The organism is Gracilimonas amylolytica (genome assembly GCF_002911695.1).
Classification (GTDB): domain Bacteria; phylum Bacteroidota; class Rhodothermia; order Balneolales; family Balneolaceae; genus Gracilimonas; species Gracilimonas amylolytica.
The window spans coordinates 57,672-98,741 of sequence record NZ_PQBS01000011.1 but is presented as its reverse complement, the minus strand read 5'-3'; the positions used below and the strand labels follow the sequence as shown (position 1 = coordinate 98,741).

Annotated in this window: 40 protein-coding genes, 1 tRNA gene and 1 other RNA gene (1 of these 42 cut by a window edge); 21 read left to right on the top strand and 21 right to left on the bottom strand. The window is 43.6% G+C overall.

The window, feature by feature from the left end:
* Position 1 precedes the first annotated feature (1 nt).
* Genes tuf through rpsL form a run of 4 tightly spaced genes read right to left on the bottom strand, consistent with a single transcriptional unit; the run spans position 2 to position 4,255 of the window.
* On the bottom strand, positions 2-1,189 hold the full coding sequence (gene tuf / locus C3B73_RS04290) for an elongation factor Tu (RefSeq protein WP_103664402.1): 1,188 nt from the start codon (positions 1,187-1,189) through the stop codon (positions 2-4).
* A 35-nt stretch (positions 1,190-1,224) separates the two neighbouring features.
* The gene (gene fusA / locus C3B73_RS04285) at positions 1,225-3,363 is read right to left on the bottom strand and encodes an elongation factor G (protein ID WP_103664401.1); all 2,139 of its coding nucleotides are present in this window, start codon (positions 3,361-3,363) and stop codon (positions 1,225-1,227) included.
* A 23-nt stretch (positions 3,364-3,386) separates the two neighbouring features.
* Positions 3,387-3,854, bottom strand: coding sequence for a 30S ribosomal protein S7 (gene rpsG, locus C3B73_RS04280; protein WP_103664400.1), 468 nt, complete (start codon positions 3,852-3,854; stop codon positions 3,387-3,389).
* A 26-nt stretch (positions 3,855-3,880) separates the two neighbouring features.
* Entirely contained in the window at positions 3,881-4,255 is a 375-nt protein-coding gene (gene rpsL, locus C3B73_RS04275) for a 30S ribosomal protein S12 (protein WP_020404630.1), read from the bottom strand.
* A 191-nt stretch (positions 4,256-4,446) separates the two neighbouring features.
* Here rpsL and recG point away from each other — a divergent pair, with 191 nt between their 5' ends.
* Positions 4,447-6,516, top strand: a complete 2,070-nt coding sequence (gene recG, locus C3B73_RS04270) for an ATP-dependent DNA helicase RecG (RefSeq protein ID WP_103664399.1) — start codon at positions 4,447-4,449, stop codon at positions 6,514-6,516.
* 16 nt (positions 6,517-6,532) lie between these two features.
* Here recG and typA read toward each other — a convergent pair whose 3' ends face one another.
* Positions 6,533-8,353, bottom strand: a complete 1,821-nt coding sequence (typA, locus tag C3B73_RS04265) for a translational GTPase TypA (protein WP_103664398.1) — start codon at positions 8,351-8,353, stop codon at positions 6,533-6,535.
* Between the two features lie 176 nt (positions 8,354-8,529).
* Here typA and C3B73_RS04260 point away from each other — a divergent pair, with 176 nt between their 5' ends.
* Together C3B73_RS04260 and C3B73_RS04255 are read left to right on the top strand one after the other, a co-directional pair.
* A complete protein-coding gene (locus tag C3B73_RS04260; RefSeq protein WP_103664397.1) occupies positions 8,530-9,486 on the top strand; it encodes a calcium/sodium antiporter in 957 nt (318 codons plus the stop codon).
* A gap of 354 nt (positions 9,487-9,840) precedes the next feature.
* Positions 9,841-10,260 (top strand): hypothetical protein, encoded by a 420-nt coding sequence (locus tag C3B73_RS04255; RefSeq protein WP_157939424.1) that lies wholly within the window; start codon positions 9,841-9,843, stop codon positions 10,258-10,260.
* A gap of 111 nt (positions 10,261-10,371) precedes the next feature.
* Here C3B73_RS04255 and C3B73_RS04250 read toward each other — a convergent pair whose 3' ends face one another.
* Complete coding sequence (locus C3B73_RS04250) at positions 10,372-11,442, bottom strand: hypothetical protein (protein ID WP_103664395.1); 1,071 nt, start codon at positions 11,440-11,442, stop codon at positions 10,372-10,374.
* Positions 11,443-11,611: 169 nt separating this feature from the next.
* Between C3B73_RS04250 and C3B73_RS04245 the strand changes: the two genes are divergently transcribed.
* On the top strand, positions 11,612-12,388 hold the full coding sequence (locus C3B73_RS04245) for an SDR family oxidoreductase (protein WP_103664394.1): 777 nt from the start codon (positions 11,612-11,614) through the stop codon (positions 12,386-12,388).
* A gap of 62 nt (positions 12,389-12,450) precedes the next feature.
* Here C3B73_RS04245 and C3B73_RS04240 read toward each other — a convergent pair whose 3' ends face one another.
* A complete protein-coding gene (locus C3B73_RS04240) occupies positions 12,451-13,179 on the bottom strand; it encodes a carbonic anhydrase family protein (RefSeq protein ID WP_103664393.1) in 729 nt (242 codons plus the stop codon).
* A 166-nt stretch (positions 13,180-13,345) separates the two neighbouring features.
* Positions 13,346-13,645, bottom strand: coding sequence for a hypothetical protein (locus tag C3B73_RS04235; protein WP_103664392.1), 300 nt, complete (start codon positions 13,643-13,645; stop codon positions 13,346-13,348).
* Between the two features lie 154 nt (positions 13,646-13,799).
* On the opposite strand from C3B73_RS04235, the gene C3B73_RS04230 reads away from it, so the two are divergent.
* Positions 13,800-16,079: a TonB-dependent receptor gene (locus tag C3B73_RS04230; RefSeq protein WP_198597270.1), complete on the top strand. Its 2,280-nt coding sequence runs from the start codon at positions 13,800-13,802 to the stop codon at positions 16,077-16,079.
* 99 nt (positions 16,080-16,178) lie between these two features.
* On the opposite strand, the gene C3B73_RS04225 is transcribed toward C3B73_RS04230, so the two are convergent.
* The 4 genes from C3B73_RS04225 to eno form a co-directional block, all read right to left on the bottom strand.
* Positions 16,179-17,189 (bottom strand): CdaR family protein, encoded by a 1,011-nt coding sequence (locus C3B73_RS04225; RefSeq protein WP_103664391.1) that lies wholly within the window; start codon positions 17,187-17,189, stop codon positions 16,179-16,181.
* A 34-nt stretch (positions 17,190-17,223) separates the two neighbouring features.
* Complete coding sequence (locus C3B73_RS04220; RefSeq protein ID WP_103664390.1) at positions 17,224-17,517, bottom strand: DUF721 domain-containing protein; 294 nt, start codon at positions 17,515-17,517, stop codon at positions 17,224-17,226.
* Entirely contained in the window at positions 17,514-18,647 is a 1,134-nt protein-coding gene (recF, locus tag C3B73_RS04215) for a DNA replication/repair protein RecF (RefSeq protein WP_103664389.1), read from the bottom strand. The genes C3B73_RS04220 and recF overlap by 4 nt, the downstream gene beginning before the upstream one ends.
* Before the next feature lie 264 nt (positions 18,648-18,911).
* Positions 18,912-20,201, bottom strand: a complete 1,290-nt coding sequence (gene eno, locus C3B73_RS04210; RefSeq protein ID WP_103664388.1) for a phosphopyruvate hydratase — start codon at positions 20,199-20,201, stop codon at positions 18,912-18,914.
* A gap of 122 nt (positions 20,202-20,323) precedes the next feature.
* Between eno and C3B73_RS04205 the strand changes: the two genes are divergently transcribed.
* Entirely contained in the window at positions 20,324-21,022 is a 699-nt protein-coding gene (locus C3B73_RS04205; RefSeq protein WP_232802985.1) for an HAD family hydrolase, read from the top strand.
* A gap of 4 nt (positions 21,023-21,026) precedes the next feature.
* On the opposite strand, the gene C3B73_RS04200 is transcribed toward C3B73_RS04205, so the two are convergent.
* Positions 21,027-21,890, bottom strand: coding sequence for a hypothetical protein (locus tag C3B73_RS04200; protein WP_103664387.1), 864 nt, complete (start codon positions 21,888-21,890; stop codon positions 21,027-21,029).
* A 159-nt stretch (positions 21,891-22,049) separates the two neighbouring features.
* On the opposite strand from C3B73_RS04200, the gene C3B73_RS04195 reads away from it, so the two are divergent.
* The 11 genes from C3B73_RS04195 (at position 22,050) to C3B73_RS04145 (ending at position 30,381) form a co-directional block, all read left to right on the top strand.
* The gene (locus C3B73_RS04195; protein WP_103664386.1) at positions 22,050-22,436 is read left to right on the top strand and encodes a hypothetical protein; all 387 of its coding nucleotides are present in this window, start codon (positions 22,050-22,052) and stop codon (positions 22,434-22,436) included.
* 3 nt (positions 22,437-22,439) lie between these two features.
* Positions 22,440-23,300: a peptide chain release factor N(5)-glutamine methyltransferase gene (gene prmC, locus C3B73_RS04190; protein ID WP_103664385.1), complete on the top strand. Its 861-nt coding sequence runs from the start codon at positions 22,440-22,442 to the stop codon at positions 23,298-23,300.
* Between the two features lie 368 nt (positions 23,301-23,668).
* The gene (dnaA, locus tag C3B73_RS04185) at positions 23,669-25,114 is read left to right on the top strand and encodes a chromosomal replication initiator protein DnaA (RefSeq protein ID WP_103664384.1); all 1,446 of its coding nucleotides are present in this window, start codon (positions 23,669-23,671) and stop codon (positions 25,112-25,114) included.
* 5 nt (positions 25,115-25,119) lie between these two features.
* A complete protein-coding gene (folB, locus tag C3B73_RS04180; protein ID WP_103664383.1) occupies positions 25,120-25,482 on the top strand; it encodes a dihydroneopterin aldolase in 363 nt (120 codons plus the stop codon).
* A complete protein-coding gene (folK, locus tag C3B73_RS04175; RefSeq protein ID WP_103664382.1) occupies positions 25,470-25,958 on the top strand; it encodes a 2-amino-4-hydroxy-6-hydroxymethyldihydropteridine diphosphokinase in 489 nt (162 codons plus the stop codon). Before folB ends, folK begins: the two co-directional genes overlap by 13 nt.
* A 3-nt stretch (positions 25,959-25,961) precedes the next feature.
* Positions 25,962-26,603 (top strand): deoxynucleoside kinase, encoded by a 642-nt coding sequence (locus tag C3B73_RS04170; RefSeq protein ID WP_103664381.1) that lies wholly within the window; start codon positions 25,962-25,964, stop codon positions 26,601-26,603.
* Between the two features lie 5 nt (positions 26,604-26,608).
* The gene (locus C3B73_RS14060) at positions 26,609-26,797 is read left to right on the top strand and encodes a hypothetical protein (protein WP_103664380.1); all 189 of its coding nucleotides are present in this window, start codon (positions 26,609-26,611) and stop codon (positions 26,795-26,797) included.
* 9 nt (positions 26,798-26,806) lie between these two features.
* On the top strand, positions 26,807-27,355 hold the full coding sequence (locus tag C3B73_RS04160) for a tetratricopeptide repeat protein (protein ID WP_103664379.1): 549 nt from the start codon (positions 26,807-26,809) through the stop codon (positions 27,353-27,355).
* A gap of 464 nt (positions 27,356-27,819) precedes the next feature.
* A tRNA-Leu gene (locus C3B73_RS04155) sits at positions 27,820-27,906 on the top strand.
* A 325-nt stretch (positions 27,907-28,231) separates the two neighbouring features.
* The gene (locus C3B73_RS04150) at positions 28,232-29,146 is read left to right on the top strand and encodes a 6-bladed beta-propeller (protein WP_157939422.1); all 915 of its coding nucleotides are present in this window, start codon (positions 28,232-28,234) and stop codon (positions 29,144-29,146) included.
* A gap of 290 nt (positions 29,147-29,436) precedes the next feature.
* Complete coding sequence (locus C3B73_RS04145; protein ID WP_157939421.1) at positions 29,437-30,381, top strand: 6-bladed beta-propeller; 945 nt, start codon at positions 29,437-29,439, stop codon at positions 30,379-30,381.
* A gap of 26 nt (positions 30,382-30,407) precedes the next feature.
* Here C3B73_RS04145 and C3B73_RS04140 read toward each other — a convergent pair whose 3' ends face one another.
* From C3B73_RS04140 to C3B73_RS04130, 3 genes are all read right to left on the bottom strand, one after another.
* Entirely contained in the window at positions 30,408-31,235 is an 828-nt protein-coding gene (locus C3B73_RS04140; protein WP_103664376.1) for a creatininase family protein, read from the bottom strand.
* A 55-nt stretch (positions 31,236-31,290) separates the two neighbouring features.
* Positions 31,291-31,866 (bottom strand): transposase, encoded by a 576-nt coding sequence (locus tag C3B73_RS04135; RefSeq protein ID WP_103664375.1) that lies wholly within the window; start codon positions 31,864-31,866, stop codon positions 31,291-31,293.
* A 151-nt stretch (positions 31,867-32,017) separates the two neighbouring features.
* Complete coding sequence (locus tag C3B73_RS04130) at positions 32,018-34,054, bottom strand: glycoside hydrolase family 97 protein (protein WP_103664374.1); 2,037 nt, start codon at positions 34,052-34,054, stop codon at positions 32,018-32,020.
* A 143-nt stretch (positions 34,055-34,197) separates the two neighbouring features.
* Here C3B73_RS04130 and msrA point away from each other — a divergent pair, with 143 nt between their 5' ends.
* The 3 genes from msrA (at position 34,198) to C3B73_RS04115 (ending at position 36,643) form a co-directional block, all read left to right on the top strand.
* On the top strand, positions 34,198-34,821 hold the full coding sequence (gene msrA / locus C3B73_RS04125; protein WP_103664373.1) for a peptide-methionine (S)-S-oxide reductase MsrA: 624 nt from the start codon (positions 34,198-34,200) through the stop codon (positions 34,819-34,821).
* A gap of 117 nt (positions 34,822-34,938) precedes the next feature.
* A complete protein-coding gene (locus tag C3B73_RS04120) occupies positions 34,939-36,048 on the top strand; it encodes an amidohydrolase family protein (RefSeq protein WP_103664372.1) in 1,110 nt (369 codons plus the stop codon).
* 22 nt (positions 36,049-36,070) lie between these two features.
* Positions 36,071-36,643, top strand: a complete 573-nt coding sequence (locus C3B73_RS04115; protein ID WP_103664371.1) for a DUF2911 domain-containing protein — start codon at positions 36,071-36,073, stop codon at positions 36,641-36,643.
* An 84-nt stretch (positions 36,644-36,727) separates the two neighbouring features.
* Here the strand turns inward: C3B73_RS04115 and ffs are convergent.
* Positions 36,728-36,828: signal recognition particle sRNA small type (gene ffs / locus C3B73_RS04110), an RNA gene on the bottom strand.
* A gap of 172 nt (positions 36,829-37,000) precedes the next feature.
* Here ffs and C3B73_RS04105 point away from each other — a divergent pair.
* Positions 37,001-37,576, top strand: a complete 576-nt coding sequence (locus C3B73_RS04105; RefSeq protein WP_103664408.1) for a DUF2179 domain-containing protein — start codon at positions 37,001-37,003, stop codon at positions 37,574-37,576.
* 3 nt (positions 37,577-37,579) lie between these two features.
* Here C3B73_RS04105 and C3B73_RS04100 read toward each other — a convergent pair whose 3' ends face one another.
* From C3B73_RS04100 to C3B73_RS04085, 4 genes are all read right to left on the bottom strand, one after another.
* Positions 37,580-37,999 carry a secondary thiamine-phosphate synthase enzyme YjbQ gene (locus C3B73_RS04100; RefSeq protein ID WP_103664370.1) on the bottom strand — a complete coding sequence of 140 codons (420 nt, stop codon included), beginning with the start codon at positions 37,997-37,999 and terminating at the stop codon, positions 37,580-37,582.
* A 62-nt stretch (positions 38,000-38,061) separates the two neighbouring features.
* A complete protein-coding gene (locus C3B73_RS04095) occupies positions 38,062-39,306 on the bottom strand; it encodes a 4-hydroxy-3-methylbut-2-enyl diphosphate reductase (protein ID WP_269800978.1) in 1,245 nt (414 codons plus the stop codon).
* 76 nt (positions 39,307-39,382) lie between these two features.
* The gene (locus C3B73_RS04090) at positions 39,383-40,720 is read right to left on the bottom strand and encodes an aminopeptidase P family protein (protein ID WP_103664369.1); all 1,338 of its coding nucleotides are present in this window, start codon (positions 40,718-40,720) and stop codon (positions 39,383-39,385) included.
* Between the two features lie 81 nt (positions 40,721-40,801).
* Positions 40,802-41,070, bottom strand: the end of a protein-coding gene (locus tag C3B73_RS04085; protein ID WP_103664368.1) for a type I restriction enzyme HsdR N-terminal domain-containing protein. It continues 637 nt past the right edge of the window; only the last 269 of its 906 coding nucleotides appear in the window; the start codon falls outside the window, past its right edge — the gene reads right to left on this strand; the stop codon is at positions 40,802-40,804.

Genomic DNA, 41,070 nt, shown 5'->3' with positions numbered 1-41,070 from the left:
CTTAGTCTAAGATTTTAGTTACCACTCCGGCGCCCACTGTACGGCCACCTTCGCGTATCGCAAATCGCAATCCTTCTTCCATCGCCACCGGCTGGATCAGGGTTACGTTTAATTTCACATTGTCGCCTGGCATTACCATCTCAACGCCGTCTGGCAGCTCACAAGAGCCGGTCACATCGGTGGTTCTGAAGTAAAACTGCGGGCGATAGCCTTTGAAGAATGGCGTGTGACGACCACCCTCATCTTTACTCAATACATACACCTCACACTCAAACTTCTTATGCGGGGTGATCGAGCCCGGCTTACACAGTACCATACCGCGCTGCAGCTGCTCCTTGTTAATACCACGCAGCAGAATACCGGCGTTGTCTCCGGCCTGACCCTGGTCAAGCATACGGCGGAACATCTCAATACCGGTTACTACCGTCTTCATTGGCTCTTCAACGATACCAACGATCTCAATCTCATCATTCAGCTTCAGCACGCCACGCTCAATACGTCCGGTAGCCACGGTTCCACGACCGGTGATAGAGAATACATCCTCTACCGGCATCAGGAACGGCTTGTCTACGTCACGCTCTGGCGTTGGAATCGTCTCGTCAACGGCTTTCATCAGCTCAACGATCTTCTCTTCCCACTCAGCTTCACCGTTCAGCGCGCCAAGGGCAGATCCCTGGATCACAGGAATGTTGTCGCCATCAAATTCATACGAGGACAGAAGCTCACGCACTTCCAGCTCTACCAGCTCCAGCAGCTCTTCATCGTCTACCAGATCCACCTTGTTCATAAAGACCACGATCTGTGGCACTCCAACCTGGCGGGCAAGCAGAATGTGCTCGCGCGTCTGTGGCATCGGACCATCCGTGGCAGCTACCACCAAAATAGCTCCGTCCATCTGAGCCGCTCCCGTTACCATGTTCTTCACATAGTCGGCGTGACCCGGACAGTCAACGTGGGCATAGTGACGCTCGTCGGTTTCGTACTCTACGTGGGCCGTCGCAATCGTAATACCGCGCTCACGCTCTTCCGGCGCATTGTCAATATCCGCAAATTGCTTCGCTACTCCACCATAGGTCTTCGCCATTACCGTCGTAATCGCTGCCGTCAGTGTCGTTTTTCCGTGATCTACGTGGCCTATCGTGCCTACGTTTACGTGGGGCTTATTCCGTTGAAAGGTCTCTTTTGCCATGATTGTTTACTTTATACTTAGTGTTATTAATTTCTTTATGATTGTTTCTCAATGATTTCCTGAGCCAATGTCTCCGGAACTTCAATGTAGTCGTGGAATTCCATAGAATACACGGCACGACCCTGAGTTAATGATCTTAGATCGGTTGAATACCCAAACATTTCTGAAAGAGGTACGTGTGCATTTACAACCGAACCTTCTTTGTTGGTATCCATTTTCTGCATGATACCACGTCTACTGTTCAGGTCACCAATAACATCCCCCATATACTCTTCAGGAGTAATGATCTCAACCTTCATAACCGGTTCAAGAATTTTTGGAGATGCTTTACGAGCTGCATTTCTGAAACCAAGCTTAGCACAAAGCTCGAAACTTAACTGATCGGAATCCACATCGTGGTAAGAACCATCGATCAAACGGAATCCAACATTTTCTACAGCATAGTTAGCTTGAATACCACTATTGGTAGCTTCCTGGAATCCTTTCATCACTGATGGAATGAATTCACGGGGAATATTACCACCTACGATCTCATTAATAAAGATAAATCCTTCTTCGCGAGTGATACGGTCTTCGTTACCATCGTAATTCTCAAAATCCTCAATAGGACCCATTTCGAATGTAATATCAGCGAATTTACCACGACCACCAGTTTGCTTCTTATATACTTCTCTGTGCTCAACTGTTTTAGAAATAGTTTCGCGGTAAGATACCTGAGGCGCACCAACGTTCGCTTCAACTTTGAATTCACGCTTCAGACGATCAACAATGATCTCAAGGTGAAGCTCACCCATACCTGCAATAGTAGTCTGCCCGGTTTCATGATCAGTCTTAACCTGGAAAGTAGGATCTTCCTCAGCTAATTTTTGCAGACCGGTTGACAGTTTTTCACCATCAGCTTTGGTCTTAGGCTCAACAGCCAGTTTAATTACCGGTTCAGGGAATGTGATCTGCTCAAGGATCACCGGATGATCAGGGTCACACAAGCTATCACCTGTATGAACTTCTTTAATACCGATGATCGCTGCAATATCACCTGCCTGAATGTAATCAAGATCTTTTTTCTCAATTGCGTGCATCTCAAGCAAACGACCTACTCTCTCACGGTTACCCGTTGAAGCATTGTAGATATAAGAACCTTTTTCAAGACGACCTGAGTAAACCCGAACAAATGTCAGCTTACCTACATAAGGGTCAGTCATGATCTTAAATGCAAGAGCAGAGAAAGGCGCATTTACATCCGGAGCCTTCTTAACTTCTTCTTCGGTTTCCGGATCGATACCTTTAACCGGAGGAATGTCAAGCGGATTAGGCATGAAATCAAGCACTCTGTCAAGCAGAACCTGAACACCCTTGTTTTTCAGGGCAGTACCTAACATTACAGGCGTAATATCTTTTGAAATAGTTGCTTCACGAAGAGCTGCAATGATCTCATCTTCAGTGATCTCCTCTTCCATGAGGTACTTTTCCATCAACGAATCATCATAATCAGCAAGTGATTCGATCATGATCTGACGGTACTCAGCTGCCTTATCTGCTAATTCAGCAGGAATCTCAACTACATCGTATTTAGCACCCAAAGACTCATCATCCCAGATAATTGCGTTCATATTGATCAGATCAACAACGCCTTCAAAATCTGCTTCAGCTCCGATAGGGATCTGAATTGGAATAGGGTTCGCATTTAATTTCTCATCAAGCTCGGTAACTACATTATAGAAATCAGCACCAACCTTATCCATTTTGTTCACAAATGCCATACAAGGCACATTGTATTTATTTGCCTGACGCCAAACGGTCTCAGACTGAGGTTGTACTGCTCCTACAGAGTCAAGCACAAAAACAGCACCATCAAGTACACGCAATGAACGCTCTACCTCTACAGTAAAGTCAACGTGACCCGGGGTGTCAATAATATTAATGCGGTGATCTTTCCAGATACAGTGAGTAGCAGCAGATGTAATAGTAATTCCACGTTCCTGCTCCTGCTCCATCCAGTCCATAGTAGATGCACCATCGTGAGTCTCACCCATACGGTGATTACGACCGGTATAATACAGAATTCGCTCCGTCACGGTAGTTTTACCGGCATCGATGTGAGCCATGATACCGATATTCCGCGTGCGCCGGATCTTATCTAAAATTTTTGGATCTGTTTTTGTTGCTTCAGACATAATACTTGTTCAAATAATATTCTTTAGAATCTAAAATGAGCAAAAGCTTTGTTAGCGTCTGCCATTCTGTGTGTTTCATCTTTCTTACGAACTGCACCGCCTTCGTTATTTGAAGCATCGATCAGTTCTCTGGACAGACGAATTGACATTGATTTATCGTTTCTTGAGCGAGCGGCCTTAATTAACCATCTCATTCCTAATGCCGTACCTCGCTCCTGACGAACCTCAACCGGCACCTGATAAGTTGCACCACCAACCCGTCTGGATTTTACCTCTACTACCGGAGTAGCATTTTGCAATGCATTACGGAATACATCGATCCCTGTCTCACCAGTTTTTTCTTCTATTACTTCAAATGCCTGATATACAATTTTACGAGCAACATTCTTCTTGCCGTCTCGCATCAGGTTATTCACAAAGCGTGTTACCAGCTTATCCTCAAATATTGGATCCGCCTGTACATCTCGTTTGTCTGCTGTTTTTCTACGCATGCTCGATTAATCTTAAGTTCTTAATGTTACCCTTTTGGCTTCTTGGTGCCATACAAGCTACGGCTTTGAGTTCTTCCCTCAACACCGGCTGTATCAAGTGTTCCTCTAATAATATGGTATCGAACACCGGGTAAATCCTTTACTCTACCTCCGCGAATCAACACAATACTATGTTCTTGCAAGTTGTGTCCTTCCCCAGGTATGTAAGCCGAAACTTCAATACCATTGGTTAAACGTACACGAGCTACCTTACGTAAAGCCGAGTTAGGCTTCTTAGGAGTTGTTGTGTATACGCGAGTACAAACACCACGCTTCTGCGGACAATTTTGCAGCGCAGGAGCTGTTGTCTTACTTACTTTACTTTTTCTACCTTTTCGTATGAGTTGTTGTATAGTTGGCACTGTTCAATTATTTGGTTATTGCCATCGAATCGAGAGCTTGCAAATATAGGCAACGTTCACGGACGAATGCAAAAAATTTATACGAATTATTTCTTCTTTCTCCGTATTGTCTTTGAAATCCTTATTTATGGACGTTTCTTTCTCATTATCACGGTATTTAATATTTATACCGATATATAACTATATATCAATTGAAATTAACTGATTTAGACAATTTAAGCACTAAGAGACTTGAATCTTTGCAGTCTGAAGGGATCCATACGGTCTTCGATCTGCTTAATTTTTTTCCCCGCAGGTATCTTGACAGAAGTAACACCCAGCAGATCAATCATCTAAAAGGTGCAGGGGAAGAAGTTACGGTAGCCGGCAAGATCACAGACATTAGCATGAACGGCTATGGAAAGAAGAAACGGCTTGAAGTTATCATCAGCGATGGGCATGGCTCATTAAAGGGAGTCTGGTTTCGTGGTGCCGGATACTTTAAACGGATCTTCAAAGAGGGAGAAACCGTAGCTTTCTTTGGACAAGCTAAACGATATGGCAAGATGATATCCATTGCTCACCCGGAAGTGGATAAGATATCCAATGAAAGTGACCTCGAGGCCTTTTCCAGAATTGTTCCCATCTATCCGGGCAGTAAAGCACTAAGTAAATCACGGATCACAAGCGGTTTGATCCAGAACTGGATGAGGCAGATCATGAACAAGGTTTCGATATCTGAATATTTGCCGGTTAGCCTTCTCACAGAACAAAACTTCCCTGAACGTTCTCAGGCCTACCGCATGATCCATTTTCCGGATTCACACAATGAGCATAAAAAGGCACTAAATCGCTTTAAGTTTGAGGAATTGCTGCTTTTTGAGTTGAGCATGGAGAAGATCAATCATACAGTCAAAGAACGCGGAAAGGGTCATATATTTGAAAATACCGGGCATTATACTAAAACCTATTTCAATGAACTTTTGCCGTTTGAACTAACCAAAGGACAAAGAACCTCCCTCTCCGAGATAAAAACTGATGTACGATCCGGAAAACAAATGAACCGCCTTATTCAGGGGGATGTCGGGGCAGGTAAGACCATTGTAGCCATTGGGGCTATGTTAATGGCTTTAGATAATGGATTTCAGGCGGCCTTCTTAGCTCCTACAGAAATACTGGCTGAACAACATTACCGTACACTTTCCGATCATCTACAGATAATGGATATCAATGTCCGGCTTCTTATCGGTTCACAAAAGAAAGCACTTAGGACTGATATACTAACGGACGTAGAGGGTGGCAATGCACAGATCGTGGTAGGCACCCATGCCATCATTCAAGATGAAGTGAGGTTTCATAATTTAGGTCTGGCTGTGATTGATGAACAGCACCGGTTTGGGGTTAAACAACGTGCCGACCTTCTTAACAAAGGAAACCACCCTCATATGCTGGTAATGAGTGCTACTCCTATTCCCCGCTCACTGGCTATGACCGTATATGCAGACCTGGATGTTTCTGTGATCAAAGATATGCCGGCCGGGAGGAAGCCAATTAAAACGGCTATCCGATCGCATAAAAAAAGGGAAGATGTTATGAACTTTGTCAGGCAGGAAGTGCAAGACGGCGGACAGGTTTATGTAGTCTACCCTTTGGTGGAAGAATCGGAAGCTCTTGACTTAAAAGATGCCACCGCAGGGTTTGAACGCCTCAAAGTACGATTCCCTGAATTTGGGGTCGGCTTACTTCATGGTCGTATGAAAACCGAAGAGAAAGAAGCCGTTATGAAACGCTTCATCAATAATGAGATTCAGATCCTGGTATCCACGACTGTAATAGAGGTTGGCGTGGATGTCCCAAATGCTTCTATCATGATCATTGAACATGCAGAGCGATTTGGGTTATCACAATTACATCAATTACGGGGAAGAATTGGAAGGGGTAAACGGCAAAGTTATTGCATCCTCATGCCGGATGTAAAAGTGAGCAAGTCCGGAGCTTTTCGACTTAAAACCATGGAAGAAACCAATGATGGCTTCCGGATTGCTGAGGCTGATCTTAAACTTCGGGGACCGGGAGATTTCCTTGGAACCAAGCAAAGTGGCCTGCCTGATTTCAAATTTGCTGATATCGTAGAGGACCAGTTTCTAATGACGCAGGCCAAGGAAAAAGCACACCAGTTATTAAATGAAGACCCCAACCTTTCCGGATCTGAAAACACAGATCTAGGCAGGGTCTTCAAGCCCTATTTCGAGGAAAAAGTTAAGTTTTATGGATTGGGGTAAACTCCAATAACTGTGTTTAAACCCCGGCCTTTTTCTTCTCTTCTCTTTTGCGGTCATTGTGATCGAGGAAGGTCTTCCTGATTCGCAGCGCTTTTGGCGTTACTTCAAGAAGTTCGTCGTTATCGATGAATTCGATGCACTGTTCAAGACTGAGTTTTCTGGCCTGACTGATCTTCACAGAGTCTGCTGTTTGGGTTGCACGGTGGTTGGTTAGGTTTTTCTTCTTCACCACGTTCACCACCATATCATCGCTGCGCTTGTTCACACCAACAACCTGCCCCATGTACACCGGATCTCCAGGTTCCACAAAGAATTCTCCGCGATCCTGAATTCCTTCAAGGGCATAACCTGTTACATCTCCCTGCTCAAGTGCGATCAATGCCCCACGGTTTCTTCCCGGTATCTCACCGGCATAAGGCTCATATCCATCAAACTGCTGGTGCATGATACCGGTACCACGGGTTTCGGTGAGCATTTCGCCACGGAAACCGATCAATCCACGGGAGGGTACCCGAAATTCGATGCGGTTATTCTCCCCTTCCTGACTCATAGAGGTCATAATACCTTTACGTTTTTGCAGATTGTCGATCACCTTGTTACTGTAATCGGTCTGCACATCCACTACTACTTCTTCCACCGGCTCATGGGTTACACCGTCAACATCCTTAAACAATACTTCCGGACGCGATACAGAGAATTCATAACCCTCGCGACGCATGGTTTCGATCAAAATAGCCATTTGTAATTCGCCGCGACCTGATACTTTGTAGATATCAGGACTATCAGTCGGCTCAACCCGCATGGCTACGTTAGTTCGTACTTCTTTATATAATCTATCCTTCAACTGATTGGAGGTCACATAATCCCCTTCCTTTCCTGCAAAGGGAGAGTTATTCACCCGGAAGTACATAGCAATGGTCGGCTTATCGAGATCCACATACTCAAGTGGAGTCATGTCTGCCGTATCGGTCAGGGTATCTCCAACATTGACTTCCTCATAGCCTGCAAGGGCAATGATATCGCCTGCAACCGCCGTTTCAACCGGCTCCCGTTGTAATCCGTTGAACGTATAAAGTTTTGTGGCCCGGGCTTTTTCCCGAACTTCACCTTTTCCATTCATCAGGGCCACTTCCTGACCAACTTTGATAGTCCCCTGCTCAATACGGCCAACGGCAATTCGGCCGACGTAGTCGTTCCAGTCGATACTGCTGACCAGCATCTTAAATTTTTCTTCCGTGTTTTGCTCTGGTGCAGGCACATGTTCTACAATTCTATCGAGTAGAGGCGCCAGACTTTCATCTTCATCTTCCAGGTTTTCCTTGGCAATACCATTAACGGCAACTGCATACAGAACCGGGAAGTCAAGTTGTTCATCGGTAGCATCCAGCATAACAAACAGATCAAAGATCTCATCAAGAACGGCATCAGGACGTGCATCTTTCCGGTCGATCTTATTGATCATCACTATGGGTTTATACCCGAGGCTTAATGATTTTCTTAGCACAAACTTAGTCTGAGGTAATGGTCCTTCGGCAGCATCCACCAACAGGATCACCCCATTCACCATCTTCAAAATACGCTCCACTTCACCACCAAAGTCGGCGTGACCCGGGGTATCCACGATATTGATCTTTGTATCCTTCCATTTTACAGCCGTGTTCTTGGAACTGATGGTGATACCGCGTTCTTTTTCCAGATCACCGGAATCCATAACTCTCTCTTCAACCTGCTGATTCTCTCTGAAGGTTCCGCTCTGTTTTAGAATTTGATCTACGAGCGTGGTCTTGCCATGATCTACGTGAGCAATAATGGCAATATTTCTTAAATCTTGTGACATGTAAGTGTGTAAAGTCTGTTATTTTAAATTGAAGCTGTTGACCGGATATCTAACTAATAGTGATTTCGTAATCCGGATTACCGAAAAACAGCAAGCCTTAAATATACGGGTTATTTCTCCAATTCCGTATTATTAAATAAATAATTGATTTTGAACACACACTAAACCACATCCCGATGGCTGTTCTTGTACTTTGGCTTACACTTGGTCTTATTTTTTTGATCAAAGGAGCGGACCTTTTGGTCAACGGAGCCTCTTCCCTTGCTAAAAAATTCAATGTCTCCGATCTGGCTATCGGCCTAACGGTGGTTGCCTTTGGCACATCCGCGCCGGAACTGGTTGTTAATGTAATGGGAGCTATTGAAGGGCACCATGAGATCGTTTTTGCGAATGTGATAGGCAGTAATAACTTTAATCTGCTGGTTATTTTGGGGATCACCGGACTGATCACTCCGCTTATCGTCCAATCGAGCACGGTTTGGAGGGAGATCCCCTTATCCCTGTTTGCCATTTTCTTACTCTACCTTCTCACAAATGATCTGTGGGACGCTGATGCTTTTTTATTGAGCCGACTGGATGGAGCGTTGTTACTTATATTATTTGGAGGATTCCTTTTCTACGTGTACAAACAATTGCCAACCGATACGGCAGCGGATGCTGATACTCCGGCTCCTTTAACTCCTCTTAAGATCTGGAGTTTCATTTTATTGGGTTTAGCAGGATTAGTGGTTGGAGGAAACCTTGTTGTAACCAATGCCATCGAAATAGCTAATAGGCTGGGTATCAGTGAAAAGATCATTGGGTTGACCATCATTGCTGCGGGCACTTCCCTGCCAGAACTTGCCACTTCTGTGGTAGCCGCTTTTAAAAAGAATACGGACATCGCTGTTGGAAACATCATCGGATCTAACATCTTCAACATATTCCTGATCCTTGGTGTGAGCTCACTGGTCAAACCCATTCAGTATGATCCCTCTTTTAATTCAGAAATGTACTTACTGGCAGGAGGAACCGCTTTACTTTTTATTGGGATGTTTACCGGAGAGAAGAAAAAACTGGATCGGTGGGAGGCTGCCGTATTGCTGGTGATCTTTCTGGGATACACGGGATACCTGGTGGCCGGGGAGCTTTAATTTTTGGATTCCATCCTCAAACGCTGCGAGGTCTTGGGGACGCTCGCAGGTTTAGGCATGTCCACTAAAATAACAACCTCGCAGCGTCCGAAGGTCCTGCGAGCGTTGTGGAACCTGATTTGAAATAAATCTAACCTAATCCTACTTTCGTTATAAATGAAATTTGAATCGGGGTCATACTATCACATTTATAACAGAGGAGTAGATTCTTCCCCTACTTTTTTGACGACTAGGGACTATAGTTTCTTCCTGGAAAAATTCAACTTCTACCTTTCCCTATCTACAGAAACACTTGCTTATTGTATCTTAAGAAATCATTTCCATTTTTTGATCAAAGTCCTCAATAAAAATGAAATGGACGATAAAATAAGATTCATTTCTGATTCTGAATATGAATTTTATTACACACTCCCATCACCTAAGAACAAACATTTTCCTATTCACACCTTAATCGGTCATTGGATGAATAGTTATTCGAAGTATTTCAACAAAAAATATAATAGAAGTGGACCGTTATGGGATGGTAGATTAAACAAAAGATTAATTGACTCGGAAACGTATTTACAAAAAAGTATCTGTTACATTCATAGAAATCCAATCCATCACGGAATTGTAAATAACTATCATGATTATTCTTTTTCTTCTTACTCAGAGATTTTAAACATTAATTCTGATATTGTATCGCCTGAATCAACTCTGGAAGTCTTTGGTGGAAAAGAGAATTTTATAGCAGCGCATCAAGACTTTAAAGGCACTTACGACCCAGACATTTGAATTCAACACCCAAACGCTGCGAGGTCTTGGGGACGCTCGCAGGTTCAGCTTTCAACAACCTCGCAGCGTCCGAAGGTCCTGCGAGCGTTGTGGGACTTTAGAATCAATAGTTCAAAACCGTATCTCTCCGATCAGCTCTATGCGGCTGAAATCCGCCGGATCAAATACCGCCCTGGATTCTCTGTGACTGAAATCGACCATGATCTTAGATCTATCCTCAAACACATAGGCAAGACCAACAACACTATCTAAAACGATCCATCGCTGCCTATCCTTGTTGTACAACTGCTCTGTTCTTCCGGTTATAGCAATCGGTACATTCTTAAAGGGTTTTAACTCACCAAATACGCTCCAACCCTGAAACTCATGCGGTGTGATCCCCTGAAGGTCTTCAAATCGGATGTCATCAGTTGACTCAAACCCCTGACCAACAAAATTAAACCTGCTTGATTCATAGGTCACAGCTGCTCCATAGATATTAAAATCCGGATTCGTGGCTGAATTTCCCTTTCCATAAGCTCCAAAAGCAGACAACTGAAAACCGGGTAAAAAACCGGCAAACGGACGCAGGCTCAATCTTCCTTCTACTAATTTATTGTTGTTCTGCTCAAGAGAGGAGTACCCACCACCGTTATACACTCCTATACCAAAACTTCCATATCGGCTATCATTTGATGATAAACCAGATTCATTAAGGCTCTCCCCAAAACCGGTTTCAAAATAAATGCCATAATCGGCAGAGGATAAGAAATCATTTTGATCCAGATACATGCTTTTTTGGGACCTGTAATCATTGACATTCTGCTCGAAACTGATCCATGGGCGCCTGGTTACCCCACCTGAAACCACCGGATCATTAAAGATCCCGTAACTTGAGAGATCATATTCCACAAAAGCATATTTCAGCCTTAGCTCAATATCCCCGATCCCGTCTCCTTCCTGATCAATGGTCACATCCTGAGTAATACGAGCACTGAAGCGTTCTGCAAGCTGATGCCTGAAGTTGACATATCCTCTTTTAAGGGTAAACTGATTTTCGAAAGAATCGCCGGTGATATCGTGCTCAAATGTGAAAAACATGACGCCATCAATGCGAAAGTTTTCCTGGAAATTCTGAGCCTGAACGCCACTAAAAGCAAAAGACATGGCAAGGGCAACCACTAAAACTGTGAGCTTTTTCATCGTTATTTTTTGTATTCGTAAGTGTGCTGATAATTTATTGATGCGAAAATACAGCATTCATTTGCCCTTTTCTTATTATCTCCCAAAACTTTACAATTAATTTATATCGAACTTTTATCCAAAGAGTCTGTTTTATAAAGTAGCGGAACCCTCATCAAATTTTTTAACCATGGATCTTAAACTTAGCGATCAACGATTTGTAGTATGCGGAGCTTCCAGTGGATTTGGGGAAGCTATATCCCGACAGCTTTTGCAGGAAGGCGCCCATGTTGTGTTAGTGGCTCGACGAGATGAACTTTTACGGGATAAATTCAGTCACTTTAAAGATCAAACCGAGATCATTGAAGGCAGTCTGATCTACAATGAAACATTAGATAAGATCGAGCATTCGGTTCAAGCCAAAGAAACACATGGCATCGTTTTTAACGCAGGAGGACCACCCACCGGCACCCCACTCGAGACAAATATGGATGACTGGGATTCTGCCTGGAAATTAGTCATGCGCTGGAAGATCGATCTGGCTCTGAGACTTGCCCCTTACTTCAAGGAAAAAGAATATGGGCGCATGTTATTTATTGAAAGTCAGTCTGTGAAGCAACCGTTGCCCTCTCTAACACTTAGCAACAGTTTCAGAGCGGGAGTGGTTGGTTTTGCTAAAACGCTGGCGCTGGAAATTGCCGGTTCAGGAGTGACTGCTAACGTACTTGCACCCGGCTCCCATGAAACCCCTGCAATTGAAAGAGTGATCGAAAAGAACAAAACTTCCTTGAACATCAGCTTTGAAGATGCCAAGAAAAATATGGAAGAGAATATTCCTGTTGGCCGCATGGGTAAAGCTGAAGAGTTGGCTTCACTGGCTACCTGGTTGCTTTCACCCCATGCCGGTTATGTGACCGGACAAACCATCAGTCATGATGGAGGGGTCATTAAGGGATTATTTGGGTAAAAAAAGAGGGAGCCTCACACTCCCTCTTTTTTGTCTTAGCCTTTTCTATCTTTTCCTGCTTCTTAATCCAAAAAGGTGACTTTACCGGTATCCAGATCATAAAACGCACCGGCAATCACAACATCTCCGTTGCGCTCAAGTTCGGCTATGATCGGGCTGTTCTCACGCATTTCAGCAATGGTGTTACGAACGTTGTTATTCACAACCTCTGTAACATACTCATTGTTTGAAGACGATTGCTCACCGTTAAAGTTCTCTGACATATCAACGGCGGGTTCGATCTTATCCAGCATAGCTGTGATATTACCCATCTCCACACCATCAATAGCCGCTTTTACGGCACCGCAAGCTTCGTGCCCCATAATAACCACCACCTTGGAACCGGCAACAGCGGTTGCAAATTCAGCACTTCCAAGAATGTCTTCGTTAACGAAGTTACCGGCTACCCGTGCTACAAAAATATCTCCAACACCTTTATCGAAGACTTTTTCAACCGGAACCCGGCTGTCCACACAAGATATTACGATCGCCTCAGGATATTGCCCTCCGGCGGTTGCTTTAACCTGTGCCTGATAGTCTCTTGGAGTCAGGCTGTTATTTGTAAACCTTTCGTTACCATCCGCCATCTCCCGGATGATCTGTTGAGGCGATTTTTCATTTTGGATCTCATCCGTCACAACCGCTGAAGCTAACTGAACAGCTTGAGTTTGAGATTGTGACTCTTTCTGGGTACAAGCTGTAATTAAGAATGAACCCAATACTAAAACGGTAAATACATTTAAATTTTTCATTGTTTACATGATCTAAGGTTTAAAAGAATTGATTTGATATAGCTATCCCAAAGAATTTTGAGCCCGTTCTTCTTTGTTGTCAGATCACTGCACTACAAGATATACTGAGCGTACTCTTTTAGTGAAAGGGATCTTTATTTTTGAATAGCTAAATAAATGACAGGGCTTAGACCATGTCTGGGGGTGGGGTTGCAACATGAGGCACAAATCGGTCCTCATAGATCATGTAAGATCCTTGTTTATTTTGATCCGGTGATACTAAAATTTCCTTAAAGTCTTCATGCTCGATCTCATCTTCACTGCCATGTTCCTCAATGACATCCGGAAGAGGAACCTGAGTTGTGGAAGCAACGGTCTCAACCGGTGAAGGAGGCAGCAGCCAATCATACTCATGCAGTAGCGTGAACGCCCCGAATAGAATCGTTGCGCTCAGAATAAAAAGAGTATGTAGGTTTTTGGCTTTCATGGATCAAATATATTGAGTTGCTAAAAACTTTACCAGTCTTTTCTCCGTTCCTTTTCTAAAATAAATATTTTTTTACAGGTAACTGTTTATGCAGGAACGACTTTCACTCTCTCTTACGTTTGGTCTTCCAACCTGAACTATAACTGTATCCCTGATGATCCTTCGATCTGCGATCTTTTTGTTTTTACTTAACTGCATCTCGGCAGGCTTGTTCGCACAATCTACCGGCACCCTCTCCGGAACCGTGACGGATGCTAAAACCGGAGAACCTTTGATCGGTGCCACCGTTTTACTGGAAGGAACCGAACTTGGGGACGCTACGGATGTGAATGGACGATATACCCTCACCAACATTCCAACCAAGACTTACAACGTAAAAGCTTCATTTGTTGGTTTTGTTTCCCAGATCAAATTCAATGTAGTCATCCGTTCCGAGGGAAATATTGATGTGAATTTTCAGCTGCAAGAAGACGTCAGGGAACTCGATGAAGTAACCGTTACTCCCAATCCATTTTTAAAAGAAGAAGTTACCCCCCTTTCCATTCAAAAATTCAATCAGGAAGAGATCGCTGCCTATCCCGGAGGCAATAATGATATTGCCAAGGTTGTGCAATCTTTGCCCGGGGTTTCAGGATCGGTCGGTGGTTTTCGAAATGATGTGATCATACGCGGAGGAGCTCCTAACGAAAATGTATATTTCCTGGATGGCATCCCGATCCCCAATATCAATCACTTCTCTACACAGGGCAGTGCCGGTGGACCGGTTGGCCTGCTGAATGTCTCCTTTTTTGAGGGAGTGTCATTAACGGCGAGTTCATTTGGTGCCGAGTATGAAAATGTTCTATCGGGAATCTTACAATTCGATCAGCGTAACGGAGACAACCGCGAGTTTAACGGAAATCTGAGGGTTGGATCCAGTGAAGCTGCCTTAACAATGGAGGGTCCCCTTTTTAAGGGTGATAACCCGGAATCGAATACGACCTACATCGCATCGGTTCGGCGATCTTACCTTCAATTGTTGTTTCAGGCTATCGGCCTGCCATTCCTTCCGGATTACTGGGACTATCAGTACAAAGTGAATCACAGGATCAACAAGAACAACCAAGTATATTTAACCGGGGTGGGTTCTATCGATGATCTGTCCATTAATGAACTGGATGATTTTGACCCCGAACAGGAAGCCATTCAGAATCAAATCCCTGTGATCAAGCAAACCAGCAATACGGTAGGCATCGGATGGAAGCGCCAATTTTCTGACAACAGCGGGTTCATGGAAACAGTGGTCACCAGTAACACGCTTGGGAATGAATTTTACCGGTATGAAGACAACGTCAACCAAACCGGATTATATTTCAAGAATGATTCCAGGGAAACTGAAACTCACCTGAGATATCAAACCACAAAGTTCATTGACAACTGGACCCTTTCCGGTGGGTTTAATGTGATCAATGCCGATTACAATAATTCAACTGAAGACCTCATAAATAACTGGTCTTTTAATACAGACCTTAATTTCTTCAGGTACGGATTATTCGTGCAATCATCCGCTAATTTCAGTGAAAGCAGAATTGGTATTTCCTTAGGCCTCAGAACAGATGGTGACACTTTCACGGAATCCGGCCATCAACTTTATCGTACTCTGAGCCCACGTGCATCTATTTCCTACAAACTCACTGAAAATGAAAAGTGGACATTAAATGCATCACTCGGCAGGTACTACAAGATCTTGCCATACACCACCCTTGGCTTTCAGGATAACATCGAATATTTCCCAAATAGTGCCTCAGATTATATACAAAGCGATCATATTGTTGGTGGCGTTGAGTACCTGTTAAACGATAGGGCCAGAATTTCAGCTGAAGGTTTTTTCAAGTATTACCGTGACTACCCTGTCTCCACCACCGACAGTGTTTCTCTGGCTAATAAAGGCGGAGATTTTGAAGTTTTCGGTAGTGAACCGATTGTCAGCGCCGGCAACGGAAGAACCTATGGCTTAGAGTTACTTTATCAGCAAAAGTTCACCGGTAAATTCTATGGTGTTGCCGCAGTCACATTTTATAAAAGTGAGTTTACCAATCTTTTCGACAACGATTACAAACCTGCCGTTTGGGATAACGGCACTTTAATTTCTCTGTTGGGAGGTTATAAGTTTGGTAACAACTGGGAAATCAGCAGCCGATACCGATATCTGGGGAAAGCCCCTTACGCTCCTGTCGATCAGGCATTAACTCTTCAAAACTACCCGGCTGTTTTCAGGGATTACGAACAACTCGGATCCGTCCGGATCGACCCGCTGAGTCAACTTGACGTTCGGGTGGATAAGAAATTCAACTTTCAGAACCTGAGCCTTGATGTTTATCTGGAAGTGCAGAATGTACTGGCTCAGTCAAGTCCGTCTGAACCGCGGTATGGCTTAGACCGCAGTGAAAACTGAGAAGTCATCACTCCGAGATCTCTGGTTCAGGTTAACCGCACCGATGAAGCCGAAGTGCTGCCCTCAATCGGTTTGGTCCTGAATTTTTAAATAATTGGATCAGTTAATGACAGTAAAGTAAGCCACGGCCTTGGGCTTAAAATTACGGAGCCGTAACTCATAGTCGGATTCAGTGAGGTCAATGTCTGGCGTAACATAACCGGTTGAGTCTTCAAGGATCTTTGAATATGGTACATAGGCCTGATACGGCTGCAATTTTTCGACCTCTGCAAATTGCTCTATGGGAACATCGTACGTAATAGTTACCGATGCCGGGTTGTAGGTAACGTTTTGTCCCCTTGGCAAACCTCTTGTGTTGATGATAACAGTAGTCTCTCCTTCTGTAAACTCTGAGATATCAGCCTCAAACTGTATCTCCGTTTCAGACAATTCGATCACACCGGTACTTTCCTGCAATTCAATATTCCGTGAAATATCATTTCTGACCCCTTTCAGCCTTAGTGTATCCTGAACTACCCATTCATCTATATCTGCCACTTTTGAAGCCGCTCCTGTTATGATGATGCTATCAGGGCTGATCACCGGTTCCCCGATCATACCAAATCTGTTCTGAAATTGGATATCTGTGTTGAGTACCACAGGGATCTTTTTGGATACTTTGGCTTCCATATCAAGGCGGACCAACAGGGGTTGAACCTTGGCAATATCCACTCCCTGCAAATAACTCAGCCTTTGGCGAACCTGATCGAATAAATTAACTTCTTCATTATCAATATTGATGATCACCGTAGGCGGATCATTAAAAAGAGAAAGCAACTGCCAGCCATCACCGGCAACATCAGCTTGTACAAATTCAGGAAGTTCTTCAGTCAGCGCCATGTCCTCAGGTATATTTCCCGGTTCAATGGGTAAATTTACATTGATGCTGTAACTGCCACTCAGGTTCACAATAAACCATAAAGCCACTGCCATAATGTAGGCACCTATAAAAACCACCACTTTTTCCCGACGCAGAAAGCTGACCTCCTCTTCTTCAACACCGGGTTTGGTACCCGACTTAAAAAGGTCTTTTATCTGATTAATAAATGGGTGGTTAAAAAAATCTGTCATGAAAGAATATAGATGCAGGGTTTAGTTTAATCAACTAACTGCGAACAATGATATCAGCAATGATATCGCCTTTTACTTTTGAGTTCAATTTTTTGGCAATGCTAAACCGATTGGAGTGAATTTCGTGCCGCCAGGCCGGATGCTTGACCTTCATCGCCAGCTTGTTACCTTCAAAGTGAAGGTCCTCAACTTCTGATGCCAGCCGCTTGCCCACCACATCCTCAAAAGCTGACAAGATCATGCCTTGTTTAAGCTTTCGCTTCTGAGGAAATTTCTCAAGGAAATCTTCCAATACAGAACTCAATGATTTTGGCGTATCAAATCTCATGTATTCACCTCTTCAACCCTACCGTTTTCAACTTTATAGAACCGGTTATTTTCACCATCAAAGGTCACATAATCTTTAAAGGGTACCGGGTTAGCGGAAGTTATGAATATTTGACCTTTATGTTGTTGAAGAGCGGTTAGCAATATCTCAGTTTTTTTCAGGTCCAGGTCGCCAAACACATCATCCAGCATGAGGATAGGCAGGTCATCAAGTTCATCGGAATAATAATGCAGCTGCGCCAGCTTCAACGAGAGTGCAAACAGGCGATGTTGGCCCTGTGACCCAAACCGCCTCAATTCAAAATCATCCAGATAAAACACCACCTCATCTCTGTGTGGTCCAACGGTTGTGATCTCCCTTTCAATTTCTTTTGCCTGTACTCTTTCAAGTTCTTCAAAGTAGGCCTTTTCAATTTCTTTCGGATCTGACCCCGGCGTGCAAAAGGTCTGATATTCCAGGTTGGTCGTCAGATCCATGCCGGAAATCATGGCATAATCTTCTTCCAGATAATCTTTAAGTTTTTCCAGAACTTCATATCGTTTAGCCACGATCCTGGAGCCGGTCTCAACCAACTGCACATTCCAGGGCTCCAGATAGGCTTCAAGTACCGAAGCCGGTCCCCGGTATTCCTGAAGTAAACTATTTCGCTGCTTCCTCACCCTCCGAAACTCGATCAGATCCCGCAAATATCCGGGTGAGATCTGACTGATAAATGAATCGATGTAGCTGCGCCTTTCTGCCGGGCCTTCCAGCGTTAATTTTTTGTCATCGGGAGTAAGGGTGACCACCGGTACCATACCGATCAGATCGGATAGTTTTTCAAGGGGAGAGTCATTCACAAAGATCTTTTTCCCATCACCCCGTGAATAGGTACAGGATACATCAAATTCAGAACGTATTTGCCCCTCAAAGTGGCCTTTTATCATGAAATAGCTCTCATCCTGATTGACCACATACATATCGGTGTTAGAAACAAAACTACGCGACATACACAGGTAATGAATAGCATCGATCAAACTGGTTTTTCCTGAACCGTTTGGCCCCGTTATTACATTTAAATGCGGAGCCCAATCGATCTTGGTCTCCACATGATTCCTGAAATTAAGTAGTTCTGTGTGGGTATTTCGCATACGCTATATGGTACGCATTCTATCAGTTTATAACAGGGGCTAATAATAAAAAAAGAGCCGGCTATCAATCCAAATGCCGGCTCCTTAGAAAGCTACTATGTGTATGTAAGTGATTCTATAACTCTATAATCCGGCATTTATTATGCGGATACTAACTTTTTTTGAATTTTATTTATTCTGCCGATTTGATCACACTCTTAACGACTTCCCTCAAAAAAAGCCACTGCTTGATCAGTGGCTTTTTAAGATGAATGCTTTATGGTTTTATCCTAAACCAAAAGTATCTCTTCCTAAGAACAGGGCCGTATCACCAAGCTGTTCTTCAATTCGAAGCAGCTGATTGTATTTGGCAATACGATCGGTTCTGCTCATAGAACCTGTCTTGATCTGTCCGGCATTTGTTGCTACAGCCAGATCAGCAATGGTCACATCTTCCGTTTCACCTGATCGGTGAGAGATCACTGCTGTGTATCCGTTCTTATGTGCCATCTCAATGGCATCCAGGGTTTCGGTGATGGTACCGATCTGATTTACCTTGATCAGTATCGAGTTTGCAATACCTCTTTCTATACCGGTAGCCAATCGCTCGGTGTTGGTTACGAACAGGTCGTCCCCAACCAGCTGTACTTTATCGCCCACTGCATCAGTTAGTTTTTCCCAGGCATCCCAGTCATTTTCAGCCAAGCCATCCTCTATGGAAATGATAGGATATTTATCCACCCAGTCACTCCAGTATTCCACCATGGCATCGGTATCTTTTTTGGAACCGTCACTCCATTTGAATTCGTAGAGTCCGGTTTCAGTATTATAAAATTCAGAAGCAGCCGGATCCAACGCGATCAGCACATCTTCTTCAGGTGTATAGCCTGCTTTTTCCACTGCTTTTAGGATCACCTCGATCGCTTCTTCATTGGATTTCAGGTTTGGAGCAAATCCACCTTCATCGCCAACAGCTGTGCTGTATCCGGCATCACTCAATACTTTCTTGAGATTATGAAATATTTCTGATCCCATTTGCAGAGCCTCGCTGAAGGTCTCAGCTCCAGCCGGCATGATCATAAATTCCTGCATATCCACACTGTTATCCGCATGAGATCCCCCATTGATGATGTTCATCATTGGTAGCGGCATCACTTTAGCATTTACGCCACCTATATATCTCCACAACGGCATATCCAGTTCTTTAGCGGCGGCTTTTGCAATGGCCATGGATACCCCAAGAATTGCATTGGCTCCCAGTTTTGCCTTGTTTGGCGTGCCATCCAGCTCAAGTAAGAGATCATCCAGATACACCTGATTGAAAGTTGAAAGACCCAATAATTCCTCAGCGATCACCGTATTCACATTTTCAACGGCTTTCAGAACACTTTTGCCTAAATAATAATCTTTGTCACCATCGCGTAATTCTACGGCTTCGTGTTCTCCGGTTGATGCGCCGGAAGGAACCGCGGCTCTGCCTACCGTTCCGGTTTCAAGTGTAACGTCAACTTCCACGGTTGGATTACCCCGCGAGTCGATCACCTGTCTTGCATGAATGTCTTCTATAAAACTCATTATTAATTCTCCGATTAGTTAAGTGAGATTCTTACTGCTTAAAGGTACTGTTATTTAACCTGTACTTAAAGCCATTTCACCTCAATATTCGTAACTTAAAGTGAAGATGATATTAACTATCAATGAACTATTCATTCATGAGTCACCCCTGGATCATTTTATTCGATATTGACGGAACCATGTTAACCGTCGATCGTGGATTTAACCGCGCAATGTTAAGAGAGTTATTGGATGAACATGACATACACTATCCACAGCTGGAACAGGATTCATTTTCGGGCCGAACCGATCATGATATCTTTACCTCCTTTTTTGTAAACCATGGCTATGATAAAGCCCTGTATCAAACGTTTAAATCTGCCTATCTCAGAGAATTGGAGCAACGGTTAAACTACGATCTTGTTTATCGCCACAGCTATGTTGATGAAGCCATCAACTTTTTTAGCCGCCGTGATTTTGTCCGAGGTCTGCTAACCGGTAATTATCCCAAGGCAGCAGTGATCAAATTAAAGGCAGGCAGAATAGGCTACGATTTCAGCATCGGAGCTTTTGGTGAACATGACAAAGACCGAAACAACTTACCGTTTATAGCCATTGAACAAGTTCGCGAACAAATGGGCATTGATCCTGACCCTTCACGATTTGTGATCATCGGTGATACCCCAAGAGATATTCAGTGTGCCAAACATGCCGGAATGAAATGCGTGTCGGTTACTACCGGAAAGTATAGCCGTGAAGATCTTGCCGAACACAATCCTGAACTCATCCTTGATGATCTCTCAGAACCTGAAATATGGTTTAGCGAATTGATCTCAAGCTGATCATTTACCACATCCAGCCAAAGATGAAGCTGATCTGTGCAGATCCGAAATATTTTCTGGGGTCGTTAGCTTTCTCAAGGGGAGCCTGTTCTGAAAAGATATTCCCACTTTGATCCTGGAAAAAGACCTCCGTGTAATTACCTCCCACACCACATGGGTTCAGCGGGGCCTCACCGATCCTGTTCAGGTCAGCTTTACAGGGTTGCAGAACCTGTATTCCATTCGGAAAATAATTCATCGTATAGCCAAACTGCACCGTTGAGAGGTTAGCGAAATTATCCCCAAAATCTATTCCTATGGTGAATTCGCCTCCCATACCCCAATGGGTCTCCGAATCACCCCAGCCTGTAAAAATATCATTCGTGCGTTCCGTGAAACCATAAATACGCGCATCATTTTCCCGAAATCCATTCTCATTCACATCGTCAAAATAGCTGTAGGAAAACGCGAAAGTCGGTCCGGCACTGATCGAACTGAATAATCTGAAGTTATCAGCAATTTTTTCCGGCATGAATCGCTGTTTAATTCCAAAGTATAGCGGAACAGAAATGATCCGCTGATATTTATCCGGTGTGGTACGGTATCCAAGAAAATCCGTAAAGGTTTGTTCCGTCGGATCTTTCAAACCTGAGATCTTAAGTGTGATCAATGCTTCGGTGTAGGGCCTCAGACCAAACCTGAATTGACCGCCGGCTCCAAACCCAAAATCTGAGAGAGCCAGGTTAAAACCAAAGCCGGTTTTGTAACCTTCATCAAATAAATTCTTAGGGGCATCCACCTGACGCACCTCAGGCTCACCAAACTGTGCGAGGGCATTATTTGTTAAGAAAAGAGCCGCAAATAGAAAGACTGCAATAAATTTTTTCATCGATAAATGTTGGGTTTATAATGGTTTTGAGCCCGTTAGACGTTGCGTTAACGAAATTTTCTACTTTTTCTTATTGCGTTAATACAATATCCTGTTATTTTCACCACAAATTTTTAGTAATAAACACATCCATAAAATAATTAATTCAAGCTACAAAGCATGAATTCACACACAACATATTTCGTATTTGGGCCAACTGCAACGCTTCGCAGAATGTCATCCAAATTGTTTAAAGAACATCCACCAAAATTTCTATACGAATATTCTCCTGAGGGGACTTCTGAAACCATTTATGTAGCGGTTTACGAAGAATATGAAAAACAGATCAACTCCAGTGTTACCCTTACCTGTATTCTTGAAAGTAAAGGGAAACACAATAAGATCGTATTGAAAAAGACCGGTGGTCGCATGGGTTTCAGGGGTAGTTCACTATCCGAAGAGCAAACCGTTGAGACCAACGTTATCGATTTCATTCTCGATTTCTCTAAACGCCACGGATTAACTCTTCAGGAAGAACAGCCACCGGCTGAAACTGAAGAAGAATAATTTATGGCTAACACACCTTCCGTATGGACGGTTCTTAGCATGCTTGAATGGGCCACTGATTTCTTTGAAGAAAAAGAGATCAGGTCCCCGCGCTTTAGTATAGAGTGGCTGCTTGCCGACGTTTTAGGCGTCAAACGGCTGGATCTTTACTTAATGTACGACCGTCCACTTTCCTCAGAAGAACTCGATGCCTTACGCCCCATGGTCAAGAGAAGATCGATGCATGAGCCTCTGCAATATATTACAGGAGAAACTGATTTTCTGAACGTGCAGATCAAGGTTGAGCCGGGCGTACTCATCCCCAGGCAGGAAACCGAGCAGCTCGTGGATCTGATCCTCAAAGAGAACAAGGACAAAAAAGATCTGAATATTTTGGATATAGGTACCGGATCCGGTTGTATTCCCGTTGCCATCAAAAAAGAAAAGCCTGACTGGAATGTGTATGCCACTGATATTTCCCAAGAAGCTTTGGAGATCGCCAAAGGTAATGCCGCTTATAATGAGGTAGATATCACCTTTTTTGAGGACGATCTGTTTAAGCCACAACACATCAAGCCTGACACTTTTGATATCATTATATCAAACCCACCTTATATAGAACCTCACGAAAAAGACACCTTAGATAAAGAGGTGGTAGAGTTCGAACCTGAGCTCGCTCTTTTTTGTGAATCCACGGACAAGATGTACAAAGCTCTTGAGTCAATTTGCAGGTCATCTTTGAAAGAAAACGGCACGGTTTACTTTGAACTCCACCACGAGTTAGGTACTAAGGTAACAAAGCTTTTCGAAGCCTCTGATTGGTCTTCGGAAACCCTGAAAGATCTCGATGAAAAAAAGAGATTTTTTAAAGCAAAAAAGGCTTGATTTTTTGCACGGAAATTTATCGGTGTAAAACTTTCTACAAATGTGGAAAACTTGTGGAAAAGTTTTTAGTACTGCTAATGTCGGTTTTTCAAAAAGGTTAATTCAGTGTTACGGCAATGTTACGGGGTGTCAAGCTCTTTTTAGGAATTTTTTGCAGTTTTTTATTTAACGTTGTGCGCCAATAACTTACGCTGTTTAATGTAATGTGGATAACTTTTCAAAAATAGCCAAACATAGGTTTGACAAGTGCCCAATAAATTACCATTTTCAAAACCGAACGAAGTCAGACCATTATCTTTACTTGTGGATAACTGACGAGGAATGGATCAAACTATTTTAAGCTAACACCGTTAGGGGGATTTGGACAATTGCACGAGTTATCGGTTGAGAAGGCATGGGATAACTGCCTCGAAATTATAAAGGACAACATCAGCTATCAGAAATATAAATCATGGTTTGAACCGATCAAACCGGTGTCATTAAAAGACAGTACGCTCACCATACAGGTACCCAGTCAGTTTTGGTATGAATGGCTGGAAGAGCACTACTATAATATGTTGCGTTCAACGCTGGCAAAAGTACTGGGGCCGGAAGGCAAACTCGAGTACTCTATAGTAATGGAGAAGTCTGATCAGTTTGAAAACAACCGATCAGTGAGAATGCCGCAACGCCCTATGGGTCCGGTTCAACCTCAGGAATCGGCCGGCTATCCGGAATACCAGCCGGATCGTATTGAGAATCCGTTTGTGATCCCCGGTATTAAAAAGACCAAGATCGACTCGAACCTGAATAATAATTATGTGTTCGAACGATTCATTGAAGGTGATTGCAACCGTCTTGCCCGTTCTGCCGCCATGGCGATCGCTGATAATCCCGGCAGTAACTCATTCAACCCATTTTTTGTGTACGGCCCTACCGGACTCGGAAAAACACACCTCGTTCAAAGTATAGGCAATAAGATCAAAGAGAAATTCGGGGATGAAAAATCCGTTTTGTATATCTCTTCAGAAGCTTTTACCAACGAGTTCGTACACGCCATCCGTAATAACCGGGCCAGTGAATTCTCCATGTTCTATCGTAATATTGATGTATTGATGGTGGATGACATTCAGTTCTTCAGTGGAAAGGAAAAAACACAGGAAGAATTCTTCCACATCTTTAACGCCCTGCATCAGGATGGTAAGCAGATCATCCTTAGCAGTGACCGCGCCCCAAAGGATGTTCCTGATATTGAAGAGCGACTTATCTCCCGCTTTGGCTGGGGACTGAGCGCTGACCTTAAAATGCCTGAATATGAAACCCGTTACGCCATCCTTGAACGCAAGGCAAATGACAACGGCATAGAGATCGACCCTCAGATCATTGAATTCATCGCACATAACTTCAAATCGAATGTAAGAGACCTTGAAGGCGCTATTATCAAACTGTTGGCACATGCCTCTCTGCAAAATATTGACGATATCGATCTGGCAATGGCCAAACGCGTGCTGAAGGATATGGTCAAAGATTCCAACACACAGATCTCCATTGAATCTATACAAAATTATGTGTGTGATTATTTTGGCATCGATACCAATAAGGTTCGTGAGAAAACCCGGAAGCAGGAGATCGTTGAAGCCCGACAGATCGCGATGTATCTCTCCAAGAAATTCACGAAGTCGAGCCTGAAAACCATCGGACTCCATTTTGGTGGTCGCGATCACTCTACGGTCATTCATGCTATTTCTACTGTTGAAGAACGGATTTCAACCAGCCCTAAGCATAAGCGAATGGTTGAAGAACTGCATCAGCGTATTGAAGTAGCCAGCCTCTGATCGTGATGGATATCCTCTCCGTAAACGGAATGAAATTTCTCGGATACCACGGTGTTCAGGAATTCGAAAAGGAAGAGGGCAATGAATTTATCGTAGATGTATTCTTCCATACCGACCTTTCTGAAGCAGGAGTAACTGATGACCTCAACAAGGCTATCAACTACACAGAGGTTCAGAACCTAACTTCTGAGATCATGGAAGGAGCATCCGTTGACTTGATCGAAACCTTGTGTTACCGGATCGGAAACAAGCTGTACGAAGAGTATGAGGATCAATGTGAAAAGATCGTAGTCAAAGTTCGCAAACTGAAACCGCCGATCGAGGCGCCTGTCGATCATACCGAAGCCCATATGTCATGGCCCAGGTAATTATTGCATTGGGGTCCAATCTTGATGACCCTCATAAGCAGCTTAAAACAGCCTGTAAATTTTTAGAAGACATTAGTCTTACCCCCATCAAAAAGTCTTCTATTTATAGGTCCGAACCGGTTGGTCCTTCGGAAAAAGATTTTTTGAATGCCGTTGCCGTTATTGAAACTGAACTGGAACCTTCTCAGCTTTTCGAAAAACTAAAGGCACAGGAAAAAAAGCAGGGTCGCCCTTCACGCTATCCCAAGTGGACCGCCCGAACGTTAGACCTTGATATAATTGGCTGGGATCACTTGGTCATTGAAACAGATACCCTTATCATTCCTCATCAAGAATATAAGAGCCGTTTGTTTGTTCTTTTACCCTTAAAGGATATTTTACCCGATTGGCAGGATCCCGTGTCTGCTCAACATGTGGATGAACTGATCGAACAAGCACCCAAGCTCGACATTGTTAAAACAACCCTGAATTGGTAGCTGATGCCCAACTCATATGATTTTATTGCGATCGAAGGTGTAATTGGAGCCGGAAAGACTTCTCTTGCCTCTCTGCTGGCAGAGCGCAGAAATGCCCGATTGGTGCTGGAGGAATTTGAGGACAATCCCTTTTTGCCAAAGTTTTATGAGGACCGTGAGCGATACGCTTTTCAAACACAGCTTGCCTTTTTAGCGAGCCGGTTCAAGCAGCAGCAGAATATGATGAATCAGGATCTGTTTCACCAATTCACGATATCTGACTATATCTTTGATAAAGACCGCATCTTTGCCCGCCTGAACCTGGATCAGGATGAAATGGCGCTATACGATAATATTTACAGCATCATGACGGGCATTGCGGCTCAGCCTGATCTGATCATTTACATTCAATCTTCAGTTGAACGACTGATGGAGAACATTGAGAATCGTGGCAGGGATTATGAGCGTCACATCACTCCTGAGTATCTTAAAGAACTGAATGATGCCTATAATCATTTCTTTCATCATTATAACCGGGCACCGCTGATCGTATTGAATGCTTCAGAGATCGATTTTGTAAATAACAGTGAGCATCTGGATTACATTGAAAAACAGATCTTTGAGAAACCCATTACAACCAACACCCATATCCACATCTCACCCTGAGTGAAATGCTTAAGTTTTTATTTTTTGTCATAATATTCTTCTTCCTGGTAAGATATATCAACAGATTGTTCTTAACTTCCAATGAGAAAAACAAGAGTTTTGATCCGTTTAGCGGACGTTCAAACAGAAGAAAACAAAGCTTCGATGAGATAGAAGAAGCTGAATACGAAGATCTTTCTAATAAAGAAAATTAAACACACTCCATGAATTTCGAAGAGAAACTGAATAAAGGTTTTGAATTACTAAGAGAAAAAGACATTGATTATGCTCTGGATGTTGCAAGAGAGCTACAAAAAGACCATCCGGATTCGCATGAGGCTTACTACCTCGAGGCTTTGGTCATGCAGCAACTGAATCAATTTGATAAAAGCATTGAAGCGATCGAAAAAGCGATCGAGATCGATGATGACAATGCTCCCTACTACAACCTCCGTGGAAATGTCAGAATGCAGCTGGAAAAACTGGAGGGCGCTGAAGAAGATTTTGATAAAGCCATAGAAATGGCCGACACCTCTGCCGCTCACCGTAATAAGGTGATGCTCATGCTGATGACCGACCGTGGTCAGGAAGCTATTCCTTATCTGATCGAGCGCATCAAAAAAGACCCTCAGGATGCCGAAAACTGGATCCTTATGGGTGATATGATCAACAAAGGCGGTCAGCCTGACAAAGCCCGTACATATTATGAGCAAGCGCTAAAGATCGACCCTGAAAATGATTATGCCAAGCGGCAGCTGGAAGAAGAAGAGTGAACATCGTACACTGAACTGTTGAATTAATTGGTTACGACGCAGAGCGTACGTAACCAGGTTTCGGATATTGGTGGCACCATCCTCCTCGCTTTTGACACTCTGCTTAAAAGTGAATTTATCCCAAATATATCTTCCTCACTCCATTCGCACTGAATCGGAGTAGAAATATCTTAACAGCTGATCCTCGCTCATATAAAACTATCGCAAGCGTCCCGCTTGTGATAGGAATTATTATCTCTGTTCTAATGCCAAACTAAGATGTTACCGTAATTTTCACATCTCTCGCTCCTGACGCTCTGCGTCGGAGCGGATATATCTCTAATGAACCTCATGTTTTTTAGGGAAAGCATTGAAATTTGAAGGCTAAAAGTGCTATCTTTGTCGCCCTTGAATTTGTTACCAAACATGTTACCAAACATGTTACCAAACATGTTACCAAACATGTTACCAAACATGTTACCAATGCTCACGTGGCGGAACTGGTAGACGCGTGCGCTTGAGGGGCGTATGGCCTAACGGCCGTGGAGGTTCGATTCCTCTCGTGAGCACCATTTAATTAAGCCCGTTTCTTGTTCAAGAAACGGGCTTTTTTTGTTTGGCTGATTTTCATCTCTTCTCATTTATTAATTCCCCTGCCCGTAGAGGTGCGATGCATCGCGTCTCTACGGGCAGGGGGAATACGTCGTCACCCTTTCTTGACATTCATCAACTAATTCGGGTAATTACTATTTAATTAGTAACGAATTATTTGTCATGCATTTAAGATCACTTCTTTTCATTCTGCTTATCTCAGTCATCTCCTTGGGGTGTTCTGAGAAGTCTCCTTCAGTACCTACCGAACCTCAGTTAGTCAAAATTGACACATTGTACAAGTTCATGGATTTTGACTCACACGGTATTTCCCGGCCCGGCTCCATCGAAATTCTACCTAACGGTAATATTGCTGTGGCTGATGGTCAGATCAAAAAGATCACCATAGTCACATCAGACGGTGATTCAGTGGCACAGTTTGGTAAGGAAGGGCGTGGTCCGGCAGAGTTTATTTACCCAGGTAACCTTACGGTAGCCTCAGGCTTATTGAATGTAGTAGATGCGAATCAGTTCAAAGTGTTGGAATTCGACCTGAATGGAAATTTTGTGGACAGTTATGGGTATAAAAGTAAGGCGATGGGTGGCTCCATTGCGTTGTCAGATGACCGCGAATTCTTCACCGGGGCAAATGGTGAGAATGAAAAACTCATAAAATGGGGCAAAGCAGATACCGATACTTCTCAACTTTTTGGAGAAGCCAAGATCTCACTCATAGAAGATATGGATATGGAAGCGAGTCGCAATGCCATTGAAAACGGCCAAATTCCGGATTATTTCAAAAATAATGTGATACTGACTTTAGATGAAGATCACGTTTATGCTTTCCTAAACTCTTACAGTGAGTTAAGAAAATACACCAGGGATGGGGAATTGGTTTGGGAGCGACACCTTGACCTGCCCGATAATGATCAGTTAAAGTCAGACATTGCAGAAGCAGCCGGGCAATCTCCCAATTTTCTACCATTTTTAACTTACATATATTCTGCCAAATTCGTGGACTCCGGTATTTATTTACTGGGGAATAAAGCCCGCAATTCATCACAGCATCTCATCAGGGTTAATGCAGATGGGGAAATAACCACTTTATATCAAATGCCTGATTCTGACATGCAAGTTCTAAGCTTCGCCATCGATCCAAATAGTAACACCCTTTATGTTTCGGATGCTATGAGCGGGATCGTTTACAAGGGAAAATTGTAACCTATAATTGAAGTGATTTTATACCGGCATGCCCAAAGTTTGCATTTTGTTTCCCACAGAGATTGGTATCTGAACGAAATCATTACAGACCGGTTGGATACTTATATAAGTATTTCACTTATTGATATTCATAACTTATAATTATATATAGACCTAATATTAAATAACTTGTATTGATCTGTATGCCTTATAAATATCTTCTTTTTACCTGCATCATTTTAATGATAATTGGTTGCTCACAAACTCAAGATGATTCTTCAAAGCAACCTGACAAAGTCACTATGGTTTCGGTGGATACACTTTTTACCTTTACCGATTTTGAAACTCACAATATTGCTCAGCCTACAGAACTTGCAATACTTGAAAATGGCTCAGTGGCTATTGTAGACTTTGACCAAAAGCAGGTCAGTTTGGTTAGTAAATTAGGGGATCTGATCACATCATTTGGGCGTGAAGGAAGAGGTCCGGGTGAATTTATTCGTATTGATAACCTATTTGTCACGGATGATGTGATACATGTGATCGATACCAATCTAAATATGATCTCTAAATTTGATACCGAAGGTAATTTTATTAACGGTCATGCATATAAGTCAGCTGCAATACTTAAAGAAGTCTCCGCTATTGACAGAACCAAATATATTATCGCTACCGGGGGTGTTGACAGTACTCTTCTTTCTGTTACTGATTTCAACACTGATTCTACCTTTTACTTTGGAACTCCAAAAGGTGAAAGCATAGAAGTTGTGGATTTTCAGGAAAGTCTCAACCAACTCAAAAATGGTGAGATCCCAGGCCTTTACAAGAACATGGTCACCTTAAGGACAGATAATGATCATATTTACGCTTTCCTGAATGCTTACAGTATCCTTCAAAAATATGATCAGAATGGCAAACTGGTTTGGGAGCAAAAAATTGAACTGCCATATAACGAAGACATTTTCAGGGCAACGGTAGAAAAAGCTAAAAACTCACCGGGAGGGCTTCCCGCTTACGCTTATATCAATGATCTTGAGGTCATTGATAAAGAGATCGTCATTCTTTCAAACAGAAAAAACTCAGAAGTCCCTCAGCAACTAATCAAAGTAAACAGTGCAGGTGAAATAACAGACATTTATACACTTCCTGCTCATGTTGGTTACCTTGCAGCATTTGATGTAGATAACGAAAGCAACACAGTTTATTTTGCTTCATCCGAAGATGGAATGGTATATAAAAGCCCTATATCTCTATAAAAGTCATAAAACTCAGTAACTGCTTTTCATTCCCGAAATAACCCCGCCATATCCCACTTTTCGATAACATCCTTGATCAGGTTGCCCACACGGGTATTAACTCTATCAAAATATTCTTCAGCCTGAGCCTGATCAAAAGTCGGATGCCCTTGCCCCGGCTCATATAATCCTATGGATGAAGGAAACGGGTAAGCCGACCAGGAAGTACCACTCGGATACGGGGTCGTCATTTCTTCTCCGGAGTACCACTCAGGATGTATATGATCGGGAGTTATGGCCTGCATGTAGGCTGATTCATTATTTCCGGCATGACCTCCATTTTCACCAAACACGGTAAAGGTATCTTCAGAAGCCAGGCTCCACCAATTGATGACCATGATCCGAACCTGTAATTTATTTGATAATTCAGCTGCCAGGTCCTGAAGCACGGCGGTCTGTCCACCACCGTGACCATTGAGTATGATGATATTCTTAAATTCATTTTTGTGTAATCCTTCCAGGATCTCTCCCGCAAAAGCACGATACACGTTTTCACTCATAGCAAAAGCACCGGGATAAGCGGCCAGTGTCCCTGTCATACCATAATTCAAAGTGGGAGCTACCATCGCGTTCAATTCAGGAGCCAGCTCCCTTGCCATAGCCTCCGGGGCCAGGTTATCAGATCCATTTGGAATCACCCCATGTGGCTCCAGGGTTCCGGTAGGCAATAACACCGTTTCAATCTTTTCGGGCACAAATTCCTCAAATTCCAGCCAGTTTATAAGGTTCATTTCACGGGTTGTTGGTGAATCCTGTGCCTGATTATTCCCGGAAAAGATCGGAATGATCATTAGCAACAATATGGCTTTTTTCATGATATAAATTGCTTTAGAATGGGTTTTGAATATATAGATACGGAAATTTCAGCGATTATTTCGTATCCAATTCCCATCGCCGAACATTGTCTAAGATATAATCGGCAATAGATTCGTATTCCCTATAATTTCTGATCACCCTGTCATGATAATTTGATTGCCAGCAAAACTCTGGGTTTATTTTTCGGGAATGAATGGTTACAGCCGATTTATATCCGCGTATGATCGACGCCAGGTTTTTACGTTGTGGTCCAAATCTTTTTTGTGAATCGGTTTCAAGATCAACCCCGGTAGAGACGCGATGCATCGCGTCTCTACCGGGGTTCGAAGGTATTTCTGGTGTATTATATTCGTTATTCCCGATAATAATGATCCCATGCATATGATCCGGCATGATCACAAATTCACCCAATGTTAAATTCATGTCTTTGCGGATCTTCGGTGTTCTCTTCCATTCGGCTCTGGCAATTGATCCCACCTCGTTCAGGATCATTCTGCCTCCTTCTATCGTCCCGAAAAAATGTTGCCTGTGTTTTGTACAAATGGTAATGAAATAAGCTCCGGGGTTTTTGTAATCCCAATATTCCCACCGATTGGATTCTATCCTGTATTTATCCCGAAATTTTGTCATTTATAACCCGATTCTCTTGCTTTTATCTCAAGATTATAATCTCCCCTAACCAATATTTCAAATCATAATTATTTCCCTGCCCGTAGAGACGCGATGCAACGCGCCTCTACGGGCAGGGTGTTGAAATTAATTAAATAATTCCGTCAGGCTCTTAATCTCTGGCTGCAAACCATACGGCCAAACCGCCACCTTTGGCAAGGTCTAATTCAAGAATGGATTCTGAGGTGACCTCCTTGGTGATTCTTTCCAGTGGATAGGGATTGGTCTCCCAATCTGCCTCTTCCCCATCAGCCCAGATGTGAGCTTCATAGGTTTTACCGGGATCCAGAAATTCGAGACTCAGCTCAAACTGACGGGCTTCCTCATCGGTGATTCCACCCAGGAACCAGTCGCTGGAATTTCGGTCTTTGCGAACCACAATGGTGTGATCACCGATCTCAGCTTCAGGTACGATCGTTGTTTCCCAATCAGTTGGAACTGCCTTCACCCACTCCAAAGCGACAGGATTGGCTTCAAGATTTTCAGGAAGATCAGAAACCATTTGCAGCGGACTGTAGATCACTACGTATAAAGCCAGCTCATGCGCCAGGGTGTGGCTCACCCGATTGTTATCCGGGTTTTCCGGTTTGTCAGACAGAAGCAGATCAAAGACTCCCGGAGTGTAATCAAAGGGACTTACCAGACCGCGTGTGAACGGCACAATGGTTGTGTAATCAACCGGATTTCCACCATCTACTGACCAGGCGTTGTACTCTTGTCCGCGGGCGCCTTCCCGGGTCATCATATTCGGCCAGGTCCTCCGGATCCCTGTATCCTTGATTGGCTCATGCACATTCAGCATGATCTTATGCTCTGCCGCAAGCTTCACAATATCCCGGTAATGGCGCACCATAAACTGCCCATGATGCCATTCACCGCCTTCCACAAAATCACCGACATAACCGGTCTTTACGGCCTCCACTCCTACTTCATTGTACAGGTCAAAGGCATCCTCTACCTGCGCTTCGTAATTGGAGATCCCCGTCGAGGTCTCATGGTGACCAATGAGTTTTACACCTAACGAATCGCCGTATCTTGTCACCTCTTGAATATCAAAATCCGGGTAGGTTTCAGTGAAACTGAAGATGTCTGAATTGGCCGCCCAGTCACCATCCCAGCCGGTATTCCATCCCTCCACCAATACCCCATAGAAACCGTGTTTGGCCGTAAAGTCCATGAGTTCTTTCGTGTATTCTGTCGTTGCACCGTGATCAGGCCCGGATCCCCATGTTTTTGTATTCAAATGCATATCCCACCAGATCCCGGTGTATTTACCGGTTTTGATCCAAGAGGTATCCTTGATTTGACTCGGTTCATTTAGATTCAGCACCAGGTAGTTGGTCATTAGATCACCGGCTGATTCGCCAAGTGCGACCGTTCTCCATGGTGACAAATACGGAGCCGAGCCGCGTACCTTATCACCATTTTTCCATGGTACCAGATCAGCCTCTAATGAATTGTTTCCATTATTGGCGATGGTCATACTCGCGAAGTCTGTCAGAGCGGCTTCATGGATGGAGAGATGCAAGCCATCATCCGTTTTCATGGTAAATGGGGTATGAACCGTATCGATCTCAGACACCCGGGTTTCGTTGAATAAGTGCTCATAGCGGTTCAGCTGATAGGCACCGATCCACCACCCGGTATGATCGCCTGCCAGATTAAATTCCGTTACTTCATCCGTGATCACAAAATCCTGCAGTCCCTCCTGCTCCGGCCATTCGTAGCGGAAACCCAAACCGTCATCAAACAAACGAAACGTGAGGTTTATCTTTTCGCCGCTTCCCTTTTTAGTGAAAAACAGGTTAACCTCCCGATGATGATTTCGGATCTCCTTTTGCTCGCCCCAGGGTTGGGTCCATGTCTCATCATGATCTGAGGTCTCGTAGGCATCCAGCGCCAAGCCTTCTGACATATCAACCTGAGTGAATACCACTCCCAGCTCAGATGGTGTAATGATCTCAGTTCCATTATATGACATAGAGTAGCCTGGAATTCCGGAATCCATCGAGAAGGTCAGGGTCAGAGATTCTCCAGGGGATTGAAAAGTTTGCTCGAAATCCATGCTTCCAATCTCTTGTTTTGATGAGTTTGAGCAGGAAAGCATGAATGCAGAGAGAATGATGAGAGTGAATGCGTAAAATTTCATAAGTAAAACGATGATTTAAAGTATCCTTGGAATTAGTCTGCTATCTTTAGCTAACAGAAACGAAAGTAAAGGGATTTTTTGTTGAAATACAGTCAAGTTTACAGCGTTATGTCATTCACTTGCAGAACACAGTCTTAAATATCATGAACAAAAAATTATTAATTGCAGGACTTTTAATTAGTCTCAGTACAAACCTATTATTTGCCCAAACCATGGATAAAAACTTAGAGAAAGCCACCTTTGGCGCCGGATGTTTCTGGTGCGTTGAAGCTATTTATGAAATTGTAGAAGGTGTTGAACACGTAGAAGCCGGTTACTCGGGGGGACATGTAGAAAACCCAAGCTACCGTGAAGTAACCACAGGCCGAACGGGTCATGCGGAAGTTGCCCGTATTCACTTCGATCCGGAGGTCATCTCCTATGAAGAACTGCTTGAAGTGCTCTGGCATACCCACAACCCTACCACTCTAAACCGTCAGGGTAGTGATGTGGGACCTCAGTATCGCTCCGTGATCTTTTACCATAATGAAGAGCAGAAAGAGATTGCAGAAAAATCGCTAAAGAAAACCGATGAGTCAGACCTTTGGGAAGACCCCATCGTCACAGAGATCCAGCCACTTGAAAATTACTTTGTAGCCGAAAACTATCACCAGAATTATTTTGAGAATAATCCCAACGCCGGTTACTGCTCAATTGTGATCGCACCTAAGGTGGCGAAGTTTAAGAAGGAGTTTGGTCATCTTCTGAAGGAAGACCCAAAGTTTTAGAGATATAGACTCTTTTCAAAAGCTCTGTGATTAGAAATCACAGAGCTTTTTTTAATTTCAGTTGTCCTGTGTACATTTGCACAAACTATTTTACTATTTCATTGTACATAACACCCTATGAAGAAACTATTTACTAATCTTGTATTTTTGCTCGTACTAACGGGTTCTGTGGCTTGTGCTCAGGAAGCCGACACAACCATGACTTTCGAGGAATATCAGCCTGAATCCACATTGGTTATTCCCGGTGAAGAAGTCACTTCCGCCAAATATCCGTTCATCGATGTTCACAGTCACCTTTGGAGAATGGGGTCCATGAATCTTAAACAGACCGTGCGTGAAATGGACAGCCTGAACATGAAGGTATTGGTTAACCTGAGTGGCCGGTCCGGAAACACACTCAAAGAGATGGTGGATGCAGCCAGAGAGCAGGCTCCCGGTCGTTTTGTGGTCTTTGCCAATATTGATTTCGACGGGATAGATGAACCCGGCTGGACTGAGCGAGCCGTGGCACAACTTCAGGAAGATTATGACAATGGCGCACGTGGTGTTAAGATCTTCAAGAATCTTGGATTGACCGTTTTAGACACAGAGGGTAACCGTGTGCATACTGACGACCCACGCATTGACCCTGTCTGGGCCAAAGCCGGAGAACTGGGCATTCCGGTTCTCATTCACACCGGGGAACCGGCCGTTTTCTGGGCCCCCATCGATCACAAGAACGAACGCTGGCTGGAAATGAAGAACTTCCCTGATCGCCATCGCGGAGATTCTACCCGATATCCCAGTTGGGAAGTGGTGATGCAGGAGCAGTGGAATGTATTCCGCAAACATCCTGAAACCACCTTCATCAACGCACATTTTGGATGGATGGCAAATGACCTGGCCCGACTCGGTGAACACCTGGATGAATTTCCGAATGTATACACCGAAACGGCTGCCATTATTGCTGAACTTGGTCGCCAGCCCCGTTTTGCCAAAGAATTCTTTATAAAATATCAGGATCGCTTGCTGTTCGGTAAAGACACCTATCGCCCCCATGAATATCACACCTATTTCAGGGTCCTCGAAAGTGACGATGAATATTTCGATTATTTTCGCAGACGACACGCTTTCTGGCAAATGTATGGATTAGATCTGCCCGATGACGTGTTACAAAAACTGTATTACAAAAATGCCCTTAAAATAATACCGGGCATTGATGAATCACTATTCGACACAACCAACTAATAACCCAATAAAACTCGGTACAATGAAAAACAAGATAAAACTATCCATCATCCCTGTGCTGGCGATTTTGCTTATGACCGGCATTTCTTTCGCTCAGGAAAGAGGAAATAATGAAGCCAGAGTGAGTCCAAATGCCACTGTCAGCCAAAATATTGGTACTACAGTCGTAACTGTTACATACGGCCGCTCTGGTATCAAAGGCCGAACCTACTTTGCTGAAGGTTCTACACTTGCTCCTGCCGGAGAAGTTTGGAGAACCGGAGCTAATGAATCTACCACTATAACCTTTTCAGGTGATGTGATTTTTGGTGGAGAAGCTGTTGAAGCTGGAACTTACACACTGTTTTCAATTCCAAACGATAACGAATGGACCGTAATTTTGAACAGTAATCTTACCCGTGAAGACGGTACTCCTGCATGGGGTGCTTACGGTTATGATCAGTCTGATGATGTGATACGTGTAACCGCTGAACCTGCTGAAGGATCAGATCTCGAATGGTTTGAGATCTACTTCAATGAACTGTCAGATACAAAAGTTCATTTAAACCTGCATTGGGGAACAGTTCGCGTTCCTGTACCGATCGAAACCGAGTAATTCTACTTTCGATCCAAAAACAAAAAACCCCGCACATGTATACATGTGCGGGGTTTTTTATTGGATAACACTTCCAAAAATAAAAATGGGCAAGCGACCTATATCACGCCGCTACGACCTAATTACCGCTGCTGCATTCCTGCCCTGACGGAGTTCAAAGGGAGCTGGCTGTATAGGACTTGCCCAAGGCTTTAAAGATAAGGGTTATTACCCTCCACTATCAAGAATTATTTACCCTTTGTTTGCTAAATCAGGTATTGAATATCCATATCAACAGATCACAGTAAATATTTCGAATCCTGTTCGCTGTGGTTTAAATTATCCTTATTATTGCAGCCCGAATCTAAGATATTTTTTATGCCTGAATTTTCTGTATTTGTACTGCCTGTCATTATATTTTTTTCGCGGATAGCCGATGTTTCTCTTGGTACCCTCAGAATAACCATGGTTTCACGTGGCTATAAGTGGGAATCAGCGGTATTGGGTTTTTTCGAGGTGTTGATCTGGGTGATCGTGGTGGCACAATTGCTAACCAATCTGGATCATTGGGTGAATTACATAGCTTATGCTGCCGGATTTTCAGCCGGTACTTTCATGGGGCTTTTTATAGAAGATAAAATGAAGATCGGGACCGTTCTGGTTCGTATTATCACCCTGCAAAAATCTCAGGACATCATTGAAGCGCTTAAAGAAGCCGGTGTTGCCGTAACCAGTGTGGATGCCAAGGGTGGGTTTAATGATGTCAAGATCATATTTACGGTACTGAAAAGGAAAAAGCTGAATAAAGTCTTCGATATTGTTAAAGACTTGGATCCGGAGGCCTTTTTCTCCACTGAAGAAGTGAAATACTCCAATAAGCATCACGACCACTTACCCCTTTCAGATAACTTAAGTCCTTTGGACCGGCTGCTGAGAATTAGAAAAGGAGTTTAAATATCACTCCCCCTGTAAAGTGATCACCAGTTTGCGTGAGCCTCCTCTATTGCGATGTTCACATAAGTATATCCCCTGCCAGGTTCCCATGTTAAATCGTCCCGCGGTAATCGGTACAGTAACAGAAGAGCCCATTAAAGAGCTTTTTATATGAGAGGTCATATCTTCGGTTCCTTCCAAAGTGTGTTCATAAAGTGAGGTATCTTCAGGAACCACCCTATTGAAATGAGATTCGAAATCCCGCCGCACTGAGGGATCTGCATTTTCATTAATGGTAAGTGCCGCACTGGTGTGTTTGATAAACATATGAGCCAGACCGGTCTGAATATTATTGATCTCAGGCATTTCCCTTAAGATCTCTTCGGTTATTATGTGATAACCTCTTGATTTGGGTGCAAGCTGAATTTCTTTCTGGATCCACATTCTCTTCGTTATTCGTTGAATTGTTATTGGTTACCCAACTAACAGAATCAAACCATTAAGCTTTATTCAGGTTCCAACTTTTCCTCAAAGGGTGAGATAACGTCACCCACTTTATTTGTATCCTCAAAGTATTCCAGAATCTGAAGCAACACTTCATCTACCAGAATATCGGGACAGGAGGCACCTGAGGTCAGAGCAATTTTATGAGGACTCTCTTTCATAGCAAGCCAGTCCCTGGTACGCTTCATCTCTTTATCCCACTGATCGAAATGATTAATTAAATCTGGACTCAATTCTCCCTTATCCCTTACATGATAGGTTGGAAAATGATGCTCCAGGATCTCAACCAGATGCATGGTATTTGAAGAGTTGTAGCCACCTACCACAATAGCCAGGTCGGCATCTGTTTCAGCCAATGCCAGAGTGGCCGATTGGTTCTCGTTGGTGGCATAACACAACGTATCTGAGGTGTCCGCAAAGTGATCGAGTACATTAGCCTCGCCAAACCGCTTGATAGCCGCCTCGCGTAAGATCTCCATCACTTCCTGAGTTTCAGTAGCCAGCATGGTGGTCTGATTGATCACCCCAAATCGCTCCATATCTTTTATCGGATCGAAGCCACCTGTTGACTTATGACCAAAGTATTTTTCAAAGTCAGAACCGGGTCTTTCACCGGTCATGATATCAGCCAGTATTTTAGCTTCTTCAGGATTCAGAACGACCACAACGGCAGAATGATCAGCGCTATGAGAGAAGGTGGCCCGTGTTTCTTCATGCCGGTGCTTGCCATGAACCACCAAACTGTAATCCTTCTTTCCCAGCTGTTTCCCTCGTTTCCATACTTTTTCAACAAAAGGACAGGTAGTATTAAACCGGTAGGGATCAATGCCAACTTCTTTAAGTTGAGACTGTATCTCCAGGGTCGTTCCGAAAGCAGGCACGATCACAATATCCTCTTCGCTCAGGCTTGATATCGGAATGTGTTCTGTACCATCTGTATCAAACAGAAATTTCACCCCTCTTTTTTGAAGATCCTCATTTACAGTTGGATTGTGGATCATCTCACTGAGTAAATAGATATCCTTGTCTGGATTTTCCGCCACCGTTCGGTAAGCGATGTCGATGGCGTTCTCAACGCCATAACAGAATCCAAAAAATCGAGGGATCAGAAATTGTACCGGACCAAAATCCAGCACCGTTGGCTCCAGATCCTTCTTCATCGGATCGATGATCTTGGTCGCCTCCTTTACCTTCCGAATGATTGGAGACTGGTACATTTTCGGTATGTCAAACTTCTTTCTTGTCAACCTTCTATGATTTTAGATCATGGTTGTATAATGACTGATCCATTCTAATTACTACAGAATTCAGTCCTGCCTATTTTTAACCTCTGATAAGTTTTTCGATCTCAGATCTTTCTTTAGGGACATCCGTCAGGTTCTCGCAACCATCTTCTGTTACCACTACATTATCCTCGATCCTGATACCACCAAACTCAAACATGTTGGTTAGTTTTTCAGCATTAAGGAACTGCTTTTGAGTGTCATCCTCTAAAGCAGGCACCAGCAATGCGGGTACAAAATAGGCTCCGGGCTCAATGGTCACTACCATTCCCGGCTGCAGGTCACGACGGACCCTAAGGAATTTAATACCAGGACGATCAATGCGATCCACCCCTTTTGGATAACCACCAACATCATGAGTATCAAGGCCAAGAAAATGACCAAGTCCGTGCGGGAAGAATAAAGCAAAAATATCATTCTCCATCATGTCATCCACAGAGCCTTTCACAACACCGGCATCTTTCAATCCTTCCATGATGGTTCGTGCCGCATGCAAGTGAAGGTCTTCCATCTTCACACCCATTTTAATTTGGTCGATGGAGGAATTGAGTGCATTCAATACGGCATCATAAACTCCGGCCTGCAGATCCGTAAATTTTCCGTTTACCGGATACGTTCGCGTAATATCTGAGGCATAACCTTCGTATTCATGCCCGGCATCCAGCAGAAAAAGATCTCCGTCTTTGATCTGACTAGTATTCTCTACATAATGAAGAATGGCACTGTTTTTACCCCCGGCAAAAATACCGTTGTAGGCATCCTGTTGAAGCCCGTTTTCATACTGTATCTTCGTAAACAAGGCCTTCAACTCATATTCATACATGCCCGGCTTAATCGCTTTCATCACCTCAGTGTGGGCCAGGTTATTGATGGCCGCTGACTTCCGCATGTAATCCAGCTCTTCATCGGTTTTGATCACACGGCAGTATGTAAGGGCATCCAGCAGAGTTTCGATATCGGCCTCAAACCCACGGTCCAGATCTTCTATCAATTCAGCATCCAGATCGTTCAGGCAGTAAACTTTCTCGGGCTTGATCTTATTCATCACCGTAAGGATCTCGTTGGTGTAATGAATATGATCCGGTTTATACTGCTCTTTCCAGGCTTCCTGCGATTTCACATATCCATGCCACACCGCATACTGTGCATCCCGTTTTGGTACAAACAGGTGGTACTCTTCTGTTTTCAGATCCAGGATCAATGCACAGTCGGGCTCATTTACACCGGTCAGATACCAGAAATTCGATTCCTGCCGAAACGGATATTCATAATCGGTTTCGTTGCGATACAGGATCTCTGATCCCTGAATAAAAACGGCTCCATTCTGTCCGTCATCAAATAATGAAAATAGTTTTTCGCGGTGTTTCTGATGCATCATTGGATTCTTTTGAAGTAAATGTTTTATAGTCTTTTTACCCCTCAAGAATAATGAAATAGCCGACTAATATCGACTGCCTGACTAAGAATAGCTGATCAGTAATTTACTCAGATCGACAGCTCTGTCTTTCAGATTGGGAGATTCTTGCAGGTTTATGACCTCGTTCAGGTCTAAGGTATTCTCACCTTTACCCGAGTGAACCACTCCTTCCAGAAACTTCATCTCCGCCAACTCCGAACTTACAAATGCAATATTTGCACCCTTCACATTCAGTATCGCGTTGAATCTGGTGGATCCAGCATAATTGGAAGACATACTGATGGCAACCTTGGTCTGTTGATCGATACCGA

What these genes read in the sequence shown, in the direction of transcription:
- tuf (WP_103664402.1), bottom strand. Translation starts at nt 1,189, where the DNA reads ATGGCAAAAGAGACCTTTCAACGGAATAAGCCCCACGTAAACGTAGGC.
- fusA (WP_103664401.1), bottom strand. Translation starts at nt 3,363, where the DNA reads ATGTCTGAAGCAACAAAAACAGATCCAAAAATTTTAGATAAGATCCGG.
- rpsG (WP_103664400.1), bottom strand. Translation starts at nt 3,854, where the DNA reads ATGCGTAGAAAAACAGCAGACAAACGAGATGTACAGGCGGATCCAATA.
- typA (WP_103664398.1), bottom strand. Translation starts at nt 8,353, where the DNA reads ATGTCACAAGATTTAAGAAATATTGCCATTATTGCTCACGTAGATCAT.
- C3B73_RS04260 (WP_103664397.1), top strand. Translation starts at nt 8,530, where the DNA reads ATGGCTGTTCTTGTACTTTGGCTTACACTTGGTCTTATTTTTTTGATC.
- C3B73_RS04255 (WP_157939424.1), top strand. Translation starts at nt 9,841, where the DNA reads ATGGACGATAAAATAAGATTCATTTCTGATTCTGAATATGAATTTTAT.
- C3B73_RS04250 (WP_103664395.1), bottom strand. Translation starts at nt 11,442, where the DNA reads ATGAAAAAGCTCACAGTTTTAGTGGTTGCCCTTGCCATGTCTTTTGCT.
- C3B73_RS04245 (WP_103664394.1), top strand. Translation starts at nt 11,612, where the DNA reads ATGGATCTTAAACTTAGCGATCAACGATTTGTAGTATGCGGAGCTTCC.
- C3B73_RS04240 (WP_103664393.1), bottom strand. Translation starts at nt 13,179, where the DNA reads ATGAAAAATTTAAATGTATTTACCGTTTTAGTATTGGGTTCATTCTTA.
- C3B73_RS04235 (WP_103664392.1), bottom strand. Translation starts at nt 13,645, where the DNA reads ATGAAAGCCAAAAACCTACATACTCTTTTTATTCTGAGCGCAACGATT.
- C3B73_RS04230 (WP_198597270.1), top strand. Translation starts at nt 13,800, where the DNA reads ATGATCCTTCGATCTGCGATCTTTTTGTTTTTACTTAACTGCATCTCG.
- C3B73_RS04225 (WP_103664391.1), bottom strand. Translation starts at nt 17,189, where the DNA reads ATGACAGATTTTTTTAACCACCCATTTATTAATCAGATAAAAGACCTT.
- C3B73_RS04220 (WP_103664390.1), bottom strand. Translation starts at nt 17,517, where the DNA reads ATGAGATTTGATACGCCAAAATCATTGAGTTCTGTATTGGAAGATTTC.
- recF (WP_103664389.1), bottom strand. Translation starts at nt 18,647, where the DNA reads ATGCGAAATACCCACACAGAACTACTTAATTTCAGGAATCATGTGGAG.
- eno (WP_103664388.1), bottom strand. Translation starts at nt 20,201, where the DNA reads ATGAGTTTTATAGAAGACATTCATGCAAGACAGGTGATCGACTCGCGG.
- C3B73_RS04205 (WP_232802985.1), top strand. Translation starts at nt 20,324, where the DNA reads ATGAACTATTCATTCATGAGTCACCCCTGGATCATTTTATTCGATATT.
- C3B73_RS04200 (WP_103664387.1), bottom strand. Translation starts at nt 21,890, where the DNA reads ATGAAAAAATTTATTGCAGTCTTTCTATTTGCGGCTCTTTTCTTAACA.
- C3B73_RS04195 (WP_103664386.1), top strand. Translation starts at nt 22,050, where the DNA reads ATGAATTCACACACAACATATTTCGTATTTGGGCCAACTGCAACGCTT.
- prmC (WP_103664385.1), top strand. Translation starts at nt 22,440, where the DNA reads ATGGCTAACACACCTTCCGTATGGACGGTTCTTAGCATGCTTGAATGG.
- folB (WP_103664383.1), top strand. Translation starts at nt 25,120, where the DNA reads ATGGATATCCTCTCCGTAAACGGAATGAAATTTCTCGGATACCACGGT.
- folK (WP_103664382.1), top strand. Translation starts at nt 25,470, where the DNA reads ATGGCCCAGGTAATTATTGCATTGGGGTCCAATCTTGATGACCCTCAT.
- C3B73_RS04170 (WP_103664381.1), top strand. Translation starts at nt 25,962, where the DNA reads ATGCCCAACTCATATGATTTTATTGCGATCGAAGGTGTAATTGGAGCC.
- C3B73_RS14060 (WP_103664380.1), top strand. Translation starts at nt 26,609, where the DNA reads ATGCTTAAGTTTTTATTTTTTGTCATAATATTCTTCTTCCTGGTAAGA.
- C3B73_RS04160 (WP_103664379.1), top strand. Translation starts at nt 26,807, where the DNA reads ATGAATTTCGAAGAGAAACTGAATAAAGGTTTTGAATTACTAAGAGAA.
- C3B73_RS04150 (WP_157939422.1), top strand. Translation starts at nt 28,232, where the DNA reads ATGGATTTTGACTCACACGGTATTTCCCGGCCCGGCTCCATCGAAATT.
- C3B73_RS04140 (WP_103664376.1), bottom strand. Translation starts at nt 31,235, where the DNA reads ATGAAAAAAGCCATATTGTTGCTAATGATCATTCCGATCTTTTCCGGG.
- C3B73_RS04135 (WP_103664375.1), bottom strand. Translation starts at nt 31,866, where the DNA reads ATGACAAAATTTCGGGATAAATACAGGATAGAATCCAATCGGTGGGAA.
- C3B73_RS04130 (WP_103664374.1), bottom strand. Translation starts at nt 34,054, where the DNA reads ATGAAATTTTACGCATTCACTCTCATCATTCTCTCTGCATTCATGCTT.
- msrA (WP_103664373.1), top strand. Translation starts at nt 34,198, where the DNA reads ATGAACAAAAAATTATTAATTGCAGGACTTTTAATTAGTCTCAGTACA.
- C3B73_RS04120 (WP_103664372.1), top strand. Translation starts at nt 34,939, where the DNA reads ATGAAGAAACTATTTACTAATCTTGTATTTTTGCTCGTACTAACGGGT.
- C3B73_RS04115 (WP_103664371.1), top strand. Translation starts at nt 36,071, where the DNA reads ATGAAAAACAAGATAAAACTATCCATCATCCCTGTGCTGGCGATTTTG.
- C3B73_RS04105 (WP_103664408.1), top strand. Translation starts at nt 37,001, where the DNA reads ATGCCTGAATTTTCTGTATTTGTACTGCCTGTCATTATATTTTTTTCG.
- C3B73_RS04100 (WP_103664370.1), bottom strand. Translation starts at nt 37,999, where the DNA reads ATGTGGATCCAGAAAGAAATTCAGCTTGCACCCAAATCAAGAGGTTAT.
- C3B73_RS04090 (WP_103664369.1), bottom strand. Translation starts at nt 40,720, where the DNA reads ATGATGCATCAGAAACACCGCGAAAAACTATTTTCATTATTTGATGAC.